44 protein-coding genes (2 of these 44 cut by a window edge) are annotated in these 57,671 nt (G+C 49.8%); 24 read left to right on the forward strand and 20 right to left on the reverse strand.

Annotated features, from left to right (window positions below; all coding sequences use genetic code 11):
- The 4 genes from M0415_RS15650 to M0415_RS15665 all read right to left on the reverse strand — a co-directional run.
- Positions 1 to 1,696: the 5' portion of a Tex family protein gene (locus tag M0415_RS15650; protein WP_249556489.1), read on the reverse strand. It extends 644 nt beyond the left edge of the window; the window shows 1,696 of its 2,340 coding nt (coding positions 1-1,696); the start codon lies at positions 1,694 to 1,696; the stop codon falls past the left edge of the window.
- 129 nt (positions 1,697 to 1,825) lie between these two features.
- On the reverse strand, positions 1,826 to 2,329 hold the full coding sequence (gene greB, locus M0415_RS15655) for a transcription elongation factor GreB (RefSeq protein WP_011624531.1): 504 nt from the start codon (positions 2,327 to 2,329) through the stop codon (positions 1,826 to 1,828).
- A 58-nt stretch (positions 2,330 to 2,387) separates the two neighbouring features.
- Positions 2,388 to 3,314, reverse strand: a complete 927-nt coding sequence (locus tag M0415_RS15660) for a diguanylate cyclase (protein WP_249556637.1) — start codon at positions 3,312 to 3,314, stop codon at positions 2,388 to 2,390.
- Between the two features lie 20 nt (positions 3,315 to 3,334).
- Positions 3,335 to 8,218, reverse strand: a complete 4,884-nt coding sequence (locus tag M0415_RS15665) for a PAS domain S-box protein (RefSeq protein ID WP_349627961.1) — start codon at positions 8,216 to 8,218, stop codon at positions 3,335 to 3,337.
- 368 nt (positions 8,219 to 8,586) lie between these two features.
- Between M0415_RS15665 and ompR the strand changes: the two genes are divergently transcribed.
- From ompR to M0415_RS15680, 3 genes are all read left to right on the forward strand, one after another.
- The gene (ompR, locus tag M0415_RS15670; protein WP_011718733.1) at positions 8,587 to 9,312 is read left to right on the forward strand and encodes an osmolarity response regulator transcription factor OmpR; all 726 of its coding nucleotides are present in this window, start codon (positions 8,587 to 8,589) and stop codon (positions 9,310 to 9,312) included.
- Positions 9,313 to 9,351: 39 nt separating this feature from the next.
- The gene (gene envZ, locus M0415_RS15675; RefSeq protein WP_086902460.1) at positions 9,352 to 10,668 is read left to right on the forward strand and encodes a two-component system sensor histidine kinase EnvZ; all 1,317 of its coding nucleotides are present in this window, start codon (positions 9,352 to 9,354) and stop codon (positions 10,666 to 10,668) included.
- Positions 10,669 to 10,784: 116 nt separating this feature from the next.
- Positions 10,785 to 12,761, forward strand: a complete 1,977-nt coding sequence (locus M0415_RS15680) for a methyl-accepting chemotaxis protein (protein WP_109286712.1) — start codon at positions 10,785 to 10,787, stop codon at positions 12,759 to 12,761.
- Between the two features lie 56 nt (positions 12,762 to 12,817).
- Here the strand turns inward: M0415_RS15680 and M0415_RS15685 are convergent, their stop codons facing one another.
- Positions 12,818 to 13,291 carry a peroxiredoxin gene (locus tag M0415_RS15685; protein ID WP_011624535.1) on the reverse strand — a complete coding sequence of 158 codons (474 nt, stop codon included), beginning with the start codon at positions 13,289 to 13,291 and terminating at the stop codon, positions 12,818 to 12,820.
- A 249-nt stretch (positions 13,292 to 13,540) separates the two neighbouring features.
- Positions 13,541 to 14,485: a choice-of-anchor H family protein gene (locus M0415_RS15690; protein ID WP_249556491.1), complete on the reverse strand. Its 945-nt coding sequence runs from the start codon at positions 14,483 to 14,485 to the stop codon at positions 13,541 to 13,543.
- A gap of 369 nt (positions 14,486 to 14,854) precedes the next feature.
- Here M0415_RS15690 and M0415_RS15695 point away from each other — a divergent pair, with 369 nt between their 5' ends.
- From M0415_RS15695 to M0415_RS15710, 4 genes are all read left to right on the forward strand, one after another.
- Complete coding sequence (locus tag M0415_RS15695; protein ID WP_011624537.1) at positions 14,855 to 15,157, forward strand: PepSY domain-containing protein; 303 nt, start codon at positions 14,855 to 14,857, stop codon at positions 15,155 to 15,157.
- A 1-nt stretch (position 15,158) separates the two neighbouring features.
- Entirely contained in the window at positions 15,159 to 15,842 is a 684-nt protein-coding gene (locus M0415_RS15700; RefSeq protein WP_220054229.1) for a response regulator transcription factor, read from the forward strand.
- Complete coding sequence (locus M0415_RS15705) at positions 15,835 to 17,199, forward strand: ATP-binding protein (RefSeq protein ID WP_249556492.1); 1,365 nt, start codon at positions 15,835 to 15,837, stop codon at positions 17,197 to 17,199. The genes M0415_RS15700 and M0415_RS15705 overlap by 8 nt, the downstream gene beginning before the upstream one ends.
- A gap of 149 nt (positions 17,200 to 17,348) precedes the next feature.
- Positions 17,349 to 18,854, forward strand: a complete 1,506-nt coding sequence (locus tag M0415_RS15710) for a DUF3300 domain-containing protein (protein WP_249556493.1) — start codon at positions 17,349 to 17,351, stop codon at positions 18,852 to 18,854.
- Between the two features lie 54 nt (positions 18,855 to 18,908).
- On the opposite strand, the gene M0415_RS15715 is transcribed toward M0415_RS15710, so the two are convergent.
- Positions 18,909 to 19,385, reverse strand: a complete 477-nt coding sequence (locus M0415_RS15715) for a cytoplasmic protein (RefSeq protein WP_249556494.1) — start codon at positions 19,383 to 19,385, stop codon at positions 18,909 to 18,911.
- Positions 19,386 to 19,461: 76 nt separating this feature from the next.
- Positions 19,462 to 23,091, reverse strand: coding sequence for an EAL domain-containing protein (locus M0415_RS15720; protein WP_249556495.1), 3,630 nt, complete (start codon positions 23,089 to 23,091; stop codon positions 19,462 to 19,464).
- Positions 23,092 to 23,735: 644 nt separating this feature from the next.
- Here M0415_RS15720 and M0415_RS15725 point away from each other — a divergent pair.
- From M0415_RS15725 to M0415_RS15755, 8 genes are all read left to right on the forward strand, one after another.
- Complete coding sequence (locus M0415_RS15725; RefSeq protein ID WP_011718744.1) at positions 23,736 to 24,056, forward strand: hypothetical protein; 321 nt, start codon at positions 23,736 to 23,738, stop codon at positions 24,054 to 24,056.
- 189 nt (positions 24,057 to 24,245) lie between these two features.
- Positions 24,246 to 25,274, forward strand: a complete 1,029-nt coding sequence (gene cyoA / locus M0415_RS15730; RefSeq protein WP_249556496.1) for a ubiquinol oxidase subunit II — start codon at positions 24,246 to 24,248, stop codon at positions 25,272 to 25,274.
- Between the two features lie 2 nt (positions 25,275 to 25,276).
- Positions 25,277 to 27,256 carry a cytochrome o ubiquinol oxidase subunit I gene (gene cyoB / locus M0415_RS15735; RefSeq protein WP_023266129.1) on the forward strand — a complete coding sequence of 660 codons (1,980 nt, stop codon included), beginning with the start codon at positions 25,277 to 25,279 and terminating at the stop codon, positions 27,254 to 27,256.
- A gap of 1 nt (position 27,257) precedes the next feature.
- The gene (gene cyoC / locus M0415_RS15740; RefSeq protein WP_011718747.1) at positions 27,258 to 27,878 is read left to right on the forward strand and encodes a cytochrome o ubiquinol oxidase subunit III; all 621 of its coding nucleotides are present in this window, start codon (positions 27,258 to 27,260) and stop codon (positions 27,876 to 27,878) included.
- Positions 27,878 to 28,219: a cytochrome o ubiquinol oxidase subunit IV gene (gene cyoD, locus M0415_RS15745; protein ID WP_126512164.1), complete on the forward strand. Its 342-nt coding sequence runs from the start codon at positions 27,878 to 27,880 to the stop codon at positions 28,217 to 28,219. Before cyoC ends, cyoD begins: the two co-directional genes overlap by 1 nt.
- 13 nt (positions 28,220 to 28,232) lie before the next feature.
- The gene (gene cyoE, locus M0415_RS15750) at positions 28,233 to 29,165 is read left to right on the forward strand and encodes a heme o synthase (protein ID WP_249556497.1); all 933 of its coding nucleotides are present in this window, start codon (positions 28,233 to 28,235) and stop codon (positions 29,163 to 29,165) included.
- 183 nt (positions 29,166 to 29,348) lie between these two features.
- Positions 29,349 to 29,882, forward strand: coding sequence for an amidohydrolase family protein (locus M0415_RS21470; protein ID WP_283771532.1), 534 nt, complete (start codon positions 29,349 to 29,351; stop codon positions 29,880 to 29,882).
- A gap of 140 nt (positions 29,883 to 30,022) precedes the next feature.
- Entirely contained in the window at positions 30,023 to 31,159 is a 1,137-nt protein-coding gene (locus tag M0415_RS15755) for an amidohydrolase (protein WP_283771533.1), read from the forward strand.
- Positions 31,160 to 31,247: 88 nt separating this feature from the next.
- Here M0415_RS15755 and M0415_RS15760 read toward each other — a convergent pair whose 3' ends face one another.
- On the reverse strand, positions 31,248 to 31,997 hold the full coding sequence (locus M0415_RS15760; RefSeq protein WP_086902519.1) for a class I SAM-dependent methyltransferase: 750 nt from the start codon (positions 31,995 to 31,997) through the stop codon (positions 31,248 to 31,250).
- A gap of 186 nt (positions 31,998 to 32,183) precedes the next feature.
- Here M0415_RS15760 and M0415_RS15765 point away from each other — a divergent pair, with 186 nt between their 5' ends.
- Positions 32,184 to 33,029 (forward strand): 23S rRNA (adenine(2030)-N(6))-methyltransferase RlmJ, encoded by an 846-nt coding sequence (locus tag M0415_RS15765; protein WP_249556498.1) that lies wholly within the window; start codon positions 32,184 to 32,186, stop codon positions 33,027 to 33,029.
- A gap of 175 nt (positions 33,030 to 33,204) precedes the next feature.
- Here the strand turns inward: M0415_RS15765 and M0415_RS15770 are convergent, their stop codons facing one another.
- The 3 genes from M0415_RS15770 to M0415_RS15780 are packed head-to-tail and all read right to left on the reverse strand — an operon-like array spanning position 33,205 to position 35,569.
- Positions 33,205 to 33,924 carry a lytic transglycosylase domain-containing protein gene (locus M0415_RS15770; protein ID WP_249556499.1) on the reverse strand — a complete coding sequence of 240 codons (720 nt, stop codon included), beginning with the start codon at positions 33,922 to 33,924 and terminating at the stop codon, positions 33,205 to 33,207.
- Entirely contained in the window at positions 33,924 to 34,952 is a 1,029-nt protein-coding gene (locus M0415_RS15775; protein WP_249556500.1) for a DUF3137 domain-containing protein, read from the reverse strand. Before M0415_RS15775 ends, M0415_RS15770 begins: the two co-directional genes overlap by 1 nt.
- Positions 34,953 to 35,002: 50 nt before the next feature.
- Positions 35,003 to 35,569, reverse strand: coding sequence for a LemA family protein (locus M0415_RS15780; protein ID WP_249556501.1), 567 nt, complete (start codon positions 35,567 to 35,569; stop codon positions 35,003 to 35,005).
- A 468-nt stretch (positions 35,570 to 36,037) separates the two neighbouring features.
- Between M0415_RS15780 and M0415_RS15785 the strand changes: the two genes are divergently transcribed.
- Positions 36,038 to 37,645 carry an AbgT family transporter gene (locus tag M0415_RS15785; protein ID WP_283771535.1) on the forward strand — a complete coding sequence of 536 codons (1,608 nt, stop codon included), beginning with the start codon at positions 36,038 to 36,040 and terminating at the stop codon, positions 37,643 to 37,645.
- 90 nt (positions 37,646 to 37,735) lie between these two features.
- On the opposite strand, the gene M0415_RS15790 is transcribed toward M0415_RS15785, so the two are convergent.
- The 4 genes from M0415_RS15790 to M0415_RS15805 all read right to left on the reverse strand — a co-directional run bounded on the left by M0415_RS15790 (position 37,736) and on the right by M0415_RS15805 (position 42,782).
- Entirely contained in the window at positions 37,736 to 38,035 is a 300-nt protein-coding gene (locus tag M0415_RS15790; protein ID WP_249556502.1) for a hypothetical protein, read from the reverse strand.
- A 48-nt stretch (positions 38,036 to 38,083) separates the two neighbouring features.
- The gene (locus M0415_RS15795; protein WP_249556503.1) at positions 38,084 to 38,362 is read right to left on the reverse strand and encodes a hypothetical protein; all 279 of its coding nucleotides are present in this window, start codon (positions 38,360 to 38,362) and stop codon (positions 38,084 to 38,086) included.
- A gap of 127 nt (positions 38,363 to 38,489) precedes the next feature.
- Positions 38,490 to 41,624, reverse strand: coding sequence for an efflux RND transporter permease subunit (locus M0415_RS15800; protein ID WP_249556504.1), 3,135 nt, complete (start codon positions 41,622 to 41,624; stop codon positions 38,490 to 38,492).
- A gap of 9 nt (positions 41,625 to 41,633) precedes the next feature.
- Positions 41,634 to 42,782 (reverse strand): efflux RND transporter periplasmic adaptor subunit, encoded by a 1,149-nt coding sequence (locus tag M0415_RS15805; RefSeq protein WP_249556505.1) that lies wholly within the window; start codon positions 42,780 to 42,782, stop codon positions 41,634 to 41,636.
- 842 nt (positions 42,783 to 43,624) lie between these two features.
- Here M0415_RS15805 and M0415_RS15810 point away from each other — a divergent pair.
- On the forward strand, positions 43,625 to 44,371 hold the full coding sequence (locus M0415_RS15810; protein WP_086902476.1) for a TorF family putative porin: 747 nt from the start codon (positions 43,625 to 43,627) through the stop codon (positions 44,369 to 44,371).
- A 102-nt stretch (positions 44,372 to 44,473) separates the two neighbouring features.
- On the opposite strand, the gene M0415_RS15815 is transcribed toward M0415_RS15810, so the two are convergent.
- The gene (locus M0415_RS15815) at positions 44,474 to 45,163 is read right to left on the reverse strand and encodes a DNA-3-methyladenine glycosylase I (RefSeq protein ID WP_249556506.1); all 690 of its coding nucleotides are present in this window, start codon (positions 45,161 to 45,163) and stop codon (positions 44,474 to 44,476) included.
- A 204-nt stretch (positions 45,164 to 45,367) separates the two neighbouring features.
- Here M0415_RS15815 and M0415_RS15820 point away from each other — a divergent pair, with 204 nt between their 5' ends.
- Positions 45,368 to 46,015 (forward strand): glutathione S-transferase family protein, encoded by a 648-nt coding sequence (locus M0415_RS15820; RefSeq protein ID WP_249556639.1) that lies wholly within the window; start codon positions 45,368 to 45,370, stop codon positions 46,013 to 46,015.
- A 276-nt stretch (positions 46,016 to 46,291) separates the two neighbouring features.
- On the opposite strand, the gene M0415_RS15825 is transcribed toward M0415_RS15820, so the two are convergent.
- Together M0415_RS15825 and prlC are read right to left on the reverse strand one after the other, a co-directional pair.
- Complete coding sequence (locus tag M0415_RS15825) at positions 46,292 to 46,822, reverse strand: thioesterase family protein (protein ID WP_011718763.1); 531 nt, start codon at positions 46,820 to 46,822, stop codon at positions 46,292 to 46,294.
- Positions 46,823 to 46,950: 128 nt separating this feature from the next.
- Positions 46,951 to 48,990 (reverse strand): oligopeptidase A, encoded by a 2,040-nt coding sequence (gene prlC / locus M0415_RS15830; protein ID WP_249556507.1) that lies wholly within the window; start codon positions 48,988 to 48,990, stop codon positions 46,951 to 46,953.
- Between the two features lie 268 nt (positions 48,991 to 49,258).
- Between prlC and M0415_RS15835 the strand changes: the two genes are divergently transcribed.
- The 3 genes from M0415_RS15835 to gorA all read left to right on the forward strand — a co-directional run bounded on the left by M0415_RS15835 (position 49,259) and on the right by gorA (position 52,184).
- The gene (locus M0415_RS15835) at positions 49,259 to 50,047 is read left to right on the forward strand and encodes a hypothetical protein (protein ID WP_220056857.1); all 789 of its coding nucleotides are present in this window, start codon (positions 49,259 to 49,261) and stop codon (positions 50,045 to 50,047) included.
- 95 nt (positions 50,048 to 50,142) lie between these two features.
- Positions 50,143 to 50,658, forward strand: a complete 516-nt coding sequence (locus M0415_RS15840; RefSeq protein WP_249556508.1) for a hypothetical protein — start codon at positions 50,143 to 50,145, stop codon at positions 50,656 to 50,658.
- A gap of 167 nt (positions 50,659 to 50,825) precedes the next feature.
- Complete coding sequence (gorA, locus tag M0415_RS15845) at positions 50,826 to 52,184, forward strand: glutathione-disulfide reductase (RefSeq protein WP_249556509.1); 1,359 nt, start codon at positions 50,826 to 50,828, stop codon at positions 52,182 to 52,184.
- 147 nt (positions 52,185 to 52,331) lie between these two features.
- Here gorA and M0415_RS15850 read toward each other — a convergent pair whose 3' ends face one another.
- The gene (locus tag M0415_RS15850; protein ID WP_425383207.1) at positions 52,332 to 52,649 is read right to left on the reverse strand and encodes a DUF736 domain-containing protein; all 318 of its coding nucleotides are present in this window, start codon (positions 52,647 to 52,649) and stop codon (positions 52,332 to 52,334) included.
- A 175-nt stretch (positions 52,650 to 52,824) separates the two neighbouring features.
- On the opposite strand from M0415_RS15850, the gene M0415_RS15855 reads away from it, so the two are divergent.
- Positions 52,825 to 56,109, forward strand: a complete 3,285-nt coding sequence (locus M0415_RS15855) for a DEAD/DEAH box helicase (protein ID WP_249556510.1) — start codon at positions 52,825 to 52,827, stop codon at positions 56,107 to 56,109.
- Between the two features lie 470 nt (positions 56,110 to 56,579).
- On the forward strand, positions 56,580 to 57,671 hold the 5' portion of the coding sequence (locus tag M0415_RS15860) for a site-specific integrase (RefSeq protein ID WP_231807251.1). It continues 246 nt past the right edge of the window; only the first 1,092 of its 1,338 coding nucleotides appear in the window; its start codon is at positions 56,580 to 56,582; its stop codon lies off the right edge, out of view.

Here is a 57,671-nt window from a genome sequence, read left to right on the forward strand (position 1 = left end):
TATCCAATGGATTGTCGCCATCACGGATCCGTAAAAAGCCCGCTGCTTGTTCAAAGGCTTTAGGGCCTAAGCGTGGCACTTTCAGCAGTTCTTTACGGTTTTTGAAGGCGCCGTTGGCATCGCGGTAGTCGACTAGGTTTTTCGCTAAGGTTTTGTTTAACCCTGCCACCTGCGACAGCAAAGGCACTGACGCCATGTTTAAATCCACACCCACACCGTTTACGCAGTCTTCGACCACGGCTTCGAGCGAGCTAGACAGCTGGCTTTGGCTTACATCGTGCTGGTATTGACCCACACCGATAGATTTAGGCTCAATCTTCACCAGTTCCGCTAAGGGATCCTGTAGACGGCGAGCAATCGAAACCGCACCACGAATAGACACGTCAAGCTCAGGGAATTCCAGCGCGGCGAGTTCCGAGGCGGAATACACGGAAGCACCCGCTTCACTCACCATCACCTTGGTCAGTTGCGGTTGGCTATCCTTAAGGCTGGCAATCAACTCACCCGCTAACTTGTCAGTTTCGCGTGATGCAGTGCCGTTACCAATCGCGATTAATTCCACCTTATGCATTTGCGCTAAGTTGGCTAAGGTACGAATCGACTTATCCCACAAATTCTGCGGCGCATGGGGGAAGATAGTCGTGTGTGCGACCAGCTTACCCGTGTTATCCACCACGGCTACTTTAACGCCCGTGCGTAGCCCCGGGTCTAGACCCATAGTCGCCTTAGCGCCCGCTGGTGCGGCCATAAGTAAGTCGCCTAAGTTGCGGGCAAATACTTTAATGGCTTCTGCTTCGGCGCGCTCACGCATTTGCGAGATAAACTCGGTTTCCATCTGCAGGGCAATTTTAATCCGCCATGTGGCGGTCACAACGGTCTTAAGCCATTGATCAACACTGCTATCGCCGAGTTTTAGGCCTAAGTGCTCGCTAATGATCACTTCACAGTAACTGCCCTGACCCGCTTCGGCAGCAGGATCGGCATTCATGGATAGAGATAAGAAGCCCTCATTGCGGCCACGCAACATCGCCAAGGCGCGGTGTGACGGCACTTTCGCCAGAGGTTCGTTGTGCTCAAAATAGTCGCGAAACTTCGCGCCTTCCTTCTCTTTACCGGCGATAACGCGGCTCTCTAACACACTGTTTTGGCTTAAGTGTTCGCGAACTTTACGCAGTAATTCCGCATCTTCGGCGTAACGCTCCATCAGAATATAACGAGCACCTTCCAGTACGGCTTTGGTATCGTCAAAGCCCGCTTCGAGATTGAGATAACCCGCAGCTAATGCCTCGATATCGGCATTACGGTCCGCCAGTAAAGCTTCAACAAGCGGCTCGAATCCCGCTTCAATCGCAATTTGGCCCTTAGTACGGCGTTTAGGCTTGAAGGGAAGGTACAGATCTTCGAGGCGGGTCTTGCTGTCCGCACCTTCAATTTCCCTTTGCAATTCAGGCGTTAACTTACCCTGCGTTTGAATACTGGATAAAATAACCTGACGTCTGTCATTCAGCTCGCGCAAATAACCTAAACGAGTGTGCAGCGTACGTAACTGGGTGTCATCTAAGCCCCCAGTCGCTTCTTTACGGTAACGGGCAACGAAGGGAACGGTAGCACCATTGTCGAGCAAATCTATGGTGGCAGTGACTTGATGCTCCTGAACATTCAGTTCCTGAGCAATAATTTGGGCAATAGTCTGCATAAATAAAGTATCGTGCCTAACGGTTTGATTGATCCTAATTGCGCCCAAGATACCACAGGCGCAGTCGTTATTTCATATGATGCTCTCGATTTCAGCATGAAAATCGACGAGAGTTTGATCTACTAAAGGTTATTCTGGCTCGCCCTCGAGCGGCGTTTCGAATGGGGTATAGCGGATGTCGTTGATATACCATTCCTTTGGACCCGAGGGGGTTTGCACGACCACTTCATCATCGACCTGTTTGCCGATCAGTGCCCGCGCCATGGGAGAGTCTATGGTGATATAGCCCAGTTTAGTGTCGAGCTCATCCTTGCCGACAATACGATAACGCACGCGCTCGCCCGCTTCGTTTTCAAGCTCGAACCAAGCGCCAAAGTAAATTTTGCCTTCTTGCTGGGGAGAATAATCGACGATTTTAAGTTCTTCGAGGCGTTTGACTAAGTATCTGACACGGCTATCGATTTGGCGTAAAAGCCTTTTATTGTAAGTGTAATCCGCGTTTTCACTTCGGTCGCCCTGGGCGGCGGCCTCTTGCACTTTGAGCGTGATCTGCGGACGATATTCCTTCCACAGGTATTTTAATTCTTTATCTAAGGTCATCCAGCCTTGGCGGGTGATCAAATGCGCTTTCATAACTCACTATCCACGGGTTTAACCATGCCGAGTAGCCTTACTCGACACACAAACTAGACTATTGCGCCGGTTCGATATCGACACCAACCACTTGATTACGGCCATGATGCTTCGCCAGATAGAGTTGTTGATCCGCCACTTCGACGAGCGACTCCCAACTTAAATCGGCTAAGGGTTGAATCGTCGCAATACCAGCACTCACAGTGACTTCGCCAAAATCTGACCCCAAGTTCTCTATGTGTAAGGCTTGCACCGCATCCACCATCGCCTGCGCGAGGCGCATAGCGCCAGACAACTTAGCCTCAGGCAGGATACAGATAAACTCCTCGCCACCATAGCGCGCGATAAGATCGTTGGGGCGTTTTAACATGCCCTTAGCGGCATCGGCAACCAGTCGTAAACATTGGTCACCTTCTTGATGACCATAGCGGTCGTTATAACGCTTAAAAAAGTCCACATCCAGCATGATAACGGATAAGTAGGCTTGATTCCGACAGCAAAAACGCCAGATTTCGGGTAAGCGCTGCTCAAACTGACGGCGGTTAGCGACCCCAGTCAAACTGTCGAGTAAGGCGATGGAGTGCAATACATCGGATTGGCGCTTCAGCTGATATTGGTTCTTGACCCGCGCGCTGGTGATGATGGGGTTAATCGGTTTGTGAATAAAATCCACTGCGCCGAGTTGGAAACCCTTCACCTCTTCAATCTCATCAAAATGGGCGGTAATAAAGATCACCCCGATATTAGCTGTGGCGGGATCGGCCTTCAGTTGTTGGCAGACCTCGTAACCCGACATGCCCGGCATTTCGATGTCTAACAACACCAGATCGGGCTGCATCTTTTGGCATACCTGCAAAGCCTGCTCACCGCTCGTCGCCATGAACATTTCATATTCTTCATGGAAGAGTTGGTGCAAGATTTTGATATTCAAAGGCTGATCATCCACGATCAAAATCTTGCCCTTTGCGGCCTGCTGGGTCGCCATGAGTTCACTTATATACTGCACTAGGCATCCTCCAACATCATCGCCCGCAAAGTCTCCAAAGCCTGTGTAAATGCGAGTGATTGAACCAGTCCATTGAGTTCAGCCCATTGCGGGTGCTGTGATAGCGGTTTTGCGAGTTTGTCGACTAAATTCACGGCTTCTAAATTATTTTCCTGTAAGAGAGCAGCCAAGGTATCCAGCTCGGGGCGCATACTCTGCATATCCACGGCGGTACCGTTTACAGGCTCAATCGATTGAGGCTGTTTGAGCTGCCCCTTAGGTAAAAAGCCTGCAAGCTGTTCAATACTTTGGTGTATTAAGGACTCCAGTGTATCCGTCCAGCGTTTTATTTCCAGCAGCTCGAGGCCTTCTTGTTTAAATTGTTTTTCTAAAAACGCCGCATGTACGGCTAAACGCCGCGCGCCAAAGTTGCTGGCAATGCCTTTAATCGCATGACTGATCGCAGCTGTAGTGGCGTAATCAAAGGTTTTGGTCGATTGCTTGAACAAGCTTAGCTGCTTGGTCATTTCGGGGGCAAAACTGCTCGCCATTTTTTCGAAGAACACTTGGTTGCCGCCAAAACGACGCAAAATCAAACGAATATCGTCGAGCAGGGTTTCGCCCTCGAGATTGTGTTGTGAGTCGAGATGCGCAAACTCATGCTGCTCGAGGGATGTCACATCACGCCCCACTAGACGCAGAATATTCGGCAACAGCAGCTGCATATCGATAGGCTTACCGACGTGGGCATTCATCCCCGCCTCGAGGCATTCTTGCTTATCGGTTTGCGAGGCATTGGCCGTCATCGCTAGGATTGGCAACTGGGCAAATCGACCATCGGCACGGATCCGCCGCGTCGCCTCTAACCCGTCAATGTCGGGCATTTGCACATCCATAATCACGGCATCGTATAAATCACCGCTTTCGAGTACCTGTGCCACCCCTTCTACACCGCCACCAGCGAGCACAACGGTGGCGCCTTCATAGCTCAGCAACTCCTCAATCACCTCACGGTTTAATTGATTGTCCTCAACCACTAACAGAGTCAGCCCCGCTAACAGACGCTGTGAGCGCGGCTTAGGATTTGAGTCCATGGTCTTGCCTTCGATGGCATTGAGCACGGCTTCAACCAACACTTGCGAGGTGACAGGTTTAGTTAAGAAGTTGACGAAGGGAACGTTGTTAATGTGCTGACTCTCGGCAATCACTTCATGGCCGTAGGCCGTCAACATCACCACCAGCGGGGTATAACTGCCGGTTCCGGCGTTTTTCAGCATTTCCGCGGTTTGTAGGCCGTCGATATCCGGCATACGCCAATCCATTAGCACCACATCAAACTGCTGTCCGGCTGCATTGGCCTGTTTTACCTTTTCAATGGCCTGATAACCACCAGAAGCGGTTTCAACCAGACAGCCATAGTCGCTGAGGATTTTCGATAAGATCTCGGTCGTGATTTGATTATCGTCGACCACTAGAATGCGATATTGGCTCAAATCGGCGCGGGCGCGGGCTTCAACCTCCATCACTTGGAAGGTCAAATCGAACCAAAAACGACTGCCAACCCCGACTTTACTGGTGACTTGCAGTTGTCCGCCCATTAACTCGACCAGACGTTTACTGATAGCCAGCCCAAGTCCCGTGCCACCAAAACGGCGGGAGGTTGAAGATTCGGCCTGCTCAAACCCAGTGAAAATACGCTCAATTTGCTCTTCGCTAATGCCGATACCACTATCGACAATCGAAAACTGCACAGTGACGGTATCGGCCTCATGGCGAATACATTCCAGGCCGACAATCACTTGCCCGTGAGGGGTAAACTTGAGTGCGTTGCCCGCGAGGTTGATCAGAATTTGCTGCAGCCTTAATTGATCGGCCAGCAGCCAAGGAGGCAACGCCGCGTCGAGATCGAACATCACTTCCACATCGGTATTGTTGTGGCTCGCTGATAACACCACAGCCAGATCCCGCATCAGTAGCTCAATCGAGCAAGGGTGTGGATCGAGCTTTAATTTGCCCGCATCGATTTTTGAGAAGTCTAAAATGTCGTTAAGCAGCCCTAACAATGACTTAGCCGCCGTTTGCGCCTTGTTCACATAGCCCTGCTGCTGCACCGAGAGCGAGGTATATTGCATCAACTGCAACATCCCCAACACAGCATTCATGGGGGTACGAATTTCGTGGCTCATATTTGCAAGGAACGCCGACTTAGCGGCATTGGCGTTATCCGCCTCCAGCTTGGCACTCCTTAAAGTCGCCTCAATCTGCCGCTGGGCGGTGATATCGATGTTGATCCCAATCACTCGGATCACATTCCCTTGCCTGTCGCGCTCTATTTGGGCACCCGCCTGCACATAGCGCACCGCACCATCCGTGGTTAACACGCGGAAAATTGGATGATAGGGTTCATCATACTCAACCGCGCGGTTAAGCTTTTCTTCGGCCTCTTCAACGTCATCGGGATGGACTCGCATCCGCCAATGCTCATAGCTAAGACCTTGCTGTTTAAGGCTTTCAGGCTGGTCATACATGGCAAACATGCGGTCGTTCCACTGCAACGAGTTATCGAGCAGGTTCCAGGTCCAAATCCCCAGTTTAGCCACTTCCGCCGCCTTACTGAGGTGATTACTCGCCGTGAGTAAGGCTTCTTGCTGGGCGACAATTTGCGAAATATCCACGCCAATTCCAAGGTAACCGAGGATTTCACCGTCATTACCACGCATCGCGGTTACTGACAGTGAGATTGGTAACTGGCTACCATCCTTACGCACATAAGTCCAAGTACGAGTCTCGGAGCCCTCTTCCCGCGCCTTGTGGACAAACGTGTCAAAACCTTGAATTTTTTGGCCGTATTCAACAGAAAGCTCGGCGGCGCGGGCGGCAATTTCATCGGCAATATGGAAAGGTGCGGGGGTGGTTTTGCCTATGATCTCTTCGGCGGAATACCCTAACATGCGCTCGGCACCGCGGTTGAAGATAGTGATAATGCCCTGTGGATCGGCGGCAATTATGGTCATTTCGGAGGCCGCATCCAGCACACTGGTCAGCAGAGTCGCAATCCGATGTTTTTCGAGCTGGGTTAATTTACGCTCGGTAATATCAGTTTGCAGCGCGACAAAACGTTCTACTTTGCCATGCTCATCGAAGACTGGGCCAATCACAGTATCGAACCATTTCAGCTGCTGATCTTTCCCTTGGTTACAGATTTCCCCATGCCAAGATTTACCTGCCTTAATCTGTTGCCACATCCGCTGCCAAAACACGGCATCGTGCTCCCCAGAGTTCAGCACTGAGTGGGTTTGACCGATTAACTCCTCCCGCGCGTAACCACTGATCAAACAGAAGTGCTCATTCACATCTAAAATCACCCCGTCTAAGTCGGTGACCGAGTAATGTAGCTGCTGGTTGATGGTATCGAGCAGTGCCTGATTCTCGAGTAAAGCCTGCTGCAGAGCATGGGTACGCTTGGTCACCTGTCGCTCAAGGCTAGCGTTGAGGTTGAGAATATGTCGCTCGGCATCCTGCTGGGCCGTAATATCCCGAATGGTTTGACTCAAACCCACTATGTCGCCATGTTCGTCGTAAATCGGTAAGGCAGTGGTCGAGGTCGACAGGTTGCTGCCATCGGCACGTTGATGGCGCGATACTCGATTAAGTACCGTCTTGCCGGTCAACACATCGGCCATAAGAGCCTGTTCCTCCAGCACTATGCTGGGCGGAATAATCAATTCGCTACTGGGTAAGCCCAGCGCCTGCTGCTCAGTGTAACCAAAGAGTCGCTCGGCACCTTGGTTCCAACTGGTTATATTGCCAGCAAGGTCATAACTGATAATGCCGTCGAGGGAATGCTCCAACATGCTGGCGCGGCGGGCTTGCTCGGCTAGCACTTGCTGTTTACGTTGCAAGGTTAAGGACCACATGGCGATCAACGCCGCCAGCAACACACTGAACAGACTGCCACTGAGCAGCACTAAACTGGGTTTATTTAAATGCATTGATTTAACAAATGCGGGATAGGCGATCACCTCAAACTGCCAATGCCTACCAAAAATCGTCTTATTTAACTTGTAGCTGTAATCCGATAGGGGGCTTAAATCATTGGCGTTGGTTTCGAAGAAATTGATCGGCTGCTTATCGTCCGTCACGTCGCTTAACATCAGCTTAGTCATTTTCTGATTAAGCGATAATCCCGTTAAAATCTCGGTCGTCCCCAGCGGCGCATAACTCCAACCAAACCCTTGGGCCAATCGCTCTTCCGGAGTTGGAGGGACAATACCCGTTCGATAAACAGGTAATAAAATTAGGAAGGATTGCAGCGGCTTACCCGTGGCCTGTACTAAGGTAATCGGCGCGGAAATTTGCACTTCTCCCGACAGCATGGCGCGATCGGCGGCCTCTTTTCTGTGGGTCTCAGAGGCGATATCTAAACCAACCGCCGCCTTATTGCGCTCGAGCGGTTCAATATATTCAATCAGATACTTTTCCCCCTCGTTGGGGTTGAGCTGACGAACATGGTAGTCAGGCCAATCGACCGCCTTTACCCGCGCTAAAAACTGCGCTTCGTTTTCTTTGGAGACCCGCCGAATAAAGCCAAATCCGCGTGCGCCGGGAAACTCCTCATCCACATCCCGCGTCAGACTATAGTTGTAAAACATGGGGCGGCTGATATGGTCTTCACCCGCCGTGAGGATCATGCCTCGGGCGCCCCTCAAGCCATATTGGTAGAGGGCAATCCTATTGGTGACATTCTCACTAATCTGCTGCGCGCTCGCTTCGAGCGCCAAAGAAATGGTTTGCGAATTGATACGACTCACCTGCCAAGCGAGCACGGCACTAAAAAAAAGTCCCACGAGCAAGACGAAAAATCCCCACTTGGAGGCTTGCTTGTAACTCATCGACAGGGTCATATACACCTAATAATTGATAATCATAGAGTTATGATTCTGGACTAATCAAAATACTTTTGCCATAAAGCTGATAAGTTAACTCAACAAATGCATCAAAATTAGCTAATGCCAATTTAGTTACAATTTCAGTTACATACTAGATAAATGTGATGATTCCCATGCAATTTCATTTGCTTAGTATTAACATGAGTTGGCAATTAGCCGTATTCGGTCGACATTGACTCACATCATGAGCTAGTCGCTCAGATTGAATCCAGCTATATTAAGCACATTCTTGGCAGATTCGTTTTCAATTTCAGCCAGTTAATCTTTGTTGTATGACGGCATAAAGAATAAAAGCAATAATCCGAGCAATTTAAGGACATCCCATGGGACAAGAAACCTCGAAAATCCTCGTCGTCGATGATGATATGCGCCTACGAGCACTACTCGAGCGTTACCTGATGGAGCAAGGCTATCAGGTGCGCAGTGCGGCCAATGCTGAGCAGATGGACCGTTTATTGGAGCGTGAAAACTTCCACCTCATTGTGCTCGATTTGATGTTGCCCGGTGAAGATGGGCTATCCATCTGCCGTCGTCTGCGCCAACAGGGCAGTACCATTCCAATTGTGATGCTCACCGCCAAGGGCGATGAGGTCGACCGGATTATCGGTTTAGAACTCGGTGCCGACGATTATTTGCCAAAACCCTTTAACCCGAGGGAGTTATTGGCGCGGATCAAAGCGGTAATGCGCCGCCAAATTCAGGATGTCCCCGGTGCGCCCGCGCAGCAAGAGGCTGAAATCAGCTTTGGCGAGTTCTCCCTCGACTTAGCCACCCGCGAGATGTACCACGGTAATGAGGCCATCGCACTCACCAGTGGCGAGTTTGCCGTATTAAAAGTGTTAGTCACTCATCCACGCGAACCCTTGTCGCGGGATAAACTGATGAACCTCGCCCGTGGCCGTGATTATTCGGCGCTGGAGCGCTCGATTGACGTACAGGTTTCGCGCCTGCGCCGTTTAATTGAGAAGGATCCCGCTAACCCAAGGTATATCCAAACCGTGTGGGGCCTAGGTTATGTGTTTGTGCCCGATGGCGCCGCCCGTCGATGAGCCACTCTTGCCTGAAGTCGTCTGTGCGTTGGCATCAAGATGAAATCTAAGTTTTGGTGGCGCTTTCTTCCCCGCAGCGCCTTTAGCCAAACCGTTATGCTGATTGGTTGCCTACTGTTGATCAATCAGCTGGTTTCCTATGTCACTGTGGCTGTGTATGTATTAAAGCCCAGTTATCAGCAAATCAACCAGTTAATTGCCCGTCAAATCAATCTGTTATTTGTTGATGGTATCGATATTGGCCGCGAACACTTAACCATAGTCGATGCGCTCAATGCCAAAGTCCGTGACGATGGCATGAAGGTCTACAACCAACAACAGGCCCGCGAAGCAGGAATCGAGCAGGCCACCTACTACGGTTTTTGGTCATCACAGATGTCGGAATACCTAGGTGGTGAGGCAGAAGTTCGCGTCACCCACGGCACAGTATTACAAATTTGGATCCGCCCGCCGCAGGCGCCATCAGTGTGGATTAAAGTGCCACTCATCGGCCAAAACGTTTCCGATTTGTCACCACTAACACTGTACTTAATGGTGATCGGTGCACTCAGTGTCGCCGGTGGATGGTGGTTTGCCCGTCAGCAGAACAGGCCGCTTAGGCGCTTACAAAAAGCCGCAATCTCGGTCTCACGCGGTGAGTTTCCCGATCCTTTGCCGCTTAAAGGCTCGAGCGAACTGGTGGAAGTGACCAATGCCTTCAACCAAATGTCCCACAGCATGAAGCAGCTCGAACAGGACAGAGCCCTGTTGATGGCGGGGATTTCCCACGATTTACGCACGCCACTGACGAGGATTCGCCTCGCCTCCGAGATGATGGTCGAGGAAGATCAATATCTTAAAGACGGCATCGTCAACGATATCGAAGATATGGACGCCATTATCAGCCAGTTTATTGCCTACATTCGCCAAGATCAGGAGGCAAGCCGCGAGCTAGGGCAAATTAATAAACTGATCCAAGATATCGCGCAGGCCGAAGCCAACCGCGACGGTGAAATTGAAGTCGTACTAAGCGACTGCCCCGAGGCGCTGTTCCAAGGGCTGGCGATTAAGCGAGTGCTCAGTAATCTGGTCGAAAATGCCTTCCGTTATGGTTCGGGCTGGGTGCGGATAAGCTCACAATTTGATGGTAAGCGTATCGGCTTTAGCGTTGAGGATAATGGCCCAGGGATTGATGAGTCGCAAATTCCCAAACTGTTTCAGCCTTTTACCCAAGGTGATATTGCGCGCGGCAGTGTCGGTTCGGGCCTTGGGCTCGCCATCATCAAACGGATTATCGACCGTCACCAAGGCCAAGTGACCTTATCTAACCGCACTGAGGGCGGCTTAAAAGCCCAAGTCTGGCTCCCCTTGGAATAAATCCAAGATTCAGCATGACAACGCTGACATTCAACTTGTGTTGTCATATTTATGTCACGCGAAATTCATAAACTCTAGGCAGTTAACTTCCTAAAGTTTCCAATGAAGATTGCATCATGAAGATTTCAACGCTGTCACTCTCAGCTTCGGCGCTGTTGTTATTGCTTGCTGGACTATTAGCAGCCGTGGTGCTGTGGAGCAGCGATCAAAGACAACAGATTGAGCAACAAACCCAAGTACTTCAAGGCCTACAACAGGATTTTCTCGTGGGGGTACGCCGCGATCTCGATGGCTATTTAGCCAGTGGCAACGCGACCCAACTCGAAGAAGCCAAAGCCAAGCTGAGCAAGATTAAAACTGAGCTAAGCGAGCTCAACCTCGCCGCAGCGGGCAGTGCCGATGAGGAATTACAAACTGGCCTTAGCCAATTCATTCAAGACTTAGACACTAAATACCGCGCCGCAGGCAAACTCGCGGGCAATCCAAGACAACTGCTGGCCCACGCCGAATCTGAAATGCTCGACTATAACCGCAGGCTCGGCAGTTACGCTGACAAAGGTTTAGCGATTAATGCCACTGTGGCCGAACAATATCTGCAATTGAGCCGCGACTTACCGAGCATTGTTTATCAATTGTCGCAGCTTACCGATGGCTATCTCATCGATAAAAATCAGCAACTTAAAAATATTCTCGACAGCACCAGCAAGGAGCTAAACCAGTGGCGTGACCGACTGAACGCCCTGCCGTTAATCGGCGTATACGAGCAGCAGGAAGCCGATGAATTTGCCCTCGGCGCGAGTGAACCAGAACAGATTGAAGTGGGTGAAAATGATCGCAGCGAGCTGTTAAGCCTTGCCAACCGATACAATAAAGAAGTCGCCAACACCCACCAACTGCTGCAAGCCAATCAGGAAATGCAAGAGCAGTTAATTCAAGCCATTAGCAGAGTTGAACAGCAGCTTATCGCCCTCGGTGAGGCGCAAGCCGCCAAAAACCAACAGCTCAAATATGAGTTACAAGTCATTCTTTATGCGATGGTTTCGATTATGGCGCTGTTTGCTATCGGCTACTTAATCCTGCAACAGAACCGTGTGGTTAAGCCCCTTAAACGCCTCAATCAAGCCTTTATGCAATTAAGCGAGTCCAACAGTCGTGAACGCTTAGACATCAATCGCCGCTGCGAAACCGGCCAAATTGCAGGCCATTTCAATCAATTACTGCACAGATTCGAGCAAGAAGACGAACTCCAGCGCCAACAAATGACTAAGGTTTCTCAATCCTTAAGTCAGTTGGTCGCGCGCATTACTCAACTGTCGCAGCACACCGAACACACTCAGACCATAGTCGCCGACACTCAGTCGCAAACCGAGCATATCCGCAGCCTCGCCAATGAGGTCAGCCACACCTCAGCCCTTGTTGAACAAAGCGCGGCTGAAACCATGCGCCAAATGCAGTCGAGCCAGACCGAAGCCGAAGCGGTACTGAGTGCCACAGAACAAACCCAAACAGCGGTTGGCCTTTGCCATGCCTCGCTCGAAAGCCTGAATAACTCAGTGGCAGATGTTGCTAAAATCATTGATGTCATTGGCAATATTGCCGAGCAAACCAATCTGTTGGCACTTAATGCCGCCATCGAAGCCGCCCGTGCGGGCGAGCAAGGTCGCGGTTTTGCCGTGGTCGCCGATGAGGTTCGAAGCCTAAGTCAACGCACTCAGGTGTCGTTAAATGAAATCGTGAAGATCCTGCATCAACTCACCCAATCTAACCTCGCACTCGGCGAGAGTGTCGATGGCATTGCCCAAGCGACCGATAGCCAAAAACAGCGGGCACAGAGCCTATGGCATGTGGCGCAAACCGTACAAAATCAAGCGAGTGAAATGGCCAATACCGCCAAACAGGGCTCACTCAACGCCAAGGAACAGGTCGATTACCTCGATGAATTTGTCCGCAGCATGGATAACCTAAAAGACCAAGCGCAAACCAGTTCGCAGCAGAGCGAAGTGATTGCCCAAGAGGTGCAGCAAAGCGTGGAAGATATTGAGACCAGCCTAGGCATAGCCGACACCAACACAGTATCTGCCCGAGCGGCTTAAGCTTGATGCCAATAAAAATGGGAGCCTAGGCTCCCATTTTGTTTTTTAATCAGGCATTAAAGTGCCGCTAATACCACTTCGGCTTTGCTCACTTCAAATGACTTAGGTGCTTCAACATTCAGTAACGTCACCACGCCGTTATCGATGATCATCGCATAACGTTGTGAACGTACACCACCAAAGCCAGCGGTATCCATTTCGAGTCCGAGCGCTTTAGTAAAGCTGGCATCGCCATCGGCAAGCATCAGTAACTCAGACGCATTTTGCGCTTCGCCCCAGGCTTTCATTACAAAGGCATCGTTAACCGATACACAGGCAATTAAATCCACGCCTTTAGCTTTAAACTGATCGGCCAGCACCACATAACCTGGCAAATGCGCTTCAGAACAGGTTGGTGTGAAAGCACCAGGCACTGCAAATAATACGACTTTTTTACCCGCGAACAGCTCGGTAACTTGATGATTTACCATGCCATCTTTAGTCAGTTGGCTTAGCGTCGCCGCTGGTAATGTTTGACCTTGAGCAATCATGTCTCTCTTCCTTTAGTTAACGTAACTTGCCCATACTAGCCCGAATCCGAAATGATAAACACAGAGAGAAAAAGGGGATTTGTAGCAGAGGGAGCAAAGTGCCGATAAATCGCATGGTTACTTTTGTTACCCGCATTGCAAAATAGAAAAGCAGCGTATCGATATACGCTGCTTTTTAGTGTGAGACATGCTGTTTACTCTAGGTAGGCGTGATGACTCTGTATAACCCTGTTGGGCTTACGTTAGAGTTTATTTCAAAGTATTAAGCCATTTTTCTCGATTGCGTAGTGCAGCGAACAATCCTAGGCCAAGCAAGGCAAAGATTGACAATGCGCCGCCGCTTTCTTCCACCACAATCACTTCGTCAACACGGTCACGGTCGCTACTTTCCAGCGGCAAGGCATATAAGCCATCGGTGTCATCGGCGCTAATAGTGGCGACAATATCGCTATAACCCACTTCATAAACATCGATTAATACATCGTAGTGATCCGTTGGATAGCCAGTGTAGAGAGTCGTCAGCACTTCGTAATCGTCCTGCGTCGAGTCACCGTAAATGGTAAACACGTCCGTGGTGTAGTAATGCACCCAAGGGCCACCGTTACGGCTGAGGTACAACTCGGCAAACAGGTCGGCGCGTTCATTAAGATATGAGCCAAACACATCCACATCGAAGGTCACGCTGAAGGTTTGATAAAACCCATCGTAATCAAAGTCTTCAAACAAACGGCTGCTGGCATCAAAAATCGCAAAGCTGTGATACACGGGCGCACGGTAGGGGTCTTCACTGGCCGCACTCGAACTTGGGATAGGCTGACTCGTGTGCTTAGCAATTACCTGTTCGCGAGTCATCGGAGTCGCGCCCATCAATTGCACGCGATGAGCACTCGGGCTTTTCGACGATAACGACGGCGCTAAGGATTTGACCGCAGCCGCAGCGGCCTCCCCTACTGTTTGAGCGGGTGCAGCCTGTTGCAATAGGCTTAAGGCCCGTTGCTCTTGCGCGGCGGCTTGCTCGGTATCGGCTTTTTTCGCTATCCCGATACTGGCCGCACTAAAAGGCGCTAGGTTTGGCTCGTCAGAGGATTCGGCATTTACCGCGAATGATGTCATTAATGCGCCTGCCAATGCCATCGCCTTAACGAAAGCGGTGTTTGTGGTGGTAGCCATACCTTGTTTATTGAGTGCGTTCATCTTGAATACCCCATTGGATAATCCGTTCAAATTGGTGACATTAGAGGGCACTCAAGGTGAACATAAGCTGAACATTAAAATCTGCCGTTTTTCCAAGCAAAAATGCCGTTCAGCCTCAATTCATCTGTTTTGGTTAACACTGTTAATATGTCACACGAACACTGGATATGACTCGTGGGCGCTAAATAGGTTCAGGCGGTAATTTACAAATCGATTTCACCTGAATCACAGTGAATTTTAAAGGAATTGTGTTTACCAATTGGCTGATCTCTATGTGTTTGTTATGGTGATGAGGTATTCTTAGTCGACTCGATAAGCTATCCATCTAGCTATTCACTTAAGATCGCCGAACATGCGCGGGTAACAGATATGAAACTTGGTTTGACACTGACCCTAGTCGCTTGCTTATGCACCTCCTTTGGCAGCATGGCGGGCAATGATAAACACGATGATCGTAATCAATCGCGCGGCCAAGGCGTGAAGAATGAACAGCGCCGCCTAGTGGTGAATAGCCCAGATCAAGCCGTGGCCATGGCGCAGCGTCAATATCGAGGAAAAGTGCTCAGCGTGCAGTCGAGTGGTTCGGGCTACCGAGTCAAAATCCTCAATAATGATGGCCAAGTTTTCTCGGTTTCGGTGGATGCCGCCACAGGGCGTGTGTCGAGGAATTAATATGCGACTCTTACTCGTTGAAGACGATTTAGCACTTCAAGCCAACTTAAAACAGCATTTGCTCGATGCTCACTACAGCATAGATGTCGCCAGCGACGGTGAAGAAGGCTTATTCCAAGCCATTGAATATAATTATGATGCGGCGATTATCGATGTCGGTTTACCTAAACTCGACGGCATTAGCCTGATTCGCCGCGTGCGCCAAAAGGAGCGTGCGTTCCCCATCTTGATCTTAACCGCGCGCGACAGCTGGCAGGATAAAGTCGAGGGCCTCGATGCGGGTGCCGATGATTATCTTACTAAGCCCTTTCATCCCGAAGAATTAGTGGCTCGACTCAAAGCCTTGATCCGCCGCTCGGCCGGTAAGGCGAGTCCTGTGATCACTAACGGCCCCTTTAGTTTAAATACCAGTAGTTTAGAGGTGCGCAAAGGGGATGAACTCGTCACCCTAAGCGGCTCTGAATACAAGCTATTCGAAATCTTTATGCTGCATCAGGGCGAGGTGAAATCGAAAACTGCGCTCACCGAACATATCTACGATCAGGATTTTGACCTCGACTCCAATGTTATCGAAGTCTTTATCCGCCGTTTACGCAAAAAGCTCGACCCAGATAACCAATACAATCTGATCGAAACCCTGCGCGGCCAAGGCTATCGTTTAAGAGTCATCTCCCCAGATGAGTAAACGTGCGCTTGCATGGCAGTTATTAAACTCCCTCAAAACTCGGCTCGTCCTTAGCGCGCTGCTGTTTATTTTGGTGTTGCTGCCGCTGATTGGGGTCGCCCTCAATGATGCCTTTACCGAGCAAGTAAAAAGCGCCGCCAAAAACGAGCTGAGCGCCTATGTGTATTCGGTATTAGCGGTGACAGAGGTCGAAAACAAACGGATTTTTATCCCCGAATTAGTGCTCGAAAACCGCTTTAACCTGATCCAATCGGGCCTCTATGCCATTGCCACCACAGAGAATGCCGAGCATCAGCAGAGCATAGTCTGGCATTCTCAATCCTTTATGGGCATCACGCCGCCCGAGCATTTTACGATTCCTCCCACGGGCAAGAGCGCGTTTGAGCAAATCGACCTCGATGGTGCACCGCACCTTATCTACAGCTTTAGCGTGAGCTTTGCCAGCCTGAACGAAAACGTGCCAGTGACTATCCATATCATTAAGGATGAGTTGGAGTTTCAACAGCAAATCGCCCAGTTTAATCAACAACTTTGGACTTGGTTGCTGATCTTAATCTTAGTCATGCTGGTGTTTCAGTTGAGTTGGTTGATTTGGACCATTAGGCCACTGGCACGCTTTACCCAAGAGCTGCACGATGTCGAACAGGGTAAATCGACCCAGCTCAGTAGCCAGTATCCCAGCGAGTTGCAGGAAGTCGCGCGGCAATTGAATATCCTGCTCAATACCGAGCAGACCCAGCGTAAACGCTATCGCAATGCTCTTGCGGATTTGGCCCATAGCCTAAAAACACCACTGGCTGTGATTAAGAGCCAAGCGGATTTAAGCGAGGCGTCGAGCGAGCAAGTGTCGAATATCAGTCGCATCATCAGCCATCAGCTTAAACGCGCCCAAACGGCAGCATCGGCATCATGGCACTTAGGGATTAAGGTGGATGAGGTCGGTGCCAAATTGCTGCGCACCTTAGCCAAGATTTATCGAGAACCACAGATAGATCTCAGTGGTGAAATGGCCCCACAGGCGGTATTTAAGGGCGATGAAGCCGATCTCACCGAAATTTTAGGCAACTTGCTCGATAATGCCTGTAAGGCTGCCAAGTCACAGGTCAAATTAACCGTCACAGGTAATGCCTATCAGCTACAGCTCTGTATTGAGGACGATGGTCCTGGGATCAGCGAAGCCCTGCAAACTCAAATATTTGAGCGTGGGATCCGCGCCGATTCTTACCGCCAAGGCAACGGCATTGGTCTAGCGATTGTCCGCGATTTAGTGGATAGCTATAACGGCCGAATTTCCGTATCCCGTTCAGAAAACTTAGGCGGCGCCAAGTTTACCGTTAACTTCACTCACTCGGCTTAATCTTTAATTTTTCATAAAGATAGTTAATTTTTAAGCTGAGAATGGCGCTGCAATACTCTTTTTACCCTACAAAATACTTTCAGCTTATGTTCATATTCACGCGCCTATGATGCCAATAACATCCTCAAATAGGATTATTGGAGCGAACCATGAACAGATTACATCGATGGAAATGGCTGGTGTTATCGGCGGCATTAGTGGCCCTGCCTTTCACCGCGCCAACTCAAGCCGAAGGCGTATCAGTCAGCCAAGGTTCAAGTGCTTCACTGAGCCAAGCCGAACTCGAACAGATGCTTGCGCCCATTGCACTCTATCCCGATAGTTTATTGAGCCATATTCTGATCGCCTCAACCTATCCACTCGAAGTGGTGCAGGCGCAGCGTTGGTTAGAGGATAATCCTAAGTTATCAACCGACGAGGTGATGTCTCGCACCGAAGACAAGGACTGGGATCCGAGTGTTAAAGCACTGATGGCTTTCCCTAACGTCTTAGAGAAAATGAGCGAAGACTTAGATTGGACCCAGAAGCTCGGCGAAGCCTTCTTGGCCGATGAAGGCCAAGTAATGGACGGCATTCAATCGCTCAGACAACAGGCGGATAAAGCCAACAGCTTAGCCAATATGGACAATATGGCGGTGACCCGTACCAACAACCAGATCATCATAGAGCCCGCACGCCGCGAAGTAGTGTATGTGCCCTACTATGATCCCCGCGTGGTTTATGGCACTTGGCGCTGGGGCGTGGCCTATCCCCCCGTGTATTGGGAGTTTGGTGGTTATGTAGGCTACCCTTACCGCCCAAGTCATAGTTACTTTTATTGGTCACCCGGGATCCATATTTCCTTTAACTACTTCTTTAGCTCGTTCCATTGGCACAGCCACAGAGTCGTCGTTGTCGATCACCGCCACTCTCACCATTATCGCCCAAGGGAGCGATACTCAGTCAGCTACGGTGCTCAACCTTGGAAGCATAAACCCGAGCACAGACGCGGCGTTGTGTACCATAATCCCGTGGTGAAAGAGCGCTACTACGGTGACAACAAGTTCCGTGGCCGCGATTCTCACTCCACGGGCAGTGGTCAACACTTTACCAGCCAGTACTCGAAATCGCGGGAACACCAAGACGCTCGTTATAACCGCGACAACAAGAACTATGACAAGCGCCAAGATAAGGACAGAAGCAACAACGTAAGCAGCGATAATCACTACAGCCGTGAGCGTACGCCCAGTTACCAAAATACTCAGGCCGAATTAAAAGAGCGCCGAGTGGCACCGACAAACTCGGCGCAAGCGAACAAGGAAGGTTACAAAAGAGAGCGTAACGACAATGTCCGCAATGATAATCAGGTAAGGCAAATGCAGGCAAAAGCGACGAGGGAACAAGCTAAGGAGAATCCACAACGCCAGTATCAGACTCGAGAGCAGCAGCCGCGCAGCGTTGAGACCCGTAGTCAGCCGCAAAGACAGGAAACTCGCCCCGAGGTGAGACGCGCCGAACCGCAGCGCATTGAACAGCCCCGCCAAGTGCAACCAAGACAGCGGGAAGAAACGAGAGTTAGGCAGAGCGAGCCACGCCAAAATATGCAAATGGCCCGCAGCCCTGAGCATAACCAAGGCAGATCGGCGCAGAGCCAAGAACGCCGCCACAGGGAATAATCTTTACCAATAAAAAGAGCGCGAATATTCGCGCTCTTTTTTATGTTCAACAGCTTAAAACTTTAAGGTCAAGGACTGGCCTTCTCCCATACCCTGCCATTCGAGGGTTAGATCCATTATCTCATTGATAATATGTTCAAAGTCCGTTTGAGAGACCTCGGGCAACGCGAGTCTACGATTACTGCAACTCTGCTCTAACAGGTATAAAAACCCAGCATAGGTCGGTGCATCGGCGGACCACAGCAGGGATTGCAGGGATTCGACAATCGACTCGGTTTGCCAAATTAAGGTCTTATCTGCGACGGCTAAGGAGGCTTCGTTATGTTCGAGGGAGAAGCTAATATCGGCCCCCGCTCGCACTTGGGCAAAAAATGCCCCCTGAATATGCAGACGTTTTTCAACAACATAGTGGATCATATCGTGGGGTGCTATCCCCTGCTCGGGCATTTGAGTCTGGGTCGCGCTGCCATCCATGCGCACACAACGCAATTGCCCGTAACGCTTCGAACCTTTGGTGAAGATAACTTGCATGACGCCGTCCTTAGTTTATCCATCTTTCCATCGCCAGATTTAGCAAAGTATAGTTCTAAATGGATAAAAAAACGGCTTAAAAATTGCGCTCGATAAAGCGGAAACAGTCATCGGCAGCCAGTGGTTTACTAAAATAATATCCCTGTACTAAATCGCAGCCCATGCTCGAGAGCAGCACCAGTTGCGCCTCATTCTCGACCCCTTCGGCCACTACGGTCAGCCCCAACTCATGTGCCATTGAAATCGTCGCCGCGCTGATGGCGGCATCGTTCGGATCGCTCTCAATATCCTTCACAAAGGATCGGTCTAACTTGAGCCTGTCTAAAGGCAATAACTTCAAGTAAGAGAGTGACGAATAACCCGTTCCAAAGTCATCGATCGCCAACTCGATGCCATGCTGGCGCAACTCGGCCAGTAACTTGGCATTTTGCTCGGGATACTGCATGGCGACGCTCTCGGTAATTTCAAGCTCGAGCGCCCCCTTACTTAACTTATGCTTGGTAAGCACGTTGATAATATCCGCGACTATGGTGTCTTTACGTAATTGATGCGCCGAGAGATTAACCGCCATCCGCAATCCTTTAGCGCCCTTGTCACGCCATTCGGCCAGTTGTGCTAACGCGTTTTCTAATACCCATTGGCCGATGGGGATGATCATGTCAATTTCTTCGGCGATCGGGATAAAACGATCGGGCGCGACTAACCCTAATTCCGGATGTTGCCATCGGATCAGTGCCTCGACCCCAACCACTTGCCCGGAACTGATATCCACCTGCGGTTGGTAATGTAAGAGCAGTTCATTACAGGCTATCGCCTGCCTTAACCCTGTTTCGATTTGCTGACGCTCAGTCACTAAGGTGTTCATCGCAGCGGTGAAAAACTGGTAGTTGTTACGCCCCGCCGCCTTAGCACGATACATGGCCATATCGGCATTTTTCATAAGCGCTTCAACACTGTCACCATCGGTTGGGAACAGGCTAATACCAATACTCGGCGATGAGTGTAATGGCTTATTATCAATGAGATAGGTTTGATTCAAACCGCTACGTAGCGCTTCTGCCACCTTAGCGACTTTATCGTGATCCGTATCGGACAACACCACCACAAACTCATCGCCGCCGAGACGTGCGACGATATCGTCATTGCCCATGATGTTTTTCAAGCGCCGCGCCACTTCGAGCAGCAACATATCACCGACATGGTGGCCCAAGGTGTCGTTGATATTTTTGAAATGATCCATATCGATAAACATCACGGCGATCTGAGTTTGGGAGATAAATGCCTCTTGAAAGACTTTCTCCAGACGCGATTGCAGGCTCAAACGATTCGGCAGCAAGGTTAGCGAATCGTGGTGAGCTAAAAAGTGGATCCGCTCCTCATTCACCTTACGCTCGCTGATATCGGTAAAACTGCCGATGTAATGGCTGATCGCGCCCGTCTCATCCCGCACTATCGACATCATTAACCATTTCGGGAAATCAAAACCCTCTTTATGTCTGTCCCACACTTCCCCCTGCCAGAATCCGGTCTGTTCGAGGGCGGCGCGCACCTGCGCATCGATACTACGGTCGGTGCGCTCGGCCTCGAGGAAACGGCAATTTTTACCGATAATCTCGTCCCTTGAGTAGCCGGTGATCTGAGTAAAGGCGCTGTTCACATCCACTATGATGTCATTGGCGTCCATGATGGTGATGCCTTCACCGCTTTGTTGGAACACCTGAGCCAGCAGGTTAACCCGAGCAACTGTGCGTTCCTGCTCGGTAATGTCTTCGACAATAAACAGGATCAGCTGCTCACCATTGGCAGCGGTGACCAGGGAGCCATTCAGCCTCACGGCCACCAGCTGGCCATCCTTATGGCGATAATGCTTCTGATAGGGGCCATAACGACGGGTTTGCTTAAGGCGTTCGAGCTGCTCGGTTTCACTCGACTGATAGCGAATGGGGGTGAGTTCCCATGGGTCTATGGCTTGCAACTCTTCGAGGGTGTAGCCGGTTATCTCCATAAAGGCTTGGTTGATGGCGACAAACTGCCCGTCCTCTAGCCGTTTTAAGGCGTGCCCCACGGGCGCCTTATCGAATAAGGTGCGATACCTTTGCTCACTCTCCATCAAGGTGGCTTGGAAGGTCTGGCTGCGGGCAATTTCCTTCGAGAGGGCCATGGTTTTTTCCGCGACCTTTTCGGCGATGCGGTGTCGCTCTCCCGATGAAACTAAGGTCATACCGCCAACTACGGCGCAGGTAATAAAGGCGAGCAGTAACATCAGCAGCGACAGGCTAAAAGTATCCCCCATCAAGGAGGAATAGGATTCATAGATCACTATATGCCAGTGCCTGTCGGCCAGCATAAGATTCGCCTGAAAGTACTGGCCCATCTTGTCGCTATGGATATTGCCTTCAAAATCAGGAAACGTCTTCTGGCTATTGGCGTAGAGCAAGGCGCCCTTGGCGCTCATGTCCGTCAGGCGCCAATGCAAGCCTTTGACCTGCTCGACCTCATTGATAATCGACTGCAGATCGATCACCGCCGAACAAAAGCCGACGATATTGCCTATGCGGTCGAATACGGGCGCGAGGAACAGAGTACCACCTGGGCCATTAGGATCTTCCGCCAGCTGGATTTTACCCGTCATCACAGGTGATAGGGTCGCGCGCACTTTTGCTATCGCTGCCGCCCTTGAGGGCTCGCCATTGATGTCTAGCCCGAGTGCGGCGCGGCTAGTATTCATAGGTTGCACAAACTTAACGGGCACCAGCCAACCGTCGGCATTCGGCGCACCGCCTTCTAAGTATCTGATCTTATAGGGCTCACCGAGCTCGGTACTGGTCTCGCTCTCGAAACTGTCTTTATCGCTCGCGGCAATCAGTGGCGACCAAGCCCAGGCCCGAAAACCATCGAGTTGCAGTTGGTTACGCTTCCCAAACTGAATAAACTCGCCCTCGGACACTTGTTCGCTATTATCGAACAGGCTGGCCAAGGCGATCACTTGTTGTAAGTTAGACTCTTGGAAACTCTCCACACTGCTGATAATGGCATTGGATTGGATTTGAAACTTATCTTGCAGTTGTTGCCGCTGGTTCATATCCGAGTAGTAATAAATCCCGACGCAGAATAAAAAACCGACCAACAATGGCAGTCCTGTCTGGACACGCCTCGAGCGCCAAATAGAGCGCTGATCGAAGATCAACATAGTAAGCGGAATAAAGATCACCGCCCCGAGTAAGTCACCAATCCACCAATTAACCGTACTGCCCAAGGCATCCTTGAGTGGAATGGTGCCGTGGACCACCAAGGCGGCATTTGCAAACAAAGTGGCAATCATGCAGGTCAGCGCGAGGCTGAGGCAGGATTTAATCACAGTGTTGGGTTTATCTAAGGTGAAAACGGGGTCGATACGACGGATCACCTTGGCCGAAACATAGGCTTGTAAGCTCGAAGCAGAGGCAATGGCTAAGGGCAGCCAACCTAAGTGAAGCGCTCCACCGATATTGGTATTGATCAGCCAAGACCCAAGCAGCACCCCAAACCAAGGGGCATATTGGCGCCACATAATGCAGGAGGCGATGGCAATCCCCGCCGCGGGCCAGATGGCGGCCGAGTAACCTGGCGGTAGGGCAATCAACAAGCCTATTTTGCCGACGACAAAATAAGCCAAGGCAACGAGGATATTGACCTTAAGATAATGAGCAAATGCTTTGATATACAATCCCTTTTTATTACTAAGCCGGAACTCAGACAGACACCATAATGCCTTAATCCGCAAATCAATCTCAAGCTGATAACAGACTCAGTATTGAAAAGTCCCCTAAAAATCGGCTTGTGGAGGTTCTTTTTGCAGGCATCTATCTGGTAAACTCGCGCCAATTTCGCCGACTAGGTACGAAAGCCATCGACCTTCTACAGCCTTGATGACGGCTCAACATTTCATATTCAATCTAAATAAGCTATCGCTAATTTTAGCCAAGACAGACGACAAAATCCGCTGGATAAGCCATCAAAACTTGCCTAAAACTGTTCACATTTAACCCAAGGCATTTTCTGATTCAGCTCACATTAACCCTATTTTTTGCGAGTGTAATCGATATAAATTCAGTTAAATTAGTTAATAAAATGTTTAAATTTGGTTTTAATTAAGGTTTTTTTAATGCAAAAGCCGTTTTGAGCCAGTGATCCACTTTCAATCAATCCCCGCTTCTTGTTATCCTCCCGCCCGCACAAAAAAGTTGCAGCTTGAATTTTTATTCAGCCAACGATTTCCTCCCGTTCAGCCGGACCTGTTAATTGAAATTCGCACTCAGCCAATTTATCGCTGAAGGATTGAATCTCGTTGCGAGGTTCTCCCACTTCAGTATGACAAACCTAACCCTACTCTTTGGGTTACTGTTTGTGCTGCCCGCTGCTGACCTAGTGTCGGTGATGGTTGGTGGCTGTATCGATATTGGCGAGTTAATCACCCTGAGCGATGGCTTTTTAATTGAGTTCTTCGGCGCCACGCTACTGAGCGTATTGCTGCTCAACCCCCAGATAATTAAGCAATTGTGGAATCTGTTCGACAATGGCTTTAAGTTTTTCAACAGCTTAGACCTCACTAATGCTGGCCAGTTTTTAGCACCCCCAAGGCTAAAATCCCTCGAGCACCTTGCGCACGGTTGTCGCGCCCCACCATTGTAACTCTCTGTTTTAAAATTCAAATTTAGCATTAAGCGCTGAAAGTCGATCCTCAATCTCGTATTGGGGTGGCAGGCATTTTTTGTGCCGCGCTCGAGCCACTTTCGGATTTGCCTTCGGATAACGCCGCTCAATGCTACTGCCTATCTCTCTGGGCAGAGTTGTAAACCTTAGGGTTAGAGGAATCTTCCTTTGTTAATTCGAAATTTAAGTAAAGTAGCATTCGCGGCACTTGCCCTAATGCTCGCAGGCTGTGATGGCGGCGTATTGGATCCCAAGGGCCAGATCGGTGTCGATGAAAAGCACCTGATCATCATCGCTACCCTACTCATGCTGATTGTGGTTATCCCCGTGATCTTCATGACCTTGTTCTTCGCATGGAAATACCGCGATGGCCGAGATCATGAGGTTTTTGCCCCTAAATGGTCCCACTCAAGTGCGATTGAAACCGTGGTTTGGATTGTGCCGATTGTGATCGTCGTGATTTTAGGCGTGATCACTTGGGGTTCAACCCATGATCTCGACCCTTACAAACCACTCGAACACGACGCCAAGCCGATTACGGTTGAAGTGGTTTCTATGGACTGGAAATGGTTATTTATCTATCCAGAACAAGGTGTTGCTTCGGTAAACGAGCTAGCTTTCCCAGCGAATGTACCAGTGAACTTTAAGATCACCTCTGATACCGCCATGAACTCTTTCTTTATCCCGCAGTTAGGTAGCCAAATCTACTCAATGGCAGGGATGACGACTAAGTTGCACCTGATTGCCAACGAACCCGGTACCTATGACGGTATTTCCGCTAACTATAGCGGCGCAGGTTTTGCGGGCATGAAGTTTAAAGCCATTGCCACGCCAACGGCAGCCGACTTCGATGCTTGGGTAGCCAAGGCCAAACAACAGGCGACTAAGACCTTAGACTCTGCGACTTATCAAGCCTTAGCACAGAAGAGTGAAAACAATCCTGTTGAATACTTTGGCTCAGTGAGTCACGGCATGTTCGATCAAATCGTTATGCAATACATGCATATGGACTCAAACGAGAACATGGCAGGCCATGAAGGTATGGAACACATGAGTGCCGACCACAATATGGCTGGCATGCACCACGATATGCCGCATATGGCGAGCGACCAGAAGATGGCCGACATGGAAGGCTCAACCCATTCTGACACTTCATCTACAGAACACTCATCCACTCACCAAGTGGAGGCGGAGTAATCATGTCTTTTCTCGGTAAATTAAGCTTAGATGCGATCCCGTATCATGAGCCTATCATCATGGTGACCCTTGCGGTTGTTGCCGTGATAGGCCTGTACGTCGCAGCCTTGATCACTAAACACAAAAAATGGGGCGTGCTTTGGCACGACTGGTTAACCTCGGTTGACCATAAACGCCTCGGTATCATGTACATAGTGCTTGCCTTCATCATGTTGATCCGCGGTTTTTCCGACGCCATCATGATGCGTACCCAACAGGCACTGGCCACCAATGGCGCCGCAGGTTATCTGCCGCCAGAACATTACGACCAAATCTTCACTGCCCACGGCGTGATCATGATTATCTTTATGGCGATGCCATTTATGATCGGTCTAATGAACTTAGTGCTGCCACTGCAAATCGGTGCCCGCGACGTTGCCTTCCCCTTCTTGAACAACCTCAGCTTCTGGTTAACCGCGTCTGGTGCCGTGCTGATCAATATTTCATTAGGTTTAGGTGAATTCGCCCGTACCGGTTGGGTAGCTTACCCACCGTTGTCTGAGCTGGCTTATAGTCCGGGCGTTGGGGTCGATTACTATATCTGGGCGCTACAGATTTCGGGGATAGGGACAACCTTAACCGGGGTCAACTTTATCGCGACTGTGCTTAAGATGCGCGCCCCAGGCATGAAGCTGATGCAAATGCCCATCTTCACTTGGACTTGTACTTGGGCCAACATCCTGATCGTGGCATCGTTCCCGATCCTGACCGCCGTTTTAGCACTGTTAACACTCGATCGCTACATGGGTTTCCACTTCTTCACCAATGATGGTGGTGGTAACGCCATGATGTATATCAACCTGTTCTGGGCTTGGGGTCACCCTGAAGTTTACATCCTGATTTTACCTGCGTTCGGTATCTTCTCGGATGTAATTTCAACCTTTACCTCTAAGCGTCTGTTCGGCTATTCCTCCATGGTATGGGCCAGCGGCGCGATTTCGATCCTCGGTTTTATCGTGTGGTTACACCACTTCTTTACCATGGGCTCGAGCGCCAACGTCAACGCCTTCTTCGGTGTGATGACCATGGTGATTGCGGTCCCGACTGGGGTAAAACTGTTTAACTGGTTGTTCACTATTTACCGCGGACGCCTGCGCTTAACTGTGCCAGTGCTGTGGACCTTAGGCTTTATGGTGACTTTCACCATCGGTGGTATGACGGGCGTGTTATTGGCCGTACCTGGCGCCGACTACGTACTGCACAACAGCTTGTTCCTGATCGCTCACTTCCATAACACCATTATCGGTGGTGCCGTGTTCGGTTACTTAGCAGGTTTTGCTTACTGGTTCCCGAAAGCGACAGGTTTCCACTTAAATGAGCGTTTAGGTAAAGCCTCATTCTGGTGCTGGCAAATTGGTTTCTATGTGGCCTTTATGCCGCTGTATGTACTCGGTTTTATGGGGATGACTCGCCGTATCAACCACATCGATAACCCAGCATGGAACATGTGGATCTATATCGCTGCCGTGGGTGCTTGCATCATCATGGTCGGTATCATTCTGCAATTCGTGCAACTGTACGTGAGTATCCGTGACCGCGACCAAAACCGAGACACCACGGGCGACCCATGGAATGGCCACACGCTGGAATGGTCAACCGCCTCACCACCACAGTTCTACAACTTTGCTAAGTTGCCACAAGTGTCTGATATCGATGCCTTTACCGATGCCAAAGAAAAAGGCACCGCCTATCAACGCCTCAAACACTATCAGCCAATCCATATGCCGAAGAATACCCCTAGCGGGATCTTAATGGCGCTGGGTATTACTGCCGCTGGTTTTGCTGCGATTTGGCACATTCTGTGGCTCGCGATTGTGGGCATGGTGGGCGCGTTTATCGTGTTCTTATTCCGTGCTTATAACAACGATGTCGACTATTACGTTCAACCCGATGAAGTGGCACGCATTGAAAATGCTCACTTAAACAATGTAGTAAGGGGCTGATATGAGTGTTGCAATCCCAGCTGATTTAGAAGTTGCTCACGCCGAGGAGCACCACGAGCACCATGATACGGGTGGCAACACCCTGTTTGGTTTTTGGCTCTACCTGATGACCGACTGCATCCTGTTTGCATCGGTATTTGCCACCTACGCCGTACTCTATATGAACACCGACGGCGGTGTATCGGGTAAAGACATTTTCGAACTGGACTTTGTGCTGATCGAAACCGCAGCCCTGCTGCTCAGTAGTATTACCTATGGTTTCGCGTTGATTTTCGCTAAGCGCCACAACAAGGCGGCAACCCTTACTTGGTTAGCCATTACCTTTGCACTGGGCTGTGTGTTTATCGGCATGGAAGTCTATGAGTTCCATCACCTGATCGAACATGGCAACGGCCCACAACGCAGCGCCTTCCTGTCATCTTTCTTCACCTTAGTGGGCATGCACGGCTTGCACGTGACCGCGGGGTTAATTTGGATGGCGATCATGATGATTGAAGTCGCTAAAACTGGCTTAGGTAACCGCAGCATCACTCGCCTGAGCTGCTTAAGCTTGTTCTGGCATTTCCTCGACATCGTGTGGATTTGTGTATTCACCGTTGTGTACTTATTGGGAGCACTGTAATGGGCGCACATACTCAATCACATGACCATAGCCATGGCGCAGACGATCTGGCCGCCAGCATCAAGTCCTACTTAGTCGGTTTTGTGCTGTCAGTGGTGTTAACTGCCATCCCATTCTGGGCGGTAATGACCCATCACTTCGAGCAATCGACGACGCTTGCCATCGTCGTTGTCACGGCACTGGTGCAGATTTTGGTACACCTTAAGTACTTCCTGCACTTGGACTTCTCTAAGGAAGGCAAGATCAACACCTTCTCCTTCCTATTTACCGCGCTGATCATCGTGATGGTGGTTGGCTTGTCGGTATGGATCATTCTCGAAGCTAACGCTTTGATGATGTAACGAGACACAGCAAATGAACACACAAGCTAGATTGACATCGACGCAATGGAAAGCACGCTTCAAAGGGTATGTACAGGTGACTAAGCCTGGCATCATTTTCGGGAATCTGATTTCCGTTGCTGGCGGCTTCCTATTGGCCGCGAAGGGCGATGTGGATCTGGTCTTGATGCTGGCAAGCTTAGTGGGATTATCCTTAGTCGTCGCCTCAGGCTGTGCGATTAATAACTGTATTGACCGTGACATTGACGCCAAAATGCAGCGCACCTGCAAACGCGTCACCGTCACGGGCGAAATCCCCCTAAGCCATGTCTTGCTGTTTGGCATCGTCTTGGGCGTGCTTGGATTTGGCATCTTAGCCTTGTTCACCAATGCCTTAGCCCTGCTGTTTGCCGCCATTGGCTATGTCGTTTATGTCGGGATTTATAGCCTCTATATGAAGCGAAACTCGGTTTACGGCACCTTAGTCGGCAGCTTTTCGGGCGCAGTACCGCCCGTGGTGGGCTATTGCAGCGTGACGGGGCAAATGGATATGGGCGCAGTGATTTTATTGCTGATGTTCAGTCTCTGGCAGATGCCACACTCCTACGCCATCGCGATTTTCCGCTTTAATGACTATGCAGCCGCGAAGATCCCCGTGCTGCCCGTCGCCGAAGGGATGGCCAAGGCGAAGCACCATATAGTGCTCTATATCGCAGTGTTCGCCTTGGTCAGCACCATGCTGCCACTCGCAGGTTACACAGGTACCGCCTTTATGGCCGTGACCTGTGCCACCAGCCTCTGGTGGCTAACTATGGCCCTCAAAGGTTATCGTCAAGATGTGGATATGCCACGTTGGGCCAGACAAGTGTTTGGTTTTTCAATTATTACCATCACAGCACTCAGTGTAACCATGGCGCTGGATTTTCAAGCGGTCAGTCAAACCCCACTGTTTACCTTAGTGCGATAAATATAACCTTTATTCAAAAACAAAAGCGCTAACCTAGGTTAGCGCTTTTTTATTGCCGTATGACTAGCGTCACCCCAATACTTTAGTACCGTTTAACGACGACAATCTCAGCCATCGAAATTTATTGGACTACAATATCAAACGCCTATAAACGTTTATGTGCATTATTACAGGGAGTATTCGATGAAATTGATATCATCAGCCATAGTCTGTTTCAGTTTGAGTCCATTCGTACAAGCATCGAGTCCACCAAAACCCAATGCCGAAGCAATTTATATGGGTGGCAACATAATAACAGTGAATGACTCTGCCCCCACAGCAGAGGCATTAGCGATAAAAAATGGCCGCATTCTTGCCGTTGGCAAAGCATCGGAACTGCTAAAACTCAAAGGGAATGACACTCAAGTAATCAATCTCAATGGTAAGACACTAATCCCAGGTTTTATCGACGGCCATGGCCACGTATTCAATACAGGGATCCAAGCGCTATCGGCAAATCTGCTCGCGGCTCCTGATGGACATGTCGGTAATATTGCCGATCTACAGAAAGCGTTAAAGGCATGGGCAGGCAAAGCTGAAAACAGCAAGCTCGGCATCATTCTCGGCTTTGGTTACGACGACTCACAGCTGGCGGAGCAACGTCACCCAACCCGCCAGGAATTAGACGCCATTGCTAAGGACATTCCAGTGCTTATCATCCATCAATCTGGCCACTGAGCCACACTGAATACTAAGGCGCTGGAACTCGTAGGTTTTACCGCCGAAACTCAGGATCCTGAAGGCGGAAAACTGCGCCGCGAGGCCGATGGGATGGCAAAACCCCCAATGGCGTACTCGAAGAAACCGCCTTCTTTGGCATGCTGCTCCCGCTGTTTGCCAAGCTCAATGAAAAGGAAAACGAAACCATCTTTGCTGCAGGCATGAAGCTCTATTCCAGCTTCGGCTACACCACAGCGCAGGAAGGCCGAGCCTCTAGCGCTGCGGTAAAAACCATGTATAACGTCGCGCAGCAACAAAAGTTACCTATCGATGTGGCTGCCTACCCAGATATTCAAAGCGCACAGGATGTGATTGTTCCACCCTATTATTCTACTAATTACAGCAACGGTTTCCGCGTAGCTGGGGCTAAACTCAACCTCGATGGTTCGCCACAGGGTAAAACCGCTTGGTTGACTCAGCCCTATTTGGTTCCACCGGTTGGACAAGAGGCGGGATACAAGGGTTACCCAAGCATGACCAATGAGAAGGCTGCGGAATATATTGAACTCGCCCAGAGCAAAGGCTGGCAATTGCTAACCCATGTGAATGGCGATGCTGCCATCGATCAGCTCCTTAAAGGCATTGAAGCCAGTGAGAAAAAACACGGCAAGCCAGATAGGGGCTTTGTCGCCATCCATGCACAAACGGCACGCAAGGATCAGGTCGAGAGCTTTAAACGCCTTGGGGTTTTTCCATCTTTCTTCCCAATGCACACCTTTTACTGGGGTGATTGGCATATGGACTCAGTGCTAGGCGGTGAGCGCGCTCAAAATATCTCGCCAACGGGCTGGGCGCGAGAACTGGGGATGATTTATACCTCACACCATGACTCGCCGGTCGCATTACCCAACTCAATGCGAGTTTACTCCGCTACAGTGAATCGTATCAGCCGCACTGGACGCGTACTCGGCCCGGCACAAAAGGCCTCTCCATTGGAGGGATTGAAATCTCAAACCCTGTGGGCAGCAACTCAATATAAAGAGGAAAAAAATAAGGGCTCGCTGGAAGTTGGCAAACTGGCAGACTTAGTGATCTTATCCGGTAACCCACTGCAAGTTGCCCCCGAAGCTCTTGCCGATATTCAGATATTAGAAACGATTAAAGAAGGCCAAACTGTCTATAAACGTGATGATCAAGTCAATGCTAATACAGGAAGCTGCGTAGAGTCCGCCAAATGCCAATCAATAGCAACGACAGCCATGATAGCGACAGGCTTATTGCAGCACGCACATTAAACTTGGCGGTAAAATGTCGATAGAAGACTTGCGCTTCTTTCGACATTTCTTTTATACGCCGTTGTGAAAACTTTGATTTGTTAAAGAGTTACTTCATTGCCGATTTTACATAAACATCGAAGCGGTTTTTCTTAGTCTCAATAACCATACTGGGCTTAACGCCGGCGAGATCTTCGGCATAATCTGGGCGTTTAACCACAACACGCTTACTGGCTAGGGCCATGGCGGGGGCGAGCAATCCATCGGCGTCGAGGTCTGCACCGACTAAGGTTTGGAAGACCCGCATTTCCTTTTTAACCAAGGCCGATTTGTCGCGGTGGGGGTACATAGGGTCGAGGTAGACGACATCGACCTCTTGCTCCAATTTGGCGAGTGCTTCGAGGCTGGAACCATGGAAAAGCTGCATACGTTCACGCATCCAGTCACCGATTTCGGCATCTTGATAGGCGCGGCGCAGGCCATCTTCTAATAATGCGGCCACCACAGGATGGCGCTCTACCATAGTCACAGTGCAGCCTAAGCTTGCCAGCACAAAGGCATCGCGGCCGAGGCCCGCAGTACCATCGACCACTTTTGGTGTAACGCCCTGCTTTAACCCGACAGCCTTGGCTATCGACTGACCACGACCGCCACCAAACTTGCGTCGATGAGCAACCGCACCAGTCACAAAATCCACTACTATGCCATCGAGCTTAGGTTCATCGCGCTTATGTAGCGTCAAGGTGTCTGATTCAAAACGCAATTCGAATGGCGCATCGGCATCAAACACCAGTTGCCAACGAGCACAGATATCCACAAGAGTTGGAAATTGCTGATTAAAAAAGACTGGAATAGGCAAAGGGATCACTGTTTAACGGGGAGAAAATGCCGCCATTATGCCAAAAGCGAGCAGAGCTGAATACTCTCTTCATGGCGAATTTGGGGCAGCACTTAGTGTGGCTAATTTACCCCAAGGAGTATTGTCCCTATAATTGCCCCATTGAATGCGGGTATCTCACCTGTACTGCTCACCTTGGAAGATCCGATGTTAAGTTACCGCCACGGTTATCACGCCGGCAATTATGCCGATGTGTTGAAACACGCTATTTTGCTGCAAACCTTGCAGTTAATGCATAAGAAAGACAAACCCTTAGTCTATATCGATACCCATGCGGGTGCGGGCGGTTATGCGTTAACGGATGAGTTTGCCCAGAAGACGGGTGAATACCTCGAAGGCGTAGCTAAGCTTTGGGACAAAACCGATCTACCGAAATCCCTGCAGGATTATGTGGATGCGGTGCGTCACTTTAACGAAGACAATCCAGAAGAACTCAATTTTTACCCAGGTTCTCCCGCCATTATCGATATGGAGCTAGGGCCAAAGGATCGTATGCTGCTGCACGAGCTGCACGGTACCGATCATCTGCTGCTGGATGAGTATTTTGAGCAGGATAAGCAAGTAAAAGTCACCAAGGGTGATGGCCTTAAAGGATTGATTGCTGCGGTACCGCCGCTAGAGCGCCGTGCACTGGTGCTTGTCGACCCCAGCTATGAGATTAAGACCGACTATCAAACGGTCGCCGAGACCTTAATCAAGGCGCATAAACGCTTTGCCACGGGCGTATTTATGCTCTGGTATCCCGTAGTTAACCGCGCGCAAACGGAAGAAATGCTTTCCCGCTTAGCCGACAGCGGCATTAAGCGCCAGCTGCGTATCGAGCAGGCCATCAAACCGGACTCCAATGAATTTGGCATGACCGCCGCAGGACTATGGGTGATTAACCCACCTTGGCAACTGGATGAAATTGCGACCGAAATGCTCGACTATCTTGGCAAAAACTTAGGCCAAGCGGATGGCAATGTCATCGTTAAATGGGAAGTCGGCGAATAAGCAAATCCTATTGCGTTATCACAGCCTTTAGCAGAGCAGCGCCACCTCCTAGGTACGCTGCTTTTGTTTTTTAAGCATGAAATAACCTAAGCTCGGGATAATTAGAGCCGCTGAATAGGCATCTTTTCGACACTCGTTACCCCGAGTTCAGGTTAAATAGAGAGTGGCAGTGCCGCTAGACTTTGGCGCTGCGGTAACGTTTTAGCAGAATTTGCACCCGCTCCACATAGGCTTGGGTTTCTGGATAGGGAGGAATACCGTTGTATTGGGTCACAGTGGTTGGCCCAGCATTGTAAGCCGCGCAGGCCAATGCAATATCACCATTAAACTGTTTTAGCATTTGCGCCAAATACTTACTGCCGCCGAGAATATTCTCCTCCGGTAAAAAGGCATTGGTCACGCCCATCTCTTTGGCGGTTTCGGGCATCAATTGCATCAAACCCATTGCGCCAGTGCGCGACAAGGCTCTGGCATTAAAGGCCGACTCGGCATGGATCACGGCGCGGATAAGTGCAGGGTCCAATTGATGTTTATGGGCCGCACGGCTGATCAAACTATCGTAATTGCGGGTAAACAACCGAATGCCATTCCAGTCAATTTTAGAATCTGGACGACAGGCAAAACAGTCATAGAGCAGGATTTGATACTCATTGGTGGTCGGCGCTTTATCGGTAAAAGCCGTGACCCCATTGGCCTGTAGATATTGATAAACTTTGACTTTTTCTTGCCCAGTGTTACTCACAATACCGCTTTCAGAATAACGGGCCACAATACGGGGCTTAGGCTTGGCTTCTTCAGCAAACGCGGCCGCAACACTTCCCCAAGCCAAGCACAAACCAAGGCTAGCTATGGCTATCGGCTTAAGGCAAAGTGGCGAAGAATGCGTTGCTGGCATCAAAGTCCCGTGTGTTCGTTGAGTTTAAGTACTTCAATAATAGCAAAGAGTTGCCTCATCTCACGGTTTAACTGGCTAAATTCCGCCGAAAAATGCGCACTGTCGAAGATAGAGCGCATCTGAAAACGACTGCGGCGATTAGGCAAAAACAAGATCAAACGGTTGAGAAAGAAGGCGCATTGAATCTCCCCATCGAAGGACTTTGCCAATTGCTGCAAACGCTCCATAAAGGCGGTATTGAGCAAATAGCGCGACTCGATTTGATCCGTTGAAAACACATCGAACTCTTTTTCGAACAGGGGATCTTCAAGCTTCACCCTTTGCAGCCCTGAGTGGCTGTCGGATAAGAAATTTGCCAGCCCGCCGCGATCCTTTAATACCACGGTATGACCAATAAATTGCTTATGGCTACTCAGCTCAACCACAGTGCCGCGAAAGCGAGTCTCAGTGCGGGTTACGGTTCGGCGTTTATTGCCGTCCCACTCCTCCACTCGCACGTCTTTGGTCAGGGTTAACTCATTGACGACTAACTCAATGCCCTTGTATTGACCTTGAATATAATCACCAAAGCTCGCCTTATCGTAATTGGGTAGCACCTTAGCCGCACTAAGGCGATTCATGTCGAGTCGCATCTCGCGGTTGTAGATAAAATCCTCACCAAAGTACTTAAACATGATGGGATAGATTTCTTGCTGCACTTGCCGCTTAAACTGCCGAGTCGGTGTAAAACTCCAAAAACCTAATCCCAATAACGCGACTAATGGCAGCGGAAACAGCATGAGTCCACGGCTATGCCCCAATAGCGCTAACAGCACAAGAGCTGCGACAATCGCCAAACTAAGATATAAGCGTTTTCGTGTCACCTTAAGGCTGTTGACGCGCTTGGTTTCATAGCGGGCGGCGAGCGGTGCTAGTTGAGTATCGTAGTACTCCTGCAGTGACTCCCGATCCGAAGCGTCCGCCGATAATCTTGCCGCCTGTCGCTGAGCCTTGATAGGACTACCTAAGATAAAGGTGATTATATTCATTCAGTTAATATGTTTGCGGAGCCTATCTTGGCCCCGCAAATATCGAAGGATTACAGATAATCTGCCGCGTCTATTGGCGCTTTAGAGGCTTCATTCACCTCATAGAATGGCATCACCTTAATGTTTGCCATCGACGCAATAATCGACCCGGGGAAAATCTCAACGGCAGTATTTAACTCAGACACCGCCGAATTATAGAAACGGCGGGCAGCAGAGATATGGGCTTCGACCTCGTTATAGGTTTGCATCGCCTCGAGCATAGTGTTGTCCGACTTCAGCTCGGGATAGCTTTCAACGCTCACCATCAAGGCACCCATTTTATCGTTCAGCTTCTCGGCTTGCGCGATATGCTCTTTCACCGCATTGGGATCTGCCTTGTTGTAATTACGGGTTAATTGCGTACGTAGCTCAGTGATTTCAGTGAGTAATGACTTTTCATGATCCATAAATCGCTTGGCGATTTTGAGGATATTGGGCACAAGATCGGCGCGCTTGGCTAACTGCACATCGATCCCCGACAGGGCTTCGAGGGCGGTATTGCGCTTTTTGACTAGGCTGACGTACCAAAGGTAGGTGACGATAAAAATCAGCGCTAATCCTAATAACAGTTTGTCCATCTTCCATCCTTAGGGTTTGTTCTTAGTCTCAACGGGTACAGCTAAACATAAATGGCTAAGAATTTCATCTAAAGCGATAGCTAACGCAATGAAATATTAGCTTTAGCGATTCTGGTCAGAGCATTAAGCAACAAAATGACCAGCGAGATTATTCAGCTTGGATACAGAAAAACTAGGCTATAGTGTATATGCACAACGTTAAGAGCAACCTTTTTGCTCGTGAATACTGGACTCCTAGTGAGTCCATTTTTTTTATCCCGCATTCCCCCCCATAATCCGCCGCACAGCCGCAGTTGCAACATTTAAGTTTCAATTAAAGCTTAACCATCATACTTTTCGGCCAATTTTTTAACTTTCACCTTAGCGTTAATCCAACCACTTGGGCCAGACATAGCTCTGCCAAGTACGCCGCATCGATTCTGCTCCCGGGTAAAGAATGCGCTAGCAAAGGTCGACAGAGGCAAGAGAATGAGCTCGAAATCCAACGATATTCCCGTCAATTCACCACAGGCCGACGACATGAGTTCTCGCGGCTGGTTTGTCCGCTTTCTTAATATTGTCGAACGCTTAGGGAACTTACTCCCCCATCCTATTACCTTGTTCGCCCTGTTCTGTGTCGCCGTGATCTTAGTATCTGGCGTTGCGGGCTACTTTGGATTAACGGTCACCGATCCGCGCCCCGAGGGTGCCCACGGCCGAGGCGCCGATGGACTTATCCATGTCGTCAGCCTGATGAATGCCGAAGGCTTGCGGATGATAGTGTCCAACTTAGTCACTAACTTCACCGGCTTTACGCCCTTAGGCACTGTGCTGGTCGCCCTACTAGGTGTGGGTATTGCCGAGCGTTCGGGGCTGTTATCCGCGGCGATGCGTGCACTCGTTATGGGCGCGTCGAAGCGTTTGGTGACGTTAACTATCGTATTTGCCGGCATTATGTCGAACACGGCGGCAGAGCTTGGATATGTGGTATTAATTCCCATGGCGGCGATGATCTTCCACTCCTTAGGTCGTCATCCACTGGCGGGGCTGGCCGCGGCATTTGCTGGGGTATCAGGGGGATACAGCGCTAACCTATTGCTTGGTACTGTCGATCCGCTGTTATCGGGTATCACTGAGGCGGCGGCGCGAATGATCGATCCCGACTACAACGTCGGCCCCGAGGTTAACTGGTACTTTATGTTTGTCTCGACCTTTGTGATTACTTTCCTCGGCGCCTTTGTGACTGAGAAAATTGTCGAGCCGAAACTGGGCAAATATCAAGGCGATGATGCCGATGAAACCGTGCACCAATCCATGGGCAATGTCACCGAGCTGGAAAAACGCGGCCTCAAGTGGGCGGGATTATCTATGCTGGTGCTAGCGGTATTCCTTGCGCTGTCCGTCGTGCCAGAGGGTGCGCCACTGCGCGATCCGAAAACCGGTCTGGTCTCGGGCTCCCCCTTCCTCAAAGGCATAGTAGCCTTTATCTTTATCTGTTTTGCGATCCCAGGTTTTGTCTACGGTAAGGTCGTTGGCAGCATTAAAAACGATAAAGACGTTATCAATGCCATGTCACACAGCATGAGTACTATGGGGCTGTATATCGTACTGGTATTTTTTGCGGCGCAATTTGTGGCCTTTTTTAACTGGAGTAATCTAGGCGCCGTGTTAGCCGTGCTGGGTGCCGATGCCCTGCAATCCATTGGCTTAACCGGGCCAATCCTGTTCCTGTTTTTTATTATGATCTGTGGTTTTATCAACTTGATGCTGGGTAGCGCCTCGGCCCAGTGGGCCATTACCGCACCGATTTTTGTACCTATGCTGATGTTAGTCGGCTATGCGCCCGAAACCATTCAAGCGGCCTACCGTATTGGCGACTCAGTGACTAACTTAGTCACGCCTATGATGAGTTATTTTGGACTGATTTTGGCCGTGGCTTGCCGTTACCAGAAAAACCTCGGCATAGGCACGCTTATCGCTACTATGCTGCCGTACACCTTAGTGTTTTTCGTTGGCTGGACGGCGTTCTTCTTCCTGTGGGTATTTGGTTTTGGTCTGCCTGTGGGGCCAGGCGCTGCCACTTACTACACGCCTTAAGCCAGTCTAACTCCATCCCTAACAAAAAGGGCGTCGAAGCTAAGCTCGACGCCCTTTTTGATGTCGGAATTCATGCAGGGATTAACGACTTCAGTCGTACAACCATTCCATTAAAAAACTACTTATCAGCAGGAAAACCCCCAGATTAAACACCACAGTCTGTAATTTTGCCTTAGGCGATTTATCCTCCGCCTGACTCATCACTTGGTTGAGAGGAGTAAAAAACATATTAGGGTCGAGCCCCATGCCAATAAAAAATACTGCGACGGCAAAGAGGCGAGTCAGCTCAGGAACGGCCTGCTGCTCAAGATAAAACTCATAGGCGCCATAGGCGACCGTGCCCACGGCGATACAATGGCAAACGACTGCCATGATAAGCTGCTTAGTCATAAAACCTCTCACCGATGACACCACTTTGCTCCTAAAGCCAACGCACTGTTACTCATTATGCGGCTGATAATATTCGGCGCGCAGTCTATCTCTTTTACCTTGTAGCTGCACCCAAGCAAACCAACCAAATAAAAGACCTGCCGCAGGATAAAGATAGAGTGCCCGAGCTAACTCACCCCAAAAGGATGTCTCTGAGGTCAAATAATGGATAGTGGCGACCACGACTGAAGTCATACAACCCCAAAACAACACGCCAACCACTAGGATAAAAAACCACTTTCCCTTGGCTATGGCTTTATCCAATGCTGCAAGTTCCTGTGACGACATACCAAACTCCCCATCCTTTATGATTCCGCCAATATGCCTGAATTGGTTAATGCTGGCTATCCATCGTAGTAACGATACGCTAACAAAAAGCCCTGCATGTGCAGGGCTTTAAGAGTGTTAGGTTCGATTACTCCGCCGAGGTCGGCTTTTCTTCTTTACCTTTCTTCTCGCGCTTATTAAAGATGCGTTCCACAATCACGAAGAACAACGGCACGAAGAAGATACCTAGGAAGGTCGAACTCATCATACCGCCGAGTACACCGGTACCGATGGCGTTCTGGCTACCAGAACCTACACCCGTACTAATCGCTAACGGTACAACACCCAGACCGAAGGCGAGTGACGTCATCAGAATTGGACGCAAACGCACGCGGACCGCATGTAAAGTCGCTTCGATAAGACCCGCACCTTTTTCATAGAATTCTTTGGCGAATTCCACAATCAAGATGGCGTTCTTCGTCGCTAAACCGACCGTCGTCAACAGACCCACCTGGAAGAACACGTCGTTTGGCAAGCCACGACCATTCATCGCCAGCAGGGCACCGATAATACCGAGCGGAACCACTAGGATTACTGCGAACGGTACAGACCAGCTCTCATACAGGGCTGCCAGTACGAGGAATACGACCAGAATCGACAGCGCATACAGCGCTGGCGCTTGGTTACCCGATAAACGTTCCTCATAGGATAAGCCGTTCCACTCGATACCAAAGCCAGGTGGTAACTGCTTCACCATGTCTTCCATGATATTCATCGCCGCACCGGTACTGAAACCAGGAGCCGTTGCGCCTTGAATGTTCATGGCAGGTAAACCGTTGAAGCGTTCTAGACGAGGTGAACCATATTCCCATGCGCCCGTTGCGAAGGCCGAGAATGGCACCATGTCGCCCTTGTTGTTACGCACGTACCAAGTGTCTAAGTCTTCAGGTTGCATACGGTATTGCGCATCACCCTGTACGTAAACCTTCTTCACACGACCACGGTCGATAAAGTCGTTTACATAAGAGCCACCCCATGCGGTTGCGAGTACGCTGTTCACGTTCGCAATCTCAATGCCTAAGGCACTCAGTTTGGCATGGTCGATATGCAACTGATAGATTGGCGCATCTTCCTGACCGTTTGGACGAACGCCCACGAGATTTGGATTCTGTGCCGCCATACCTAGCAATTGGTTACGCGCTGCGACTAACTTGTCGTGCCCTTGACCATTCTTATCTTGTAGGTACATGTCGAAACCGTTAGCCGTACCCAGCTCGATTACCGCAGGCGGTACGAAGGCGAATACGAAGGCTTCTTTCATTTGGCTGAATACGCCCATCGCGCGACCCGCAATGGATTGCACATCCATACCTGGCGCTTCACGCTCAGACCAATCCTTCAAGCCAACGAAGGCAATACCCATGTTTTGGCCTTGACCCGCGAAACTGAAGCCCGCCACGCTGAATACCGATCTCACGCCCTCTTCAGCCAGATAGTGATCAGAGACTTTCTCCAGCACTTTAAGCGTACTTTCTTGGGTTGAGTTAGTTGGCAAAATCGCCTGCGTGAACAAGATACCTTGGTCTTCGTCGGGTAAGAATGCCGTTGGCATGCGCATGAAGATCCAGCCCACAGCCACAACTAATGCAGCGTAAATCATCATGACTCTGAAGCTACGTTTTATAATGCCAGCCACGCTCGATTCGTAACGATTCGTTAAGCGATCGAAGCCACGGTTAAACCAGCCGAAGAAACCGGTTTCGATATGGCCATGGCCCTTCTTCAAAGGTTTTAACATGGTCGCACAGAGTGCAGGCGTTAAAATCAAGGCTACCAGCACAGACAGCGCCATCGCAGACACGATAGTGATCGAGAACTGACGGTAAATTACCCCGGTAGAACCCGACATAAACGCCATAGGTACGAATACCGCAGACAAGGTCAGACCGATACCGACTAACGCACCCGTAATTTGATCCATTGACTTACGGGTCGCCTCGAGTGGGCTTAAGCCCTCTTCGGCCATTACCCGCTCAACGTTTTCCACCACCACAATCGCGTCGTCCACGAGCAGACCAATTGCCAGCACCATAGCGAACATGGTGAGGGTGTTGATGGAGAAGCCCGTTGCCGACAGAATCGCAAAGGTACCCAGCAATACGACAGGTACTGCGATGGTTGGAATGAGCGTCGCACGGAAGTTTTGCAGGAAGAGGTACATGATGACGAACACCAGTACGATAGCTTCGAGCAGAGTGTGTACTACGCCTTCAATCGATTTCTCAACGAATGGCGTTGTATCGTAGGGGTAAACCACATCTAACCCAGCAGGGAAGAAGGGACGTAACTCTTCAACTTTAGCGCGAACGGCTTCTGCTGTGTCTAAGGCGTTAGCACCAGTAGCCAACTTAATCGCAATACCAGAAGCGGGTTTGCCGTTATACAGAGACTCTACCGCATAGCTTTCAGAACCTAGTTCGACACGTGCCACATCACCCAAGAACACGTTCGCACCCGATGTATCGGATTTGATGATGATCTTGCGGAATTGTTCTGGCGTTTGCAGACGGCTCTGTGCCGATACAGTCGCGTTTAACTCTTGTCCAGGCAGTGATGGTGTACCACCGAGTTGACCCGCTGATACCTGCGCGTTTTGCGCACGGATAGCGCTCACCACATCTAAGCTGGTGAGATTGTATTGGGTCAGCTTCAGTGGATCTAACCATATACGCATCGCATATTGGGCACCGAAAATCTGAATTTCGCCCACGCCCGGTACACGGCTCATCGGATCTTGGATGTTCGCGCCCACATAGTCGGCGATGTCACCCTTATCTAAAGAACCGTCGGTCGAGACGAAGCCCAGTACCATCAGGAAGCCTGAGCTTGACTTGTTAACGTTAACCCCTTGAGATTGCACCTCTTGTGGTAACAGAGTCATAGCGCCCTGTAACTTGTTCTGTACCTGAACCTGCGCGATATCCGGATCGGCTTCCGCGTTAAAGGTTAAGGTAATAGACGCGTTACCAAAGCTATCACTGGTCGATGCGATATAACGTAGGTGGTCGATACCCTTCATACGTTGCTCAATCACCTGAGTCACTGAGTCTTCAACGATTTTGGCCGATGCACCTGGGTAGTTCGCACTGATCACCACTGTCGGTGGCGCAATACTGGGGTACTGCGAGACTGGCAGGGATCGGATCGATAGAACCCCCGCCAACATAATGATTAAGGCGATCACCCACGCAAAGATGGGGCGATCAATAAAAAAACGTGCCATAGCTATGCCCTATTGTGCTTGGGTTTCAGAAATAACTTTGGGAGTGACTGGTGCACCTGGACGGATTTTTTGTAATCCTTCCACAATCAACTTATCGCCCGCTTCCAAACCGGCAGTAATACGCCATTGATTGTCGATAACTTCAGCAGTAGTAACAATTTTTGCTTCCACTACGCCTTGATCGTTCACCACCATGGCCACTGCTTGTCCCTTAGCGTTACGGCTAATGGCTTTTTGTGGCACTAAGATAGCTTGAGGATCGGTACCAGTATTCAACACGGCGCGAACATACATGCCAGGCAGTAAGAGGCCATCTGGGTTAGGGAATTCAGCACGCAGGATCACTGAGCCCGTGTTTTCATCCACACTCACCTCAGCAAATTGCAGCTTACCGCTGTGGCCATAAACAGTGCCGTCTTCAAGCACTAACTGCACGTCAGCGTTATCAGCCGCTTGCAGCTTGCCTTGCTGTAATTTCGCTTTTAGGCGCAGCAATTGGGCACTCGATTGGGCGATATCCACATTGATAGGATCAAGCTGTTGAATGGTTGCCAGCGTTTGGCTTTGGTTTGCCGTGACCAGCGCACCCGCAGTCACACTCGATTTACCGATACGGCCAGAAATTGGCGCTAACACTTCGGTGTATTCGAGGTTGATTTTGGCGGTGTTGATTGCCGCTTCAGCGACTGTCACGCTTGCTAGCGCTTCTTTGTAAGCCGCCTCGGCTTCATCGAAATCTTGCTTACTGATAGCGTTAGTCTTTACCAATTGTTGATAACGGGCCGCTTTGGCTTTAGCAGAAGCAAGGCTTGCATTCGCTCTGGCTAAATCGGCGTTAGCGCTCACCAGTGCCGCCTTGTAAGGCGCGGAGTCGATTTGATAGAGGGACTCGCCCTGCTTCACATGACCGCCTTCGACAAAGCTACGCTTGGTAACAATACCGCTGACTTGAGGACGTACTTCGGCTTCGAGGAACGCCTTACTGCGGCCGGGTAATTCGATTTGGATAACCTGAGGCTTGGCCGCCACGTTGATTACACCAACTTCCATACTCTGCGGCCCAGCGCCGGCTTGAGCTGCCTTATCCTCTTGAGGGCTACAAGCTGCCATCCACAACGCCACGCTGATTACTGAGGCAAGTTTAATTGTCTGCCGCATGAGAACTCCTTTAAATATTAACGCTACCGTTTTTTCACGCTTTCAAAGGTGAACTGACGGCCGTAATTATAACTAAAATCAAATCTGTTACTTATCGCATACCCTATAAGGATGAACAAGAAAGATAAACAAACTAAAGTGTAAACTAATGAAAATATTCACACCTTCGCGAATACCTTATTGATTGAATTGTTATCCTATTTAAGAAATATGTTAATAGTGGATAAGCTTGTTAGCGTTGTACGATACAAAACACTTATTCAGCCTACTCTATATCGAAAATGTTGCAAACCTGTTCGACACCACAGGCTGCTATCAAGCAAACCCTGATAACAGTCTATTCGATATAAATGACACTTATCCGACTACATTACGCCAATAAATAAGCATTTTTGCATATACCATCAGTCGTTTAGCTTGGCTTGTTTGCCCGAGCCCAATATGGCTCTCTCACTCATGGTGATGCAAACAAGACGCTACAAAACTCGAATGCTTAATTCTATTGATGTAACGGTAATGATGTATGGTTTATGTAAATTCGCTTTGAATCTACATATCAGCAGAAATGAGTGACACTCAACTCTTTGAACGCGACATTTTATGACCAAGCTTAATTGAGGGCAAATCTGAAATGGCTTTTTACACCCCATTTAATGAAACTCTGCTTCCCAAAAAACGTATTTTTATTAATTAGATCACAAACACATCTCCGGCAAACTCGGTTATTTCGCCGCTTGTTCACATTCATTCATATCTTTTCGTCATTGGTTCATCCCAGGTTGCAGCGCTATTCACAACTTATTTTTACGATAAAGGTGCGCTAACAATTCCCAATACTTTGGATGATGATTATGAAGACTCGTACTAAATTTTTGCTGACAGGGGCGTTGCTTTCTTTGGCGGCAAGCTCCCACGGCGCCGAAGATAATCAACTCTTTGGCGGCACCATTAACGGCAACCTTAACTTTGCATCCGACTATGTGTTTCGTGGTGAATCAGAAACCTTAGACGGCGATATTCCTGTGGTACAAGGCACACTGAGCTGGAATCACAACCAAGGCTGGTATGCTGGGGTATTTAGCTCCAACATCAAATTTGCCGACCCTAACTTAGAAATCGTTACCGCACCTTTTATTGGCAAAGCGGGGGAATTTGGCGACTCAGGTTTTACCTACGATGTGATGTTGTTTTCATACCTCTATCCAGGTGCGTCCTACTCCAACTACACCGAGCTATGGTTAAAAGTAGGCAAACAATTTGGCCGCGCAAATCTGCAACTCGAAGTCACCCCAACGGTTGATGATTGGTTTGGTGTCGATGGCTGGCACGGGGTTAACTATGCCTTGCACCCAAGCTATAGCTTTGACAATGGCGTAAAAATCTCGGCCTCTGTGGGTTATCAAGACCTCACGGGTGATGGCGCCGAAGGTTGGGGCCACTGGAACATTGGCTTGAGCAAAGCTTACTACGGCCTCAACTTCGACCTGCGCTACCACGGCAGTACTGTCGACAGTGACCATAAAGTCTATGGCACTCAAACTCAAATCTTCGATGACAGAGTCGTCATTGGGATCAGTAAAAGTTTCTAATCCTGTTTTTTGCTTATACGTTCATCCCGCTGCTTCCCTGCAGTACTCCAATTGCTTGAAATATCGAGCCTTGACCAGCCAATTTGGCTGGTCCTTTTTTATCTAAATACGATTATCACCCACGCTACAGGCTAAGACTCGGCTAATATCCGCAAGACACCGACCCGATTCTCGCTGCCATTGGTTGAAGGCTGCCTGCACCTGCTTTAGCGCCGTTTGCGAGCTAAAACCGGCATCCACCAGCTTGTGCGCTTTAAAATAACCTTGCACATCATCGGTTAACAAAAAGGTGTCCTTACCAATACCGCGCAGGAAATACGGCCCCGTATTGCCACCGAGGCGAGCGCCTCGTTTCTTTAAGAGTGCCCAAAGCCCGACTATATCTTCGGTCGGCCAGTCGGCAATCAGCTTAGCCAAGCTGCCATGTTCGCGGGCAATATCATGGATCATCAAGGCATTATCATAAATCGCTTGGGTTTTCTTTAAATGGCGGATCAGAGTCGCATCCGCAGCGCGCGTTTGGATCTGCTCCGGTGACAGCATCAACACCTTTTCAGGCACAAAATGAAAGAAAGACTGCTCATAGGCGGGCCACTTATTATCGACCACACGCCAGACAAAGCCACTCTGAAACACCTGTCGGCTCATGGCAGAGAGCAGCGTAGCATCATCATACTGGCGAATTTCGGCACTCGTTAGGCAGCCAGGCAGTAATGCTTCGAGCCCCTTTTTACCGCCCTTGCGCTCACTCGCTCTGGCATAGATGGATGAGAAACTTTCTAACTGGCTCATACTGTTACCTTTGGTTATCTCTATTTCACTGCGATTTTAAAGCTAATAGTACCGAATTTTTGCGCGAGTGGATCATTCCGCATGGCAACCCACTTTTACGCAACTGACGCCCATCTGCAGAAAAAATCCCACAGCAAGCACCTTGATAACGACTAAAGTTAAGGCGTAGAGTCAAAAAATGCAGGGGTTGTGGGGTCGACACCTATGGAGCTGTTCTATCATCCGTTATCACGTTATTCACAGAAGGTGTTGATTGCTCTCTATGAAAAACAAGCTAACTTTTACCCGCGGATCACCGATTTGCGCGACCCGCTAGCACGTCAAACATTCCAGCAATTTTATCCTCCCGGCAAACTCCCATTACTTAAAACCCACGAAGGTCAACTGCTCCCCGAGTCCAGCATTATCATCGAATACCTAGACAGGCATTTTCAAAACAGTACCCAGTTACTGCCCGCCGAACCCGAACGCAATCTTGCGGTGCGCTTATTCGATCGCATCATAGATAACGATATTAATAACCCGTTATTTCAATTGGAAAAATTAAAGCATGCCCCCGAAGGGCATGAATTTGAGATCAAGCAGATAGAAAAGCAGATGTTTATCCAGTTTCAGCGTTTGGATGCCCATCTAACGCAGAATCACTGGGTGTGCGGCGACAGTTTTACCTTGGCCGACTGCGCACTTATCCCCTGTTTAAGCTACAGTTTTTCCCACTTAAATCTGCTGGATTTAGATGAACTCGTGCGTTACTGGCAACAGGCGCAGCTACGCGGCGCCTGGATGCTGGTGCTTGAAGAAGTGCTACTCGCCGAAATGGAAGAAGACACAGGGATCAGGAGTATTCCCTAGTGCCAACACATTAGGGCGTGTTGACGTTTCAGGGTTATTTTTGCAGCAATTTGGCTGGCGTTTATGCAAGGCGAAGTCCGTGCGGTGTAGTTATTCTACATAAACGGACGATAACGCAGCAGAAACGTCAGCCAAACGCTGCCCGAAGGGTTCGTCTAGCAAGCTCGTTCTCTTTGTCACTCGTCATTTGAGTAGAATAACTACACGTCATTCCTCGTTTCGCGAGCACGAGCTTGCCAGAACGAACAAAATCTAATCTCGAAACGTCAACACGCCCTAGCGATTACGTTCTTTCTTCAATTGTAAAAACGCTTTCCATTTAATGACTTCTGGCGGCAACTCAGGAGCAGGATCGGTATAACCCGCCTCTTTGACTAACACATCCAAGGGAACTTGCTTACCTTTACAGACAAACACACCACGCACATGCACTATGCAGTGCAAGCCACGCTCACTCACAAAGCGTTGTTCAATATAGAAATATTTCTCGTCCCAGCCCACGACTTTGGTTTCAATCTCAAACTTTTTTAACGGCTTGATATCGCGGATATAGGTAAATTCGGCGGCGTTAACAATCGGCATCCATTTCAATTTGAGGAAACGCTTCAACAGCCCCATTTCGGCCAGCATATAGGTGCGCGCCAGATCCATAAACGCCGGATAACGGGAGTTGGTCAGGTGGAAGTTGATATCGCAATCGCTAGGTAATGCACGGTAAGTAATGCGGCTCGTGCCTAAAAAATCAATCTTACGGCAGTGACGCGTGCGCCAAAACAACAACCAAAACAAACGGAAATACAGATTCATATGCAGTCGCCCTAAAAAGAAGAGCCACAGGCTAACAGAGGTCATACCAGAGGGCAAGCGAGATCTGGCTCACAAAAAAGGCGCCAAATGGCGCCTTTTTATGCTCAAGCTTTCCTATTTAGGGTGGCTTAAGCAGCAATCCCAGAGTGGCGCAGCAGCGCATCGATACTCGGCTCGCGACCCATAAATTGTTTGAACAAGTCCATAGGCTCAGCAGATCCCCCCATTTCGAGAATGTTGTGCAGGAAGCTACGGCCAGTATCAAGATTGAAGATGCCTTCCTCTTCGAAGCGAGAAAACGCATCCGCTGAAAGCACTTCGGCCCACTTGTAGCTGTAGTAACCTGCGGCATAACCGCCCGCAAAAATATGCGCAAAACCATGTTGGAAACGGTTAAATGCAGGCGGAATTAACACGGCCACCTGACGACGCACTTCATCCAAGGTCTCTTGAATACGCGCCCCTTTGGCGGGGTCATATTCGTGGTGCAGTCTAAAATCGAACAGTGAAAACTCAAGCTGGCGCAACATCATCATGCCAGATTGGAAGTTTTTCGCTGCTAACATCTTGTCTAGCATGACTTTTGGCAAAGGTTCACCGGTTTCGTAGTGACCGGAGATTTCAGCTAAGGCTTCTTCTTGCCAGCACCAGTTTTCCATAAACTGGCTAGGCAATTCGACCGCATCCCAAGGCACACCGTTGATACCCGACACGCCAGCCACGTCGATTTTGGTTAGCATATGGTGAATGCCATGGCCAAATTCGTGGAACAGCGTCGTCACTTCATCGTGGGTAAAGAGTGCTGGTTTGCCATCCACAGGGCCATTGAAGTTACACGTGAGATAAGCCACGGGCTTTTGTAGACCATGGGGCGTATTACGACGCACTCGGCAATCATCCATCCAAGCGCCGCCGCGTTTGCCTGTGCGGGCGTATAAGTCTAAATAGAAGCTGCCTCTGTGCTCGCCCGTTTCGTCGAAAATATCGAAGAAACGCACGTCTTTATGCCAGCGGTCGAACTCAGTTTGCTCCACAATCTTTAAGCCAAATAGGCGCGAGACGGTGTAAAACAAGCCAGATAGCACTTTATCTTCAGGGAAGTAAGGGCGCAGTAACTCTTGAGAAATCTCATATTTATGTTGCTGTAACTTCTCGGCATAGAAACTCAAATCCCAAGACGCCATTTCGCTCACGCCATACTGCTCCAGTGCAAAGGCTTTAAGCTCGGCTAATTCGGCCTTAGCTTGATCCTTAGAGCGCAGCGCTAATTCATTTAAGAAAGCCATTACTTGAGCAGGCGTTTCAGCCATTTTCGTCGCGAGGGATTTTTCGGCAAAACTATCAAAGCCTAACAACTGTGCCAGCTCGTGGCGCAGCGCAAGGATTTCATCCATCAAGGGACCATTATCGAATTCGCCCGCGTTTGGACCTTGATCCGAGGCACGAGTCACGAAGGCGCGGTAACACTCTTCACGTAGACTACGGTTTTCGCTGTAGGTCATCACAGGTAAATAGGAAGGGAAATCTAAGGTAAATAACCAACCTTCTTGTTCGCGGACCTCGGCCATCGCTTTTGCGGCCACCTTAGCTGAATCGGGTAAACCGGCTAATTCTACCTCGTCGGTAATTAACTTAGTCCAAGCTTGAGTCGCATCGAGCAGTTGATTCGAAAAGCCGCTCGTCAGCTCGGATAGGCGTTTAACGATTTCGCCATAACGCACTTTTTGCCCATCATCTAAGCCGATACCCGAAAGCTCGAAGTCCCGTAAGCTGTGCTCAATCACCATCTGTTGTGCTTGGCTTAATTGGTCAAAATCTGCCGATGCACGCAGGGATTTATAGGCCTCGTATAGTCCTTGATGTTGACCCACATAGGTGCCGTACTCGGATAACAGCGGCAAACAAGCATCATGGGCGGCGCGCCATTCATCTGTGCTCACCACTGAGTTCATATGGGAGACAGGCGACCAAATCTGACTTAACTCATCATCCACTTGCTCGAGCGGAGCGACTAAGTTATCCCAGGTAAAAGGCCCTGGGGTTTGCAGCACTTCATCAATCTTGGCACGACACTGAGCAATGGCCTGCTCAACGGCAACTTGAATGTGTTCAGGTTTAATCTGGGAAAAAAGCGGTAATTTTGCGCCGTTAAGCAAAGGGTTGCTCATAATGGTTCCTCTACAATCTGTGTAGCTAATAAATAAGGGCTTATCTACTATTTATCAAGGCGAGAAAACCGATTGCCCCCTTCGCAGATACACCTAGCCGTATTCAACAAAGAAAAAAGCGAACCAGTTCACAATTAAGATTTACACCAAATTTACTTATTCAATCTTGACGAGCTGATCGCAAATCGAATCCATTCTCATTAACGATCATATTCGCCTGAGTTAATATCTGCACATATTCCGCATCTTTTATCAGATTGGCTTAAATATGGCAGCTTCACTTCATCCCATCCTTAGTGCCGTCGGCGTGATTAGCGTCATTTACTTGAGTCACCCGTGCTTGGCGAACGAGAGCTTAGTGCAAACCGAAGGTGTCTCAAGCAGCGTATTACCCGCAGCAACCACAGCACCTTGGGCCGCGAATCTAGACTTAGGTTGGGATAGCAAATATGTGTCCCAAGGACGCAACAATCTGGCCGAGGGCGGAATTTATTGGCTAAATGCTAGCGTCCAATACGGCAATCTCACCACCTACGCCCTAGTCGGACGCGGCGATAGCCAAGCTTATACCGAGTGGAACATTGGTCTCGAATATGCGTTAAACCTCAGCGAACACTTAGAGGCGAATCTGGGTTATCAGCGGATTGAAGGTTATAGCAGCAGTCGCTGTCAGGATAACGAACTGTTCGCAGAATTAGCCTACACCGCCGCCCCTTGGTTAGTTCCCTCGGTGAGTTATGTGTATTCCACCGAGGCGGCAGGCTATTTTGTCGAGCTGAGTTTACACAGTTATTGGCAACTGAGTGAAAGCTTTACTCTCGCCCCTTATATAACCCAAGGGCTTGATTTTAAATATCGAACAGAAGAACACAATGGCCGTAATCATCTCCAATTTGGTTTGGAGGCCAATTATGATCTGGCCGATAATATGAGTCTCAGTGGCCATATTAGCCACAGTATTGCCCAGGACGATATTGAACTAGAAGCGGCCGCCAATGGCGACTTTAGCTCGCAGGATCAAACTTATGCGGGTGTCCACTTTAATATGAGTTTCTAAGTTTTTAAGCACGCTTCTCCGTTTGGCAAACTCTTCTCGCCCTAACTACACTCAAGAAGTCGATGGAACGACTCAGCATGGGCGAGGAACAGGGAATGTTAACTCATCATATAAAATGGCTGTCTAACGCATTTATCTTATTGATATTTTATGGCTTATCATCATTTGCTGCCGAGCCTGAATTAGAAGCATTATCTAAACCAGCCACAACTGAGCCCCTACCTTTAGGAACCCTACTCGACAGTGAAGGGAAACCGCTTCCGCTCCCGACTCAACAAAGCGCATTAGATTACCAATCTCCCGTTATCGACACTGACAATATGCCTGCGAAAACAAATACCAATAAAGCAAAGTCGACGTCATCGAAAAAGAAAAAGCAGAGCCGCAAACAACAACTCGCCAGCCGAGAGAGGGTCGCTAACAACCCCAGTTGCCGCTGGCTCAATGCCCGTATGTCACAACTCGAAACCCAGATTGGCAACCGCCCTGACAAAGCCGCGAGCTATCAGACCGATGAGCTCAGTGCTCGTCAGCAGGAATGGCAATGCCTCAAATGCGGTGCCGAAGGACCAAACCAAGACGATCACTATCGCTGCCAATATCGCCGTTAAGCTTGAGCTAACCGCCTAAAGATAAAGTAGGTGCTTTGCTGAGATTTTTTGCGGCAAAACAAGGTCTATACCAAAGCAACCTAATGGGCTGGTCTGCAAACCCATTCCAACCTACAATGACCTTCTGCTAATAAGCACCTCATTCTTAGAGTTAGACGGAGAAACTCATGGCTCAACATTTTGACTATATCTGCCTAGGCGCAGGCAGCGGCGGTATCGCCTCAGCTAACCGAGCTGCCATGCGTGGCGCTAAAGTTCTACTCATCGAAGCAAAACACGTCGGCGGCACCTGCGTAAACGTGGGCTGCGTACCCAAAAAAGTCATGTGGTATGGCGCACATATCGCCGAAGCCATGAACCTCTACGCCAAAGATTATGGATTTGATGTTTCGGTCAACAAATTCGACTGGAACACCTTAGTAAACAGCCGCGAAGCTTATATTGGTCGTATCCACGAGGCCTACGGTCGCGGTTTTACCAATAACAAAGTTACCCTGCTCAATGGTTATGGCCGCTTCGTTAATGGCAACACCATTGAAGTCAATGGTGAGCACTACACGGCTGACCATATCCTGATCGCCACTGGCGGCACACCCACCATTCCAAACATTCCTGGTGCAGAATACGGTATTGATTCAGATGGTTTCTTCGCCCTACGCGAACAACCTAAACGTGTCGCAGTCGTCGGTGCCGGCTATATCGCCGTCGAAGTCGCGGGCGTTTTACACGCACTGGGCAGTGAGACTCACCTGTTTGTGCGTAAACATGCGCCGCTGCGTAACTTCGATCCTATGCTAATCGACGCCCTAGTCGATGCTATGAAGACCGAAGGCCCAACACTTCATACCAACAGCGTCCCACAATCTGTGGTTAAAAATGCTGACGACAGCCTGACTCTGAATCTGGAGAATGGCGAAAGCGTGACCGTCGATTGCCTGATTTGGGCCATTGGCCGCTCACCCGCGACGGGCAATATCGGCTTAGAAAACACCGATGTGCAATTGGATAGCAAAGGCTATGTAATTACCGACGCACAGCAAAATACCACCCACAAAGGCATTTATTGCGTGGGCGATATTATGGCAGGCGGCGTGGAACTGACTCCCGTTGCGGTTAAGGCTGGTCGCTTACTCTCTGAGCGCCTATTCAACGGCATGAGCGATGCCCAAATGGATTACAGCCAAATCCCAACCGTGGTCTTCAGCCATCCACCGATTGGCACTATGGGATTAACCGAGCCAGAAGCCCGCGCGCAATATGGTGATGATAATGTGAAGGTTTACACCTCTGGCTTTACCTCAATGTATACCGCCGTCACTAGCCACCGTCAGGCCTGTAAGATGAAACTGGTCTGTGCGGGTAAAGAAGAGAAAGTCGTGGGTATTCATGGCATTGGTTTTAGTATGGATGAGATCCTTCAAGGGTTTGGTGTCGCCATGAAAATGGGCGCCACCAAAGCCGATTTCGATGCCGTTGTCGCCATCCACCCCACAGGTGCTGAGGAATTTGTTACTATGAGGGGTTAATGTAGAAAACCCACCTACACACGTTCGTACTGTAGAAATACTGAGAGGCCAGAGCATCGTTCTCTGGCCTTCATTTATCGACTCATCGATTCACGGCGTCTTCTAACACGTTTATGCCCCAAAATGAGTTAACAAGTAGACGCTGGATCAGTAACGAGCAGGTAGTCCTCCTGGAAACGAAAGGTCGTCGATGGTCACGGACAGATACTCCCGTCCGGCTTCGCTAATTTTCTTCCAGGCAGCACCAATGTCGTAGCTTGCCGCCTGCACGCGGAAGTCAGGGGCGCTTTCGTTGTTGCCCTTGTCGTTGGGAACGAGTTTGACCTTGAGATTCAGGGCCAGGGTGTGGAGCTGACCCCCTTGAAGCGTAGCTTGGACGCTCCATGGCAAGACCAAGCTGTGTGTTTGTGGCTTTGCCTTTGTGACATAATGGACAACAAGCTGCCAACGCTGAGGGTGACACACGGTTATTCAACGTCCAACCAGCCATGATGAGCTAGCCCCCCCGTAATCACGACGGCATGCCATCACGTGAGGGGCACTGGGCACCGAGAAGACGGAACTATGTGTGAAATGCGTTGGGCCATACCAACAGTAAGAAGAAGGAAAGAACAAAATTGGCTATCGCAAGGGAAGAGTTTTGACTAAGCAAGAGAACATTGTCCGTTATTGGCATGCCATTGAGTTACTGCAGCCGCAATCCGCCCCCAAGTTGAAGAAGCGCAGCAGCCCCTACGGTGCGTTCATTCACGACACACCTATTGGGCAAACTATCCCGCCATGGTCGGCAGCCAGTATTGTTTCAAGGCAGCATTTGCCCAGGCGGCGCGTCTGGAGCCACACGCTCTTTGCCCATATCTATGACAGTCGGTGTGTTGCTGAACAGCTCAAGGAGGTTTATGGCGCTGACCAGGGCTATCGAGAACCGCAGTATCGAGAATCAGCACTGTTCGCTGCGAAATTCACCATGGCGGGCCAGTTGGTCGATGACAGTTTCGTTCTATCCAGTGAGGCATGGTTTCTGGGGCGTGTGTTGGCGGGGCAGGATTGGACCTGTGGTTTCGAGGATGATCAAAGGGCTATCGGCGATAAGGCAAAGGTGCTGTTCGAGGGGCAGGTATCCGGCGACACGCTGCGTGAGCTGACCCGCTGGATTCTCCAATACCTCGGCCTAGCGGGTTTCTTTGGCGACACTGATGGCCAGGTATTTCGTTTCCGCTCTCAGCCCGTCAATCCCAATAAGCCTGAATCGGAAGACGACCCGCTCAATAGCTTCCTGCTCGACGATCTTGCTGCCGTCGCCAACAGCATCGGTAACGACCGGAAAAGCGAACCGCTGGATCACTATCTACGCCAACACGATACTCGTCATCGTCTGCATGTAGACGATGACGGCGCATCGCTGTCGCTGATCGATCGCCTGATGCCCGACGCCTATGCTATGAGCTGCTGGCCTTCGGAGCGGCATTTGGGACTGGTACATTCCCAACAACTAGCCGTCAATACGATCCTAGCCACACTTGGCAATGCCCAAGGGCTGTTAGGTATCAACGGCCCCCCTGGCACAGGCAAAACGACACTGCTGCGCGACTTGATTGCCGCCATTGTGACCGGCCGGGCAGATGCGCTCTCCAAGCTACGCCGCGCCTCCGATGGGTTCGTCAGTAACGGGCGCGAAGCGGCCAACGACGGCGGCAAGCAACAGGCTTGCTTCAAACTCAATCCAGCACTGTATGGTTTCGAGATCGTCGTGGCGTCGTCCAATAATGGCGCTGTGGAAAACGTCACGCTCGAATTACCCCAGCGCGACAAGATCGACGAGAGCTGGCTGCCCGAGGCGGAGTATTTTGCCGAGCTGGGCGAACTGGTGAGTGGGAAACCTGCGTGGGGATTGATTTCAGGTGCGTTGGGCAGCAAGGCGAGGCGAACCAAGTTCGTGGAGCGCTACTTCTATGGTCAGCGCCCGTTCGGCAGCGACAACAAGGCGGACTCAGAAGCCGAAGATGAAGCTGAGTTAGACGATGAATTTGGCGACATTTTGAACGTCATGTTTTCTACGCCCTCCACGGAGGAAGAAAATCCTGGTACAAACGAAGACCACTCAGGCGCACCGGCAGAACAGGAAGATGGACCGAAAGGCTTTCTCGGATGGCTCAATGCATGCGCAGAGGTCAACAAGGCACGCTCTCCGGAACAACGCCAAGCTTTGTGGCAGCAAGCCATCGCCGAGTACGAGGCCGCCAAAACAGAGGTGCGCAAGGCGCATGCCGCTACCAATCGCATCCGCGAGCTGATCCAAGCCCGCTGCAAGACAATAAAGCAGGTCGAGGATCAATCTGAAGCGCTACGCGCTCTCGAAAAGAAGCTAGAAGATGCGGTCAATCAACTCTATCGCCTGGATGCCGAAGAGAGCCGCCCTGCCAGCCTGACGCTCAAGCACTGCTTGGATGCACTTGAAGAACATCAAGCGCGCAAGCCGGGATTTTGGGCAAAAATTTTCAGTTTATGGGGTGTGCAGCGAGACTGGGATGCCAAGCGGAAACGGCTCGAAGGCCAGCACGACTTGGCAAAAGCCGACTTCAGCCGGATAGTACGCCTCACCAAGCAGTTGGATGCCTCGCGGGAGAGTCTAGAAAAGCAGACCGCCAATACTCGACGTGAGCTTCAGCGCTTGCGTGATCAATTCCAAGCGCACACGCAAGATGCTATCAACGTGGCAAGGGACGGCCAAGCCGATCACCTGCTTGCCTGGCTACAAAATGGCGCTATCGGTCGCGGCGATGCCATCGAACTAGCCGAGCCTTGGTGTATTGATGGCTGGCGCCAAGCTCGCGCTCGTGTCTTCATTCAGGCACTCAAACTTCATCGTGTGTTCTTTGAGTTGGAAGCATCCCGAATGCGCTCCAATCTGTTCCTCATCAATGGAATGTTGACAGGCACCCGCTACCAAGGCTTTTCGCGTGACGCCATTCGTTCGGCCTGGGCGTCGCTGTTCATGGTCGTGCCGGTATTAAGTAGCACCTTCGCATCGTTTGCGCGCTCATTCGGCTCGTTGGGGGCCGGCGAGATTGGTTGGCTGCTGGTGGACGAGGCAGGCCAGGCCGCACCCCAGGCAGCGGTCGGCGCATTATGGCGCTCCCGGCGTGCATTGATGGTGGGCGATCCTCTGCAACTCAAGCCGATCGTCACCGTCTCCGACGCCGTGCTCGAACACATGCGCACGTGCTACCAGGTCGATACCCATTGGCTCCCCAATCGACAATCCGCACAGACGCTCGCCGATGAAGCCACCAGTTGGGGACGCATGGCGGGACCTACTGACGGCAAGACCTGGGTAGGTTTGCCTCTGGTCGTGCACCGCCGCTGCGACAAACCTATGCACGCTCTGGCTAACCGCATTGCCTATGACGGAGCAATGGTGTATGGAACGCTTGCACCGCGGCATGATAAAGAAACGCCAGCCAGTCTCCCGACAGGATGGATTCAAGCCAGCGGGAAGTCACAAGGCAACTGGGTACCCGCTGATGGCAAAGCTCTTCAGGAACTGCTTGCACTACTGTATCAGGATGGCGTGGAGGCTAAAGATATTTCGGTCATCACGCCCTTTAAAGCCGTCCAAGAAAATCTCAAGCGCATGCTCCGTGACAAGATGGTGTCTGGCACGATCCATACCATGCAGGGTAAGGAAGCATCCATCGTCATCATGGTGCTGGGTGGCAATACTGAGGGCTCAGGAGCCCGTAACTGGGCGGTCTCGGAGCCGAATCTCTTGAACGTGGCGGCAACACGAGCCAAACGGCGCTTCTACGTGATTGGTGATAGAGACGATTGGAAGCACAGAGCGTTGTTCTGTGACGTCATGGACTTGCTGCCATTGCAGACCATTCCTGTGCGAGAACAGGAAAAAGTGCTATTCACTCGATAGCTGCCCATTGGACTTGATAACGCCCGGTTATGGCTCTTTTTGCGCCGAGGATGAATAGGACTAGTTTGACCGGGCCGTACAGTCGGTGCCCTGTACTATGAAAACTAGTTAAGATAATTTTTTAAATTCGTTTAAGAAAGAGTAGAACCAAATATGTCTTACATTTCTAATCCGAACAGAATAAAAAGTGCCCCTGTTCCTAGCTATCTTTCGTCTCAACCTGAGCTACAGCTAGAATGATAATTTAATACTCAGCTGTGGCCAGACTCAGATAGGATGTCCACTGCTAGTGTGAACCTATATCTTTTTCCTACAAATATCCCCAAAAACTTTCACATGTGAAAGTTCTAACAGCGTTATCTAATCACCGCAAGCGCTCAAGCTGCCCAAATTAGTACATTACAGGCCTTAGGATCTCGATAGCAGTAGCAGATACTGGATGAACCAACGGTTATTACAAAGTTCACCCTGTGGCTTACTTGATCAAATCAGACGATGTACATATAGGTGGTGAAATCATCACCGAAACAGACCCTATAGAGTTTCTGAATGGCCGAAATCTAGGGTCATTGCCTACTATTTATGACCAAAACTGGGGATATGTCGCACCAGTAAACCACTGGTTCATTCATCTTAAAGCGAACAAACGGCTTGAAAATCTAAGTTCCTACGCAAGAGCGCTTTTGCATTATTGGAATTTCCTAGAATCAGAAAAGTTAACCTGGGACGTTTTCCCCTTAGCAAAAGGTTTAAAGCCGACATATCGATATAGAAATGACAAACTTCTCAAGAGTGTTAAAGCTGGTGAGCTCGCATACTCAACTGCCAACACGTATATGACACATGTCGTCCAGTTTTATTTATGGGCAGCACATGAACGTTATTACCACATCAACGAGAAACACAAACCCTTCGAAATCGAATTTGTAAGAATACAGAGAAGCGACATGCTGGCTCATATGATGCCTAAATTTCTGGTCCAAACTACAGACTTGCGCATCAGAACGCCGAGGGATGCAACCAGTAAGAATATTCGGGGGCTAAAGCCCTTAACTCAAATTGCACTCACTCATTTAGCTCTACATTTACGTAATGTGCCTTGCGAATTTAGGCTGATCTGTTTGCTCGCAGCTCAATCCGGCTTACGTATCCAAGAAGCGTCAGGATTGACTTTGGCCGCACTAGAACAATCGGTTCAACGCTCAGGTTCAATAACTCATTTCGAGCTAACAATAGGACCAAGTAATGGTGTACCTACAAAATACAATAAAACTCGAACTATTGAGATAACAAGTCGCCTTTTATCAGATTTGAAAACTTATGCCATTAGTGAGCGGCGAATGTGCCGACTTGACAAACTTCTTAGCAAAATTGAGTTCCACAAAGGCATCAATGACATAAAAAAGTCCCACTCTTTTCATGTCTCAAAGGAAAAACTCGACGCCCTGACCACAGCCCAGCGATACGAACCCTTATTTATTAGCCAACAAGGTAATCCATATGATCCAAACACAATAGGCTCTCGCTTTGGAGAAGTTCGCCGCTCAATAATTAAGTCAGGA

This window comes from Shewanella sp. 10B, assembly GCF_023475885.1.
Classification (GTDB): Bacteria; Pseudomonadota; Gammaproteobacteria; order Enterobacterales; family Shewanellaceae; genus Shewanella; species Shewanella mangrovisoli.

What these genes read in the sequence shown, in the direction of transcription:
- greB (WP_011624531.1), bottom strand. Translation starts at nt 2,329, where the DNA reads ATGAAAGCGCATTTGATCACCCGCCAAGGCTGGATGACCTTAGATAAA.
- M0415_RS15660 (WP_249556637.1), bottom strand. Translation starts at nt 3,314, where the DNA reads ATGGCGACCCAGCAGGCCGCAAAGGGCAAGATTTTGATCGTGGATGAT.
- M0415_RS15665 (WP_349627961.1), bottom strand. Translation starts at nt 8,218, where the DNA reads ATGACCCTGTCGATGAGTTACAAGCAAGCCTCCAAGTGGGGATTTTTC.
- ompR (WP_011718733.1), top strand. Translation starts at nt 8,587, where the DNA reads ATGGGACAAGAAACCTCGAAAATCCTCGTCGTCGATGATGATATGCGC.
- envZ (WP_086902460.1), top strand. Translation starts at nt 9,352, where the DNA reads ATGAAATCTAAGTTTTGGTGGCGCTTTCTTCCCCGCAGCGCCTTTAGC.
- M0415_RS15680 (WP_109286712.1), top strand. Translation starts at nt 10,785, where the DNA reads ATGAAGATTTCAACGCTGTCACTCTCAGCTTCGGCGCTGTTGTTATTG.
- M0415_RS15685 (WP_011624535.1), bottom strand. Translation starts at nt 13,291, where the DNA reads ATGATTGCTCAAGGTCAAACATTACCAGCGGCGACGCTAAGCCAACTG.
- M0415_RS15690 (WP_249556491.1), bottom strand. Translation starts at nt 14,485, where the DNA reads ATGAACGCACTCAATAAACAAGGTATGGCTACCACCACAAACACCGCT.
- M0415_RS15695 (WP_011624537.1), top strand. Translation starts at nt 14,855, where the DNA reads ATGAAACTTGGTTTGACACTGACCCTAGTCGCTTGCTTATGCACCTCC.
- M0415_RS15700 (WP_220054229.1), top strand. Translation starts at nt 15,159, where the DNA reads ATGCGACTCTTACTCGTTGAAGACGATTTAGCACTTCAAGCCAACTTA.
- M0415_RS15705 (WP_249556492.1), top strand. Translation starts at nt 15,835, where the DNA reads ATGAGTAAACGTGCGCTTGCATGGCAGTTATTAAACTCCCTCAAAACT.
- M0415_RS15710 (WP_249556493.1), top strand. Translation starts at nt 17,349, where the DNA reads ATGAACAGATTACATCGATGGAAATGGCTGGTGTTATCGGCGGCATTA.
- M0415_RS15715 (WP_249556494.1), bottom strand. Translation starts at nt 19,385, where the DNA reads ATGCAAGTTATCTTCACCAAAGGTTCGAAGCGTTACGGGCAATTGCGT.
- M0415_RS15725 (WP_011718744.1), top strand. Translation starts at nt 23,736, where the DNA reads ATGACAAACCTAACCCTACTCTTTGGGTTACTGTTTGTGCTGCCCGCT.
- cyoB (WP_023266129.1), top strand. Translation starts at nt 25,277, where the DNA reads ATGTCTTTTCTCGGTAAATTAAGCTTAGATGCGATCCCGTATCATGAG.
- cyoC (WP_011718747.1), top strand. Translation starts at nt 27,258, where the DNA reads ATGAGTGTTGCAATCCCAGCTGATTTAGAAGTTGCTCACGCCGAGGAG.
- cyoD (WP_126512164.1), top strand. Translation starts at nt 27,878, where the DNA reads ATGGGCGCACATACTCAATCACATGACCATAGCCATGGCGCAGACGAT.
- cyoE (WP_249556497.1), top strand. Translation starts at nt 28,233, where the DNA reads ATGAACACACAAGCTAGATTGACATCGACGCAATGGAAAGCACGCTTC.
- M0415_RS21470 (WP_283771532.1), top strand. Translation starts at nt 29,349, where the DNA reads ATGAAATTGATATCATCAGCCATAGTCTGTTTCAGTTTGAGTCCATTC.
- M0415_RS15755 (WP_283771533.1), top strand. Translation starts at nt 30,023, where the DNA reads ATGCTGCTCCCGCTGTTTGCCAAGCTCAATGAAAAGGAAAACGAAACC.
- M0415_RS15765 (WP_249556498.1), top strand. Translation starts at nt 32,184, where the DNA reads ATGTTAAGTTACCGCCACGGTTATCACGCCGGCAATTATGCCGATGTG.
- M0415_RS15770 (WP_249556499.1), bottom strand. Translation starts at nt 33,924, where the DNA reads ATGCCAGCAACGCATTCTTCGCCACTTTGCCTTAAGCCGATAGCCATA.
- M0415_RS15775 (WP_249556500.1), bottom strand. Translation starts at nt 34,952, where the DNA reads ATGAATATAATCACCTTTATCTTAGGTAGTCCTATCAAGGCTCAGCGA.
- M0415_RS15780 (WP_249556501.1), bottom strand. Translation starts at nt 35,569, where the DNA reads ATGGACAAACTGTTATTAGGATTAGCGCTGATTTTTATCGTCACCTAC.
- M0415_RS15785 (WP_283771535.1), top strand. Translation starts at nt 36,038, where the DNA reads ATGAGCTCGAAATCCAACGATATTCCCGTCAATTCACCACAGGCCGAC.
- M0415_RS15790 (WP_249556502.1), bottom strand. Translation starts at nt 38,035, where the DNA reads ATGACTAAGCAGCTTATCATGGCAGTCGTTTGCCATTGTATCGCCGTG.
- M0415_RS15795 (WP_249556503.1), bottom strand. Translation starts at nt 38,362, where the DNA reads ATGTCGTCACAGGAACTTGCAGCATTGGATAAAGCCATAGCCAAGGGA.
- M0415_RS15800 (WP_249556504.1), bottom strand. Translation starts at nt 41,624, where the DNA reads ATGGCACGTTTTTTTATTGATCGCCCCATCTTTGCGTGGGTGATCGCC.
- M0415_RS15805 (WP_249556505.1), bottom strand. Translation starts at nt 42,782, where the DNA reads ATGCGGCAGACAATTAAACTTGCCTCAGTAATCAGCGTGGCGTTGTGG.
- M0415_RS15810 (WP_086902476.1), top strand. Translation starts at nt 43,625, where the DNA reads ATGATGATTATGAAGACTCGTACTAAATTTTTGCTGACAGGGGCGTTG.
- M0415_RS15815 (WP_249556506.1), bottom strand. Translation starts at nt 45,163, where the DNA reads ATGAGCCAGTTAGAAAGTTTCTCATCCATCTATGCCAGAGCGAGTGAG.
- M0415_RS15820 (WP_249556639.1), top strand. Translation starts at nt 45,368, where the DNA reads ATGGAGCTGTTCTATCATCCGTTATCACGTTATTCACAGAAGGTGTTG.
- M0415_RS15825 (WP_011718763.1), bottom strand. Translation starts at nt 46,822, where the DNA reads ATGAATCTGTATTTCCGTTTGTTTTGGTTGTTGTTTTGGCGCACGCGT.
- prlC (WP_249556507.1), bottom strand. Translation starts at nt 48,990, where the DNA reads ATGAGCAACCCTTTGCTTAACGGCGCAAAATTACCGCTTTTTTCCCAG.
- M0415_RS15835 (WP_220056857.1), top strand. Translation starts at nt 49,259, where the DNA reads ATGGCAGCTTCACTTCATCCCATCCTTAGTGCCGTCGGCGTGATTAGC.
- M0415_RS15840 (WP_249556508.1), top strand. Translation starts at nt 50,143, where the DNA reads ATGTTAACTCATCATATAAAATGGCTGTCTAACGCATTTATCTTATTG.
- gorA (WP_249556509.1), top strand. Translation starts at nt 50,826, where the DNA reads ATGGCTCAACATTTTGACTATATCTGCCTAGGCGCAGGCAGCGGCGGT.